At 71.6% G+C, this 57,671-nt stretch carries 46 protein-coding genes, 3 tRNA genes and 1 pseudogene (1 of these 50 cut by a window edge); 18 read left to right on the forward strand and 32 right to left on the reverse strand.

Annotated features, from left to right (window positions below):
- Window positions 1–1,053, reverse strand: the 5' portion of a protein-coding gene (locus AC0KTA_RS25690; RefSeq protein WP_481050578.1) for an amylo-alpha-1,6-glucosidase. 990 nt of this gene lie to the left of the window's left edge; the window shows 1,053 of its 2,043 coding nt (coding positions 1–1,053); the start codon lies at window positions 1,051–1,053; its stop codon lies off the left edge, out of view.
- Window positions 1,046–2,629 (reverse strand): MGH1-like glycoside hydrolase domain-containing protein, encoded by a 1,584-nt coding sequence (locus AC0KTA_RS25695; RefSeq protein WP_481050579.1) that lies wholly within the window; start codon window positions 2,627–2,629, stop codon window positions 1,046–1,048. The genes AC0KTA_RS25690 and AC0KTA_RS25695 overlap by 8 nt, the downstream gene beginning before the upstream one ends.
- Window positions 2,630–2,803: 174 nt before the next feature.
- On the opposite strand from AC0KTA_RS25695, the gene AC0KTA_RS25700 reads away from it, so the two are divergent.
- On the forward strand, window positions 2,804–4,081 hold the full coding sequence (locus AC0KTA_RS25700) for an ROK family protein (protein WP_481050580.1): 1,278 nt from the start codon (window positions 2,804–2,806) through the stop codon (window positions 4,079–4,081).
- A gap of 417 nt (window positions 4,082–4,498) precedes the next feature.
- A complete protein-coding gene (gene ppdK / locus AC0KTA_RS25705; RefSeq protein WP_481050581.1) occupies window positions 4,499–7,225 on the forward strand; it encodes a pyruvate, phosphate dikinase in 2,727 nt (908 codons plus the stop codon).
- A 166-nt stretch (window positions 7,226–7,391) separates the two neighbouring features.
- On the opposite strand, the gene AC0KTA_RS25710 is transcribed toward ppdK, so the two are convergent.
- Window positions 7,392–8,720 (reverse strand): hypothetical protein, encoded by a 1,329-nt coding sequence (locus AC0KTA_RS25710; protein ID WP_481050582.1) that lies wholly within the window; start codon window positions 8,718–8,720, stop codon window positions 7,392–7,394.
- A gap of 292 nt (window positions 8,721–9,012) precedes the next feature.
- On the opposite strand from AC0KTA_RS25710, the gene AC0KTA_RS25715 reads away from it, so the two are divergent.
- A complete protein-coding gene (locus tag AC0KTA_RS25715) occupies window positions 9,013–10,629 on the forward strand; it encodes an alpha/beta hydrolase (RefSeq protein WP_481050583.1) in 1,617 nt (538 codons plus the stop codon).
- A gap of 10 nt (window positions 10,630–10,639) precedes the next feature.
- On the opposite strand, the pseudogene AC0KTA_RS25720 reads toward AC0KTA_RS25715, so the two are convergent.
- The 5 genes and pseudogenes from AC0KTA_RS25720 to AC0KTA_RS25740 form a co-directional block, all read right to left on the reverse strand.
- Window positions 10,640–10,972: pseudogene (locus tag AC0KTA_RS25720) on the reverse strand (ABC transporter permease subunit); the annotation flags it as partial.
- A gap of 35 nt (window positions 10,973–11,007) precedes the next feature.
- On the reverse strand, window positions 11,008–12,198 hold the full coding sequence (locus tag AC0KTA_RS25725) for an RNA-guided endonuclease InsQ/TnpB family protein (protein ID WP_481056560.1): 1,191 nt from the start codon (window positions 12,196–12,198) through the stop codon (window positions 11,008–11,010).
- Between the two features lie 53 nt (window positions 12,199–12,251).
- Window positions 12,252–13,625 carry an ABC transporter substrate-binding protein gene (locus AC0KTA_RS25730; RefSeq protein ID WP_481050584.1) on the reverse strand — a complete coding sequence of 458 codons (1,374 nt, stop codon included), beginning with the start codon at window positions 13,623–13,625 and terminating at the stop codon, window positions 12,252–12,254.
- A gap of 178 nt (window positions 13,626–13,803) precedes the next feature.
- Window positions 13,804–14,376, reverse strand: coding sequence for an SRPBCC family protein (locus tag AC0KTA_RS25735; RefSeq protein ID WP_481050585.1), 573 nt, complete (start codon window positions 14,374–14,376; stop codon window positions 13,804–13,806).
- Between the two features lie 806 nt (window positions 14,377–15,182).
- Complete coding sequence (locus AC0KTA_RS25740; protein WP_481050586.1) at window positions 15,183–17,036, reverse strand: APC family permease; 1,854 nt, start codon at window positions 17,034–17,036, stop codon at window positions 15,183–15,185.
- Between the two features lie 230 nt (window positions 17,037–17,266).
- Between AC0KTA_RS25740 and AC0KTA_RS25745 the strand changes: the two genes are divergently transcribed.
- On the forward strand, window positions 17,267–17,839 hold the full coding sequence (locus AC0KTA_RS25745) for a hypothetical protein (protein WP_481050587.1): 573 nt from the start codon (window positions 17,267–17,269) through the stop codon (window positions 17,837–17,839).
- 349 nt (window positions 17,840–18,188) lie between these two features.
- Here AC0KTA_RS25745 and AC0KTA_RS25750 read toward each other — a convergent pair whose 3' ends face one another.
- The 9 genes from AC0KTA_RS25750 to soxR form a co-directional block, all read right to left on the reverse strand.
- Complete coding sequence (locus AC0KTA_RS25750) at window positions 18,189–19,142, reverse strand: oxidoreductase (protein WP_481050588.1); 954 nt, start codon at window positions 19,140–19,142, stop codon at window positions 18,189–18,191.
- A 90-nt stretch (window positions 19,143–19,232) separates the two neighbouring features.
- Complete coding sequence (locus tag AC0KTA_RS25755) at window positions 19,233–20,009, reverse strand: SDR family NAD(P)-dependent oxidoreductase (RefSeq protein ID WP_481050589.1); 777 nt, start codon at window positions 20,007–20,009, stop codon at window positions 19,233–19,235.
- Window positions 20,010–20,069: 60 nt separating this feature from the next.
- Complete coding sequence (nirD, locus tag AC0KTA_RS25760; RefSeq protein WP_481050590.1) at window positions 20,070–20,498, reverse strand: nitrite reductase small subunit NirD; 429 nt, start codon at window positions 20,496–20,498, stop codon at window positions 20,070–20,072.
- On the reverse strand, window positions 20,495–23,065 hold the full coding sequence (nirB, locus tag AC0KTA_RS25765) for a nitrite reductase large subunit NirB (protein WP_481056561.1): 2,571 nt from the start codon (window positions 23,063–23,065) through the stop codon (window positions 20,495–20,497). Before nirB ends, nirD begins: the two co-directional genes overlap by 4 nt.
- Before the next feature lie 13 nt (window positions 23,066–23,078).
- Entirely contained in the window at window positions 23,079–24,335 is a 1,257-nt protein-coding gene (locus AC0KTA_RS25770) for an NAD(P)/FAD-dependent oxidoreductase (protein ID WP_481050591.1), read from the reverse strand.
- Window positions 24,336–25,277: 942 nt separating this feature from the next.
- Entirely contained in the window at window positions 25,278–25,922 is a 645-nt protein-coding gene (locus AC0KTA_RS25775) for a class F sortase (RefSeq protein ID WP_481050592.1), read from the reverse strand.
- A gap of 178 nt (window positions 25,923–26,100) precedes the next feature.
- Window positions 26,101–26,727 carry a hypothetical protein gene (locus AC0KTA_RS25780; RefSeq protein WP_481056562.1) on the reverse strand — a complete coding sequence of 209 codons (627 nt, stop codon included), beginning with the start codon at window positions 26,725–26,727 and terminating at the stop codon, window positions 26,101–26,103.
- A 299-nt stretch (window positions 26,728–27,026) separates the two neighbouring features.
- The gene (locus tag AC0KTA_RS25785; RefSeq protein ID WP_481050593.1) at window positions 27,027–27,881 is read right to left on the reverse strand and encodes an aminotransferase class IV; all 855 of its coding nucleotides are present in this window, start codon (window positions 27,879–27,881) and stop codon (window positions 27,027–27,029) included.
- An 82-nt stretch (window positions 27,882–27,963) separates the two neighbouring features.
- Window positions 27,964–28,422 carry a redox-sensitive transcriptional activator SoxR gene (soxR, locus tag AC0KTA_RS25790; protein WP_481050594.1) on the reverse strand — a complete coding sequence of 153 codons (459 nt, stop codon included), beginning with the start codon at window positions 28,420–28,422 and terminating at the stop codon, window positions 27,964–27,966.
- 63 nt (window positions 28,423–28,485) lie between these two features.
- Here soxR and AC0KTA_RS25795 point away from each other — a divergent pair, with 63 nt between their 5' ends.
- On the forward strand, window positions 28,486–29,139 hold the full coding sequence (locus AC0KTA_RS25795) for an NADPH-dependent FMN reductase (protein ID WP_481050595.1): 654 nt from the start codon (window positions 28,486–28,488) through the stop codon (window positions 29,137–29,139).
- Between the two features lie 30 nt (window positions 29,140–29,169).
- Here the strand turns inward: AC0KTA_RS25795 and AC0KTA_RS25800 are convergent, their stop codons facing one another.
- Window positions 29,170–30,495 (reverse strand): sensor histidine kinase, encoded by a 1,326-nt coding sequence (locus AC0KTA_RS25800; RefSeq protein WP_481050596.1) that lies wholly within the window; start codon window positions 30,493–30,495, stop codon window positions 29,170–29,172.
- Window positions 30,492–31,223, reverse strand: a complete 732-nt coding sequence (locus tag AC0KTA_RS25805) for a hypothetical protein (protein ID WP_481050597.1) — start codon at window positions 31,221–31,223, stop codon at window positions 30,492–30,494. Before AC0KTA_RS25805 ends, AC0KTA_RS25800 begins: the two co-directional genes overlap by 4 nt.
- A 264-nt stretch (window positions 31,224–31,487) precedes the next feature.
- Between AC0KTA_RS25805 and cutA the strand changes: the two genes are divergently transcribed.
- On the forward strand, window positions 31,488–31,817 hold the full coding sequence (cutA, locus tag AC0KTA_RS25810; RefSeq protein ID WP_481050598.1) for a divalent-cation tolerance protein CutA: 330 nt from the start codon (window positions 31,488–31,490) through the stop codon (window positions 31,815–31,817).
- On the forward strand, window positions 31,814–32,332 hold the full coding sequence (locus AC0KTA_RS25815; RefSeq protein ID WP_481050599.1) for a gamma-glutamylcyclotransferase family protein: 519 nt from the start codon (window positions 31,814–31,816) through the stop codon (window positions 32,330–32,332). The genes cutA and AC0KTA_RS25815 overlap by 4 nt, the downstream gene beginning before the upstream one ends.
- 58 nt (window positions 32,333–32,390) lie before the next feature.
- Here the strand turns inward: AC0KTA_RS25815 and AC0KTA_RS25820 are convergent, their stop codons facing one another.
- Window positions 32,391–34,580 carry a molybdopterin oxidoreductase family protein gene (locus AC0KTA_RS25820; RefSeq protein ID WP_481050600.1) on the reverse strand — a complete coding sequence of 730 codons (2,190 nt, stop codon included), beginning with the start codon at window positions 34,578–34,580 and terminating at the stop codon, window positions 32,391–32,393.
- Window positions 34,581–34,746: 166 nt separating this feature from the next.
- Here AC0KTA_RS25820 and AC0KTA_RS25825 point away from each other — a divergent pair, with 166 nt between their 5' ends.
- The 5 genes from AC0KTA_RS25825 to AC0KTA_RS25845 all read left to right on the forward strand — a co-directional run bounded on the left by AC0KTA_RS25825 (window position 34,747) and on the right by AC0KTA_RS25845 (window position 42,149).
- Window positions 34,747–35,643, forward strand: coding sequence for a sirohydrochlorin chelatase (locus AC0KTA_RS25825; RefSeq protein WP_481050601.1), 897 nt, complete (start codon window positions 34,747–34,749; stop codon window positions 35,641–35,643).
- Between the two features lie 46 nt (window positions 35,644–35,689).
- Entirely contained in the window at window positions 35,690–37,069 is a 1,380-nt protein-coding gene (locus AC0KTA_RS25830) for a deoxyguanosinetriphosphate triphosphohydrolase (RefSeq protein ID WP_481050602.1), read from the forward strand.
- Window positions 37,070–37,215: 146 nt separating this feature from the next.
- A complete protein-coding gene (locus tag AC0KTA_RS25835) occupies window positions 37,216–38,478 on the forward strand; it encodes an NAD(P)/FAD-dependent oxidoreductase (RefSeq protein WP_481050603.1) in 1,263 nt (420 codons plus the stop codon).
- Between the two features lie 196 nt (window positions 38,479–38,674).
- Entirely contained in the window at window positions 38,675–40,576 is a 1,902-nt protein-coding gene (dnaG, locus tag AC0KTA_RS25840; protein ID WP_481050604.1) for a DNA primase, read from the forward strand.
- 217 nt (window positions 40,577–40,793) lie between these two features.
- Window positions 40,794–42,149, forward strand: a complete 1,356-nt coding sequence (locus tag AC0KTA_RS25845; protein WP_481050605.1) for an RNA polymerase sigma factor — start codon at window positions 40,794–40,796, stop codon at window positions 42,147–42,149.
- Window positions 42,150–42,237: 88 nt separating this feature from the next.
- On the opposite strand, the gene AC0KTA_RS25850 is transcribed toward AC0KTA_RS25845, so the two are convergent.
- From AC0KTA_RS25850 to AC0KTA_RS25865, 4 genes are all read right to left on the reverse strand, one after another.
- Window positions 42,238–44,163 carry an ABC transporter ATP-binding protein gene (locus AC0KTA_RS25850; protein ID WP_481050606.1) on the reverse strand — a complete coding sequence of 642 codons (1,926 nt, stop codon included), beginning with the start codon at window positions 44,161–44,163 and terminating at the stop codon, window positions 42,238–42,240.
- The gene (locus AC0KTA_RS25855; protein ID WP_481050607.1) at window positions 44,163–45,896 is read right to left on the reverse strand and encodes an ABC transporter ATP-binding protein; all 1,734 of its coding nucleotides are present in this window, start codon (window positions 45,894–45,896) and stop codon (window positions 44,163–44,165) included. Before AC0KTA_RS25855 ends, AC0KTA_RS25850 begins: the two co-directional genes overlap by 1 nt.
- Window positions 45,897–46,124: 228 nt before the next feature.
- A complete protein-coding gene (locus AC0KTA_RS25860; RefSeq protein ID WP_481050608.1) occupies window positions 46,125–47,567 on the reverse strand; it encodes an FGGY family carbohydrate kinase in 1,443 nt (480 codons plus the stop codon).
- 131 nt (window positions 47,568–47,698) lie between these two features.
- Entirely contained in the window at window positions 47,699–48,001 is a 303-nt protein-coding gene (locus tag AC0KTA_RS25865; RefSeq protein WP_481050609.1) for a YtxH domain-containing protein, read from the reverse strand.
- Window positions 48,002–48,169: 168 nt separating this feature from the next.
- Here AC0KTA_RS25865 and AC0KTA_RS25870 point away from each other — a divergent pair.
- The 4 genes from AC0KTA_RS25870 (at window position 48,170) to AC0KTA_RS25885 (ending at window position 50,051) form a co-directional block, all read left to right on the forward strand.
- Window positions 48,170–48,242 (forward strand) — tRNA-Asn (locus AC0KTA_RS25870).
- A 5-nt stretch (window positions 48,243–48,247) separates the two neighbouring features.
- Window positions 48,248–48,320, forward strand: a tRNA-Asn gene (locus tag AC0KTA_RS25875).
- 322 nt (window positions 48,321–48,642) lie between these two features.
- Window positions 48,643–48,716, forward strand: a tRNA-Ile gene (locus AC0KTA_RS25880).
- Window positions 48,717–49,271: 555 nt separating this feature from the next.
- A complete protein-coding gene (locus AC0KTA_RS25885) occupies window positions 49,272–50,051 on the forward strand; it encodes a site-specific integrase (protein WP_481050610.1) in 780 nt (259 codons plus the stop codon).
- Between the two features lie 214 nt (window positions 50,052–50,265).
- Here AC0KTA_RS25885 and AC0KTA_RS25890 read toward each other — a convergent pair whose 3' ends face one another.
- Together AC0KTA_RS25890 and AC0KTA_RS25895 are read right to left on the reverse strand one after the other, a co-directional pair.
- Complete coding sequence (locus tag AC0KTA_RS25890; RefSeq protein ID WP_481056563.1) at window positions 50,266–50,967, reverse strand: response regulator; 702 nt, start codon at window positions 50,965–50,967, stop codon at window positions 50,266–50,268.
- Between the two features lie 10 nt (window positions 50,968–50,977).
- On the reverse strand, window positions 50,978–52,117 hold the full coding sequence (locus AC0KTA_RS25895; protein WP_481050611.1) for a sensor histidine kinase: 1,140 nt from the start codon (window positions 52,115–52,117) through the stop codon (window positions 50,978–50,980).
- A gap of 136 nt (window positions 52,118–52,253) precedes the next feature.
- Here AC0KTA_RS25895 and AC0KTA_RS25900 point away from each other — a divergent pair, with 136 nt between their 5' ends.
- On the forward strand, window positions 52,254–52,460 hold the full coding sequence (locus tag AC0KTA_RS25900) for a hypothetical protein (RefSeq protein WP_481050612.1): 207 nt from the start codon (window positions 52,254–52,256) through the stop codon (window positions 52,458–52,460).
- 48 nt (window positions 52,461–52,508) lie between these two features.
- Here the strand turns inward: AC0KTA_RS25900 and AC0KTA_RS25905 are convergent, their stop codons facing one another.
- From AC0KTA_RS25905 to AC0KTA_RS25925, 5 genes are all read right to left on the reverse strand, one after another.
- On the reverse strand, window positions 52,509–52,880 hold the full coding sequence (locus tag AC0KTA_RS25905) for a hypothetical protein (protein WP_481050613.1): 372 nt from the start codon (window positions 52,878–52,880) through the stop codon (window positions 52,509–52,511).
- Window positions 52,881–52,907: 27 nt separating this feature from the next.
- Entirely contained in the window at window positions 52,908–53,366 is a 459-nt protein-coding gene (locus AC0KTA_RS25910; protein WP_481050614.1) for a tyrosine-type recombinase/integrase, read from the reverse strand.
- 18 nt (window positions 53,367–53,384) lie between these two features.
- Complete coding sequence (locus tag AC0KTA_RS25915) at window positions 53,385–53,534, reverse strand: hypothetical protein (RefSeq protein WP_481050615.1); 150 nt, start codon at window positions 53,532–53,534, stop codon at window positions 53,385–53,387.
- A gap of 361 nt (window positions 53,535–53,895) precedes the next feature.
- The gene (locus AC0KTA_RS25920) at window positions 53,896–54,342 is read right to left on the reverse strand and encodes a hypothetical protein (RefSeq protein ID WP_481050616.1); all 447 of its coding nucleotides are present in this window, start codon (window positions 54,340–54,342) and stop codon (window positions 53,896–53,898) included.
- Entirely contained in the window at window positions 54,342–54,593 is a 252-nt protein-coding gene (locus tag AC0KTA_RS25925; protein WP_481050617.1) for a hypothetical protein, read from the reverse strand. The genes AC0KTA_RS25920 and AC0KTA_RS25925 overlap by 1 nt, the downstream gene beginning before the upstream one ends.
- Before the next feature lie 135 nt (window positions 54,594–54,728).
- On the opposite strand from AC0KTA_RS25925, the gene AC0KTA_RS25930 reads away from it, so the two are divergent.
- The gene (locus tag AC0KTA_RS25930) at window positions 54,729–56,033 is read left to right on the forward strand and encodes a P-loop NTPase family protein (protein ID WP_481050618.1); all 1,305 of its coding nucleotides are present in this window, start codon (window positions 54,729–54,731) and stop codon (window positions 56,031–56,033) included.
- 516 nt (window positions 56,034–56,549) lie between these two features.
- On the opposite strand, the gene AC0KTA_RS25935 is transcribed toward AC0KTA_RS25930, so the two are convergent.
- Entirely contained in the window at window positions 56,550–57,284 is a 735-nt protein-coding gene (locus AC0KTA_RS25935) for a helix-turn-helix domain-containing protein (protein ID WP_481050619.1), read from the reverse strand.
- Window positions 57,285–57,671: the final 387 nt, after the last annotated feature.

Consider the following 57,671-nt stretch of genomic DNA (forward strand, 5'->3'; position numbering starts at 1 on the left):
GGTCGCGGCGAGCGCGGGCAGCGTCGCGGCGGCCAGACGCGGCAGGTACGGCAGGGCGAACAGGGAGGTCAGCAGGGCGTCGCGGCCGAGCAGCGTGAGGAACCACGGCACGCCCGCCGCGGGCACGCTCAGCTCCTCGCCGTCGGGCCCGCGCGCCGGCACCTGGAGCGAGGCCAGGTCGGCGAGCCCGCGCGCACAGGCCGCGGCCAGCTCGGGCCAGCCCGCGGGCGGGGTCACGGCGGACGTGAACTCTCGCTCGGCGTCGGCGAGTTGGCGCAGGGCGGCGCCCGGGGAGCGCGGCGGGGCGGGCCGCGGCGGGGCGCCATGCGGCCCCGCCGTGACGGTCAGGGCCATGTCGGCCGACCCGTGCGCGTCCAGCTCCAGCGTCCACACCAGGCGCCGGGCGCCGGTGCCCGTCTCCTCGACGGCGTCCGGGGCGGGCTCGGCGGTGACGGCGGTCCGCGCGATCCAGTCGCCGCGCCGGTAGCCGAACTCGACGCCCTCGATGCGTTGTTGACCGGACCCGCCGGGGGCGCGCCCGCTCTCCTCGAAGCCGGAGCCCCCGTCGTCCACCGTCAGTACCCGCCGCGAGCGGACCGCGCCCGTCTTGGTATACGTACGGTGGTCCGAGCGCAGCTCGAACTGGTCGGTGAAGTCGGCGTCGGCGGTCAGCCCGAGCCGCAGGGTCGTCGGCACCGGGCGGTTGCTGGTGATGCGCAGGGACTCCACCAACGCGCCGTCCACGACGGCCTGTTCGCGGAAGAGGGTGTACGCGGGCGGCTCCTGGCGGCCGCCGCGCGGCACCAGCACGCAGCGCGCCACGCCGGTGTCGGTGCCCGCGGCGGACGTACCCGACGCGGAGGCGGTCACTGGGGTGAGCACTTCCGGGACGGCGCCGTCCACCGTGAGCTGCCAGCGGCTCAGGTGCCGCGCGTCGCGCACGAAGAGCCCGTCCGGGGCGGTGCCGCCGGGCACGCCCCGGATGTCGCCGCCCGCGCCCACGGCCGCGAACGTCGCGCCGTGCACGAGCAGTTGGTGCTGCCGGTCAGTCATTCCGAGCCCCTTCGTCCGAACCAGGCCCCGCTGTCGCATCCCTGGTCAAGCCCACGGTCGTATCCCTGTCCCCGCTCACGTCCGCGCCCGCGCCGTCCTCCACGTCCACGACCGCGCCGTCCACGCCGACGTCGAGGGCGAGCGCCGCGCTCCAGCCGAAGCCGCGGGCGCCGCAGCCGGCTCCGGTGTACGGATCCACGTACTCGGCGAAGTCCGAGGCCACCGCCGTGTCGAGCAGCGCCGCGCGCAGCAGGTCCGCGCGCTCCCGCTCGCCGTGCAGCCGAAGGCCGCGCTCCAGCAGCCAGTTGATGTTGAACCAGGCCGGTCCGCGCCAGTACCGCTGCGGGTCGAAGGCCGGGCTGAGCAGGTCGTGGCTCGGCACCAGACGGGCCCGGCCGCCGAGCTCGAAGTGCGGGCCGCACGCGGTGCGCACCAGCGCCGCCACGATGTCCCGCGGCAGCCCGCCAAGGACCAACGGCACAAGCCCGGTGACCCCGCGCTCGGCCACGAGCGCCCCTTCGGGCGGCCCCGCGCCGCCCGCCCCTCCGGGCGCCCCGGCCAGCAGGTCCCGGCACCGGAAGATCCCGTCCGCCGGATCCCACAGCCGCTCCACAAGGACGCGCGTGAGGCGCTCCGCGCGCTCGTGCCGGGCCGTCGCGGGCACGCCGAGTTCGCCGGTGATCCGGGCGAGCGCGTGCTCGGAGGCGATGAGGAGGGCGTTGAACGACGGGTCCTCGACGGCGAAACCGCCGAGGGCGAGACCACCCGCCCCAGCGCCGTACCCTCCGTCCCGGTAATCCGCCGCGAGCCGCACATACCGCCCATAGTCGAGATCCGTCGGCCGGTCCTGCGGCGAGCCGTGGTCCAGGTCGGCGCGGCGGAACGTACGCGCTCGCGCAGGTGCCACCCGGCTCAACGGGGCGTCCCAGCAAGGGCTGTTGTCCATCCCCTGCTCCCAGGGGTGGACCACCGCCGCGAGCCCCGCGCCGCCGAGGTCCCGGTGGTGCAGCAGGAAGCGGTGCCAGGCGGCCAGGCGCGGGTGCAGGCGCGGCAGGAAGGAGCGGGCCCGGGACAGGCCGGGGTCGGCGAGGTGGACCAGCCACGCGGCGAGCGCGTGCACGGGAGGCTGCACGATGCCGGAGGTCTGCACGGCGCGGGGCGCCCCCGCCGCGCGCCCCGCCGTGCTGGAGCGCCAGAAGTCGGGGCTCGGGAAATACGCGTCGAGCGGGACGGAGGGGTTGAACACGATGTGCGGCACCCGGCCGTCGGCCCACTGCGCGGCCAGCAGCGTCTCCAGCTCCACCTGGGCGTGCAGCGGCGACAGATGGCGTAACCCGATGGCGATGAACGCGGAGTCCCAGGACCACTGGTGCGGATACAGCTCGCGGGACGGGACGGTGGAGGTGCCGGTCCAGTTGGCGGCGAGGACCCGGGCGGCGTGGTCACGGAGCGCGGCGGGGGTGGTGTGCGGGGCGCGTGAGGCGTACGGGGCAGTTGCGGTGCGCCGGGCGGCGGGGCCGGCCGCGGTGGTGGCGGGGGGCCGGGTCGCGGCCCTCGTCGTGGTCGTACGGTCCACGCGTCACTCCCGGGGGCCGTCGCCGCTCACCGAAGCGGGGCGACAGCCTGTCAGTTTGGATCCATCCACCATAGAGTTACGTCTGCTTAACACGCAAAACCCAATATGTAACGCCGAGTTGACGAGCACAAGAGCCTGGACGGCCTGGTGCCGGGGTAGGTCAGGGGAGTGGGCATGAAGAGCAGGAACGGGACCGGCGGCGGGAACGGACCCGCGGCGCGCCCGCCCGCCGACCGGGCCAGCGCGGGCGACCTGCTCCACCTGGTCCGCAGCGGCCGCGCCACGACCCGCGGCGCCCTGCAACAGGTCACCGGCCTGTCCCGGGCCACCGTCGGCCAGCGCCTGGACCGCCTGTTCCGCGCGGGCTGGCTGCGCGAGGGCTCCGGCAACCCGGTGGACTCCCCGCTGGGCGGCCGCCCCTCCGTCCGCCTGGAGTTCGACGACGCGCACGCCGTCGTCCTCGCCGCCGACCTGGAGACCCGGCACGCCCGCACGGCCCTGCTCACCCTCACCGGCGAGGTCGTCGCCGAGCGCGGCTGGCCGCTGCGGGTCGACGAGGGACCCGAGAAGGTCCTGGACGAACTCGGCGCCGGATTCGGTGAGCTGCTGCGCGCGAGCGGCCGGCGCGCGGACTCGGTGTGCGGCATCGGGCTCGCCGTGCCCGGCCCGGTCGACAGCGAGACCGGCCGGGTGGTGCAGCCGCCGATCATGCCCGGCTGGGACGGCCACGACATACGAGGCGGACTGCGCCGCGCCTTCACCGAGCACACGGGCGCCACGGCGACCGCGCCGGTGCCGGTGCCGGTGCCGGTGTACGTCGACAACGACGCGAACCTCATGGCGTACGGCGAGCAGCGCGCCCACTACCCCGACTGCTCGGCGTTCGCGCTGGTCAAGGTCTCCACCGGCATCGGCGCCGGCGTCGTCGTCAACGGCTCGGTCTACCGGGGCATCGACGGCGGCGCGGGCGACATCGGGCACATACGCGTGCCCGGCGTCCCCGGGAGCGCCGCCGCGCTGTGCAAGTGCGGGTCGTACGGCTGCCTGGCCGCCGTGGCCAGCGGGCGGGCCGTGGCCGCGCGGCTCGCGGCGGCGGGGGTGCCGGCCGCGTCCGGGTCGGACGTGCGGGAGCTGCTGGCCGCCGGGCACCCGGAGGCCGTGGGGCTCGCGCGCGAGGCCGGGCGGCAGGTCGGCGAGGTCCTCGCCACCGTCGTGACGCTGCTCAACCCCGGCGTCCTCATGATCGCCGGAGATCTGGCCGGAACACCCTTCCTCACCGGCGTGCGCGAGCTGCTCTACCAGCGGGCCCTGCCGCGCTCCACCGCCCACCTGGAGATCGTCACCTCGCTGCTCGGCGAGCGCGCGGGGCTGATCGGGGCGGGTGCGCTGGTGGTGGAGCAGCTCTACGCGCCGGAGCGGGTGGAGGAGCGGCTCGCCGTGCTCGGTCTCTGACCGGTGCGGGGGCGTCCGCGCGGCGGCTCGCATGCCGAGATTCTGACGCTGGAAACAGCGTGATTCTCGCCACCCCTGATAGGTCTTGCGCTCAGATGAGCGCGCTGGGGGTGGGCCCGGAGTGGCTGCACTTCTCCAAGGTGTGGCACTCAGTGCCATCGCTCGATCATTTATGAATTGAACTCACATCTGAGTTCTGATCGCTCATCTGAGCGAAAGCCCGGCGCTACGCGAGTCAATCCTTCAAGGCTTGAACCCGACTCTCCTGCTGCGTGCTACCGCTCGGTCACTTTCGATCTAGCGGCGGACGGGTGGTTACGACCGTGTGACCCACAAGTGGACGTACCCAGGCGCCTTCGATCTGGGTATGTTCCTCGCCGTCAGGGCAGCCACCGCGTCCTCGAGGAGTCGAGACCCGTGTCGGAAAACAAAGATCCCCACGTAGCTCAGGGCGTGAAGTTCGTTTACGACTTCACCGAGGGCAACAAGGACCTCAAGGACCTGCTCGGCGGGAAGGGTGCGAACCTCGCCGAGATGACCAACCTGGGTCTTCCGGTCCCTCCGGGGTTCACCATCACCACCGAGGCCTGCAAGGTCTACCTCGACAGCGGCGAGGAGCCCGCGGCACTGCGTGACGAGGTGGGTGCGCATCTCGCCGCCCTGGAACAGAAGATGGGCAAGAAGCTCGGCCAGTCCGACGACCCGCTGCTCGTCTCCGTGCGCTCGGGCGCCAAGTTCTCCATGCCCGGCATGATGGACACCGTCCTGAACATCGGGCTCTCCGACAAGTCCGTGCAGGGCCTGGCCAAGCAGGCCGGCGACGACCGCTTCGCGTGGGACTCCTACCGCCGCCTGATCCAGATGTTCGGCAAGACCGTCCTCGGCGTCGACGGCGAACTCTTCGAGGACGCGCTGGAGAAGGCCAAGCACGCCAAGAAGGTCACGGTCGACACCGACCTGGACGCGGGCGAGCTGAAGAAGCTCGTCACCAAGTTCAAGAAGATCGTCAAGACCGAGGCGGGCCGCGACTTCCCGCAGGACCCGCGCGAGCAGATGGACCTCGCCATCCACGCGGTCTTCGACTCCTGGAACACCGACCGGGCCAAGCTCTACCGCCGCCAGGAGCGCATCCCGCACGACCTCGGCACCGCCGTCAACGTCTGCTCGATGGTCTTCGGCAACCTCGGCCCCGACTCCGGCACCGGCGTCGCCTTCACCCGCGACCCGGCCTCGGGCCAGCAGGGCGTGTACGGCGACTACCTCCAGAACGCGCAGGGCGAGGACGTCGTCGCGGGCATCCGCAACACGGTCCCGCTCGCCGAGCTCGAGCAGCTCGACAAGAAGTCGTACGACCAGCTCATGCAGATCATGGAGACCTTGGAGACGCACTACAAGGATCTCTGCGACATCGAATTCACCATCGAGCGCGGCCAGTTGTGGATGCTGCAGACGCGGGTCGGCAAGCGCACCGCCGGTGCCGCCTTCCGCATCGCCACGCAACTCGTCGACCAGGGCCTGATCGACGAGGCCGAGGCGCTGCAGCGCGTCAACGGCGCACAGCTCGCGCAGCTGATGTTCCCGCGCTTCGACGAGGACGCGAAGGTGGAGCAGCTCGGGCGTGGCATCGCCGCGTCGCCGGGTGCCGCCGTCGGCAAGGCCGTCTTCGACTCGTACACCGCCATCAAGTGGTCGCGCTCCGGCGAGAAGGTCATCCTGATCCGCCGCGAGACGAACCCCGACGACCTGGACGGCATGATCGCCGCCGAGGGCATCCTGACCTCGCGCGGCGGCAAGACCTCGCACGCCGCCGTCGTGGCGCGCGGCATGGGCAAGACCTGCGTGTGCGGCGCCGAGGACCTGGAGGTCGACACCAAGCGCCGCCGCCTCACGGTGAACGGCCACGTCGTCGAGGAGGGCGACGTCGTCTCCATCGACGGCTCCACGGGCAAGGTGTACCTGGGCGAGGTGCCCGTGGTCCCCTCCCCGGTCGTGGAGTACTTCGAGGGCCGCATGCACGCGGGCGCCGACGACGCCGACGAGCTGGTCAAGGCCGTGCACCGGATCATGGCGTACGCGGACCGGGTGCGCCGACTGCGGGTGCGGGCCAACGCGGACAACGCGGAGGACGCGCTGCGGGCCCGGCGCTTCGGTGCGCAGGGCATCGGCCTGTGCCGCACCGAGCACATGTTCCTCGGTGAGCGCCGCGAGATGGTGGAGCACCTGATCCTCGCCGACACCGACGAGGAGCGCGAGAACGCCCTCAAGGAGCTCCTGCCGCTCCAGAAGCGGGACTTCGTCGAGCTCTTCGAGGCGATGGACGGCCTCCCCGTCACCGTCCGTCTCCTCGACCCGCCGCTGCACGAGTTCCTGCCCGACATCACCGAGCTGTCGGTGCGCGTCGCGCTCGCCGAGTCCCGCAAGGACCACAACGAGAACGACCTGCGCCTCCTCCAGGCCGTACACCGCCTGCACGAGCAGAACCCGATGCTGGGCCTGCGCGGCGTACGCCTCGGCCTGGTCATCCCCGGCCTGTTCACCATGCAGGTCCGCGCCATCGCGGAGGCCGCGGCCGAGCGCAAGAACGCCAAGGGCGACCCGCGCGCCGAGATCATGATTCCGCTCGTCGGCACCGTCCAGGAGCTGGAGATCGTCCGCGAGGAGGCCGAGCAGGTCATCGCCGACGTCGAGCGGGCCACCGGCGTCCACCTGAAGCTGGCGCTCGGCACGATGATCGAGCTGCCGCGCGCCGCCCTCACCGCCGGGCAGATCGCCGAGGCCGCCGAGTTCTTCTCCTTCGGCACGAACGACCTCACCCAGACGGTGTGGGGCTTCTCCCGCGACGACGTGGAGGCCTCGTTCTTCACGGCCTACCTGGAGAAGGGCATCTTCGGCGTCTCCCCGTTCGAGACGATCGACAAGGACGGCGTCGGCAAGCTGGTCCGCGACGCGGCCGCGGCCGGCCGGGCCACCCGCCCCGACCTCAAGCTCGGCGTCTGCGGCGAGCACGGCGGCGACCCGGAGTCGGTGCACTTCTTCCACGAGGTGGGCCTGGACTACGTCTCCTGCTCCCCGTTCCGCATCCCGGTGGCCCGCCTGGAGGCAGGCCGCGCGGCGTCGACGTCGACGGGCAGCGACCACCGCTGACCCTGCGACGGGTCATCGACCGTCCGCGAAAGCTCCGGGGCTGTCGCCGTGTCCCCGACCCTCAACCGATACGGCGACGGCTCCGGTTCACCAAAAGGGGCGGCACCCTGTGCGGGGGTGCCGCCCCTTCGGCGTGCCGGTCGGTTTCGGTGTGCCGGCCGGTGGCCTACTTCTTCGGCGTGACCTCCGGTACCGCCGCCCCGCGGGCCGCTCCCACCTCGAACGTCACGTGGGCGAGGCCGGTCGGCGCCTCCGCCCCGACGCGCAGCGGCGCCCACAGCGTCGCGAACTCACCGGGGTTCAGCTCCAGCGGAATCCGGGCCGTGAGGGTGGCCCTGTCCTCCGACAGCTCCCCGACGGCCCACCAGTTCTGCGGCAGCCCGTTCCGCCCCCAGTACAGCTTGGACTCGGTGAACCACATGCCCTGGGGCGCGCGGACGGTGACGGTCTGGGTGCCGATGTGCTCCACGCCGGTGTTCTGCACCGTCACGCTCGGGAAGAAGCTCTCCTCGCCCTGAGCCACTGTCTGCGGGGTGCGCCGGTCGGTGACGGTGAGCGAGACCCGGGCCCACTGCGGCACGTAGCCGCGGCAGCGGAAGTAGACGCTGCCGATCTGGAAGGCGTCCTCGGGCTTGCTCGGGTCCCAGCCGTACTGGTGGCTGAAGGTTTCCTGGCCCTCGGCGGCCTGCGGCCACACCAGGAAGCGGTAGTAGCCGGGCTTGTCGCCCAGTTCGCCCATGTGGAAGGCGGGCAGGTCCACCCAGTCCGTCTTGTTGCCGTCGTTGCGCGCCCGCACGTACTGCTTCTTCGGCAGCGGGGTGAGGCGGGAGGGCTCGCCGTCCTCGTGGACCAGCTGGTAGTAGACGTAGCCGTCGGCCTCGTCGGGCAGGCGCGGGTTGACCAGGTTGATGAAGAGCGTCCGGTCGTGCACGAGGCCGCTGTCGGTGACGTAGCCGAAGCCGGCCTGGCTCTGGCCCTTCTGGTCGGGGTAGCGGTCCCAGTTGCCGTCGTAGGGAAGCCGGACGAACGGGCGCCCCGTGCCCTCCGGGTAGTCCTTGTCCCAGTTCGGGTTCAGCGCCTCGATCCGGGGAGCGACCGTGTGCACGGCGCCGTTGTCCAGCGTGACCTCCACCTTGATCAGGTAGGTCTGGACGTTCTCGCCGCGGACCGTCTTGTCGACGCTCAGGTCGCCGCGGAGGGTGAAGGTGATCAGGTCCCGGTCCCCGACCGTGACCGTGTCCACGACCTCGTACTCGTTGTTGATGCCGCCCTCGCCGCGTTCCTTCTTGTCGGCGTTGCTGTCGGTCGTCCCCTCGCCGTCCCAGTCGTACTTGATTGCCCGGATCTTCACTCCCTTGGGGACAGATATCCGGCCGTCGTAGCGGAACTCGCTGTCCCACGTCGGGAAGCGGTTGGCGTATCCGAGGGTGTGGATCTCCGGAGTGCCGGCGTTCTCGCCTGCCGCCGTCTGCCGCGAGCTCTCGGTGGGGCTCATCGTTCTCCTTCTCGGTCGGGCTTGGTCGGGCTTGGTCGGGCCTTGCCGGGTTCGGTGGTGTCCGGTCGGGTTCCGTCGGTTTCCCGACCGGTTTCCCGGCGCTGATCGACGCTCCGGACGGTAGTGGCGCCGTCACGGAGACGTAACTTCCTTTCGCGCCAACCGGATCAGACGCCTCCGGAGTCCGCGGAAAATGGCTGACAGGACGGTTGGGGGCGGGGCCGAGGCAGGTGTACGAGGCACCTTCTGCGTCCAACTGATCGGTACCAAAACCGATCAGAAGGAGCGTCACGTGCAACAACCCGCATATCGGCGGCGCCTCGTGCCGGTGCTCGCGCTGGGAGTGCTGGCCGGGCTCGCGCCGGGACTCGCCGCAGGGTCGGCCTCGGCGGCCCCGGGGGCTCCGGGGGACACGGCGTCCGCGTCGGTCCCGACAGCCGCGTCGGCCCCCACGGCCGCCAGAGCCGACGCCGGCCGTCTCGCCCCGTACACACACCAGAAGCTCACCTGGAAGCGCTGCTCCGCCGACCAGCCCGCCAAGTTCCGGTGCGCCACGCTCAAGGTCCCGCTCGACTACCGGAAGCCGGCGGGCAAGCGCATCGACATCGCGATATCCCGGGTCAGGACGAGCGTGCCGGACAAGCGGCGCGGCGTGCTGACCTTCAACCCGGGCGGGCCCGGCGGGCCGGGGCTCGATCTGCCGCTGCAGGCCGCCGAGGCGCTGCCGAAGGCCGTTCGCCAGCAGTACGACCTGATCGGCTTCGACCCGCGCGGCGTCGGCAGGAGCACGCCCGTGGCCTGCGGTCTCGACAGCGGCGAGATGGCGTTCCCGCGTCCCAACCGCACCGCCGGGGAGTTCGCCGCGAACAAGGCCTGGGCCAAGAAGGTGGCCGATCAGTGCCACCGCAGGATGGGCGGCGTGCTGCCGCACATCTCCACCCGCAACACCGCCCGGGACATGGACGTCCTGCGGGCGGTCCTGGGGGAGAAGAAGCTCAATTACTACGGCGTCTCGTACGGCACGGCCCTCGGCGCCGTCTACGCGCAGCTGTTCCCCCAGCGCGTCGACCGGTGGGTCATCGACAGCGCCGTCGACCCGAAGCTGATGTGGCGCGGCATGTACCGGATCTGGGCGCCGGAGGTGGAGCCCGCCTTCAAGCGGTGGGCGAAGTGGACCGCCGAGCGCTCGTCGACGTACCACCTCGGCGACTCCGCCGACCGCGTCACCCGCACGTTCTGGAACTTGGTGAAGCGCGCCGACCGCAAGCCCGTCGAGATGGACGGGCAGAAGTACGACGGTGCCGGTGTGCGCGACCTGCTGCGCTCCGAGTTCTTCAGCGTACGCAGCGGAGCCGAGCTCGTGGTCAAGCTGAAGAAGGCCGCCGCGGGCAAGCGCGTGAAGGCCGCCCCCGAGGCCGGGACCCCGGACGACAACCCCGACGTGAGCCACTGGGCCGTGGTGTGCGCGGACAACTCCACCTGGCCCCGCGACGCGGAGACCTACCGCCGCGACCTGAAGCACGACAGCGCCCGCTACCCGCTGTTCGGCGACTTCGCCGCCGGAATCTCGCCCTGCGCCTACTGGGGCAAGGGCGCCGAGCCCGTCACCAAGGTGAACAACAAGGTCCCCATGCTGCTCGTGCAGAACGAGTGGGACTCGCAGACCCCGCTGGTCGCCGCGCAGAGCATGCACCGCGCCCTGAAGGGCTCGCGCATGGTGACCGTCGACGAGGGTGAGGGCCACGGCGTGCTCTTCAACGGCGCGGCCACCAACGCGTGCGCGGAGAACACCTCCATGGCGTACCTGGCCACCGGCAAGCTCCCCGCCAAGGACGTCACCTGCCACGCCACGCCCGGCGCCCGCAAGCGCCCCGGCGCGGCGCCCCCGGCCTTCGCCCCCGGGCGCTGAGCCTCAGTCCTCAGTCCTCGATGCCGGAGCGCTCGACGCCCGCCACGATCCACCGCTGGAAGAACAGGAACACGACCAGCAGCGGCACGATCGACACCGCCGCCGCCACGAACAGTTCGTGCAGCCGGATCACTTGAGAGGTGGTGAAGGAGGCCAGGGCCACCTGGACGGTCCACGCGTCCCGGTCCTGGCCGATCACCAGCGGCGATCGTCCCGACGGCCGCGAACACCAGGCGGGCGTTCGGGACGACGATCAGCCAGTACGTGTACGCCAGTAGCCGGGGCCGTCCACCCCCGCGCCGCGTCCTCCAACTCCCGTGGGAGCCCGGAAGTACTGGCGGAAATTGACTTCCTCCCCCTCGTGGACGAGGGGGATTCCTACGGCTCGCGCCGTGAGGGTTTCTGCTTCGTCGCCGACTGCCCGCCCGGAGTTCTCCGTTGAGGTCTGACACCAGCTCCACAGACTGTCACCGCCAGCCCGGCGGCCTTCAGGTTTCTGGCTGCGTTCACGTCCCGGTCGTGGGCCGTGCCGCAGCTGTCGCACGTCCAGGTACGGACGTGCAGCGGCATCTTGCCAGCCAAGGTGCCGCAGTGGGAGCACAGCTTGGAAGAGGGGAAGAAGCGGTCCACCGCGATCACTTCCCGCCCGTACCAGACGGCCTTGTACTCCAGCATGTTCCGGAACTCGGCCCATGCGGCATCACTGATGGCGCGAGCCAGGCTCCGGTTCTTGACCATGTTGCGCACGGTCAGGTCCTCGATCACGATCGTTTGGTTTTCACGAACGAGTCGGGTCGTGAGCTTGTGCAGGCCATCACGCCTGCGATCGGCGATCCTGGCGTAGATCTTCGCGACCTTCCGCCGGGCCTTTGCGCGGTTGGTCCCGTCGCCCTCGGCCTTGCGGGACAGCTCCTGCTGAGCCCTCGCGAGACGGGCACGGTCTGCGCGTTCGTGCCGGGGGTTGGCGATCTTCTCCCCGGTGGACAGTGTCAGCAGGTGATCCAGGCCCACGTCGACCCCGATCGCCGCGTCCGTGGCCGGGAGCGGCTTCACCGTCGGATCCTCGCACAGCAGTGAGACGAACCAGCGCCCGGCGCTGTCCTGGGAGACGGTCACGGTGGACGGCTCCGCCCCCTCGGGGAGCGGGCGCGACCACACGATGTCCAACGGTTCGGCCATCTTCGCCAGGGTCAGCTTTCCGTCCCGGAAGCGGAACCCACTGGTGGTGTATTCGGCGGACTTTCTGGACTTCTTCCGCGACTTGAACCGTGGGTACTTGGCCCGCTTGCCGAAGAAGTTCGTGAACGCCGTCTGCAAGTGCCGCAGTGTCTGCTGCAACGGAACGGAGGAGACGTCGTTGAGGAACGCCAGTTCCTCGGTCTTCTTCCACGCCGTCAGCATGGTCGATGTGGCGTTGTAGTTGACCCGCTCCTGCCGCGCCCACGCCTCGGTACGGGCGGCGAGAGCCATGTTGTAGACCTTCCGAACGCACCCGAACGTGCGCGACAGCTCGGCTGCCTGCGCATCAGTCGGATAGAAGCGGTACTTGAATGCCCGCTTCACACCCATCGTGGTCACGCTTACAAACTAGCGTGACGATGTGTGAAGTCCAAATCTGCGGGTCAGAGCACTGCGATCCGCCCTGGCGGCGAATCGCGGCTTCGTGCCTCGCTCCGCAGGGGTTTCGCTTCCTCCCCCGCTGAAGCCGGGGGTATCCACGAAAGGAACTTGATGAAGCACGACGACTTCTTCTTCACCCGGGCCAGTTCCGCCGACACCTTCCGTACGACGGACTTCAGCTCGCTCGAAGGGTTCGCGCCGGACTTGATGATCCGGCTGAGCGCGTCCTGGTACGCGACGCGGCTCGCGGGGGTCCAGCGCAGCGGCTCGGCGTAGCCGTTCTCGGTGGAGAAGCGCACCGCGTCGGCCGCCGGGTCCTTCGTGAGCGGGTCGGCCTTCTTCGCGAGCGAGAGACGCGCGGGGATGTGGAAGCCGTACGACAGCGCGAAGTCCCGCTGGTAGTCGGTCTTTTCGATCCACAGCCACCGCACGAAGTCCTTGGCCTCCCGCTTGTGCGCGGTGCGGGCGCTGACCGCCGCGCCGTACGCGCCCACCGGCACCGCGGGCTTCGCGCCCGGCGCGGCGGCGGGGAAGGCGGCCACGCCGAAGTCGTCGCCCAGCGCCTTCCGCACCGCCGGCAGCGCCCACAGGCCCGACCACTGCATGGCCGTCAGGCCCTGCACGAACGCCGACGGGTCCGACCAGTCGGAGGGCGCGCCGAGCAGCAGCGACTTGTCCTCGTACAGCTCGCGCAGCGGGGCGAGGGCGCGGGCGGCGGCCGGGTCGTCGAAGCCGACCTTGCCGTCGTCGGTGACGAGCTGGAGCCCGGCCGCGTACAGGGGCGTGCCGCCGAGCGCGCCCGCGCCGCCGTCGTTGCCGAGGAACAGGCCCTTGACCTTCTTCGTGGTCAACTCGCGGGCGGTGTCGACGAGTTCGTCGAGGGTGGTGGGCGGTTTCCGGCCCGCGTCGGCGAGGAGGCTCTTGCGGTAGTAGAGCAGTTGCATGTCGACGACCTGGGGGATCGCCCAGATCCGGCCGTCGTACGTCTTCGGCGCGAGCGCGACGGGGTTGAAGTCGTCCTTCACGCCGTCGAACAGCTCGGTGAGGTCGAGCACCTGTCCGCCCTGGATCTGGTCCAGGGTCGGGCCGTTGACCTCGAACACGTCGGGCCCCGACTTGGTCAGGAGCGCGGCGGCGGTCTGCTCGTCGTAGTTGCCGGGGCGCCACTGCACGGACACGTCGGCCTTGTCGTACGCGTCGGCGTACCGCCGCACGGCCTGCTCGGTGCCGGGCTCGCCGTACTGGTGGTACCACTGCGACAGCTTCGGCCCCTTGCCGTCCGAACCGCCGCCGTCGCGGCCCGTGTTGGACCCGCACGCGGTGAGCAGCCCGAACGCGGCACCGGATGCGAGCAGTGTCCTGCGGCTGATGGTCATGCCGTTCTTCCCCCTGTGCGCTGGATCGTCGGTACGTGGTGGGTGGTGCGTGGTACGTGGTACGTGGTACGTGCCGGGCCCAACGATCAACCATGCAGGGGGATTACGACAGACGTATTGCGGTCGCGTGTCGGCGCACCCGGGGGCCCGCCGGCGCACCCGCGAGCCCGTTGGCCGCCTACGCCTCCAGCAGCGCCTTGAGCTCCGTGAGTCGCTCGCGCCAGAACGCCTTGTACGCCGCCACGGCCGCCGCGTCCGGCAGCTTCTCGTGGCCGACGCCGACCACTGTCTTGTCCGGGCCCTTGACGGTGAGGGTCACGGAGATACGGCCCGTCGGCGTGCCGTCCGCGTCGGTGAAGTCCGCGGTGACCGACTTGGCGGGGCGGTGGGTGCGGAGCGTGAGCGGGGTGTCGGGGAGCCAGCGGCGGCGTACGTCCTCGTCGGCGAAGGCCTCGATGACGCGGGCCGCCGAGGCGTCCACGGTCTTGCTGCCGCTGGTCCGCCAGTCGCCGGTGCTGGACTGGCCGACCTGGCGCAGGCCGCGCTCCTGTTCGTAGCCGACGGTGACCGACTGTGCGTACCAGCCGTCTACGCCCAGGTCCTCGCGGATGTGGCGGGCGATCGCCGTGTGGCCGTGCGCCGTGGCGCCCCACGCGTCGAGCTCGGCGAACCACTCCGCCCAGCCGCGCCCGGTCGCCTCCCGCAACGCCTCGTCGGACAACTTCTGGGTGATCTTCTTGCCGACGTCCATGCGCACGACGCTAGCGCTTCCTCCCCAACCCCACCCCTTCCCGAAAACCATGGGGCTGCGCCCCCTGGACCCCGCCAGGGGTAGGTGTCCCGTGCGGGTGGGCCAGACCCCCGCCGGGGTGGGTGTCCCGTGCGGGTGGGACAGCCCCCGCCGGGGTGGGTGTCCCGTGCGGGTGGGACAGCCCCCGCCGATCGCCGCTCCGCGGCTCGTCCTCAATCGCCGGACGGGCTATTTCCCACCCACCCGCCCTTTTCGCCCTTCGGGCGGGAGGGAGCAGGCTGCGCCCCCTGGACCCCCGCCGGGGGTGGCGGTCCCGTGCGGGTGGGCCTGACCCCGCCGGGGGGTGTCCCGTGCGGGTGCGACGGGCCGCCGCTGATCGCCGCTTCGCGGCTCGTCCTCAATCGCCGGACGGGCTTTCTCCCACCCGCCCGCCCTTTTCGCCCTTCGGGCGGGGTGGGGGGAGGGTGGGATTCCGTCCTTCGGGAGGGGTGGAGGGCAGGCGGCGCGAGCTGTCCTGCTGGACGGAGTGGGGTGGGGCAGGCGGGGCTAGCTGTCCTGCTGGACGGGGTGGGGGCAGGCGGGGCTAGCTGTCCTGCCAGGTGGGGTGGGTGTTCCGTGCGGGTGGGACGGGCCGCCGCTGGTCGCCGCTTCGCGGCTCGTCCTCAGGCGCCGGACGGGCTTTTTCCCCGCCTGGCCCTCTCGCGCTGCGCGGGTTGTTCCGGCAGGTAGTAAGGGCGGGTGGGTGGGGGATATAGCCCCTCCGGCGTTTGAGGAGCGGGGTCCGGGGCGGAGCCCCGTGGGGGTGGTTAAGGCCGAGCGGCCAGGCGGAAGCGGAGGCGGCAGATCACCGCGTCCGTGTCCCGCCGCACCGCGTGCGCGAGCACCGCCCCGCGCTGGTTCTGGAGGAGGCGCTGCCAGATGTGGGCGGGCTCGACCTCGGGGATGAGGACGGTGACCCGGGTGGCGGGGTGGTACTGGTACACCTTCCGGACGTACTCGGAGACGGGGCGCCCGACCGTGCGGGCCTTCGAGGGCAGCGAGACGAGGTCGACGCCGGGGTTCCACAGTTCCCAGTCGCGCCGCAGGTTCTCCGCCGCCGTACGGTCCTCCGCGTCGTCGTAGGTGACCGTCACGGCCCGCACCTCGTCGCCGAGGGAGACCGCCGCGTTCAGGGCCTCGCAGGTCAGCCGGGACAGGCTGGAGACGGGGACGATCACCAGGGAGTGGTCGCGGTGCGGCGGCTCGGGGACGCGGCCGAGCCCGAGGTCCTCGCCGATGCGCCCGTACGCCCGGTGCACGATCTCGAAGACGCCGACGATCGCGGGCAGCGCGAGCACGATCAGCCAGGCGCCCTCGGTGAACTTCGTCGCGGTGACGACGACGGCCGAGACGCCGGTGAGGACCGCGCCGAAGCCGTTGAGCAGCGCCTTCGCGGGCTGCCCGGACGTGCGCCAGTGGATGACCATGCCGGTCTGGCAGAGCGTGAAGCCGACGAACACACCGATCGCGAACAGCGGTACGAGGGTGTTGGTGTCGCCACCGGAGAAGACCAGAAGGGCCGCGCCCGCGGCGGCGAGCGCGAGCACGCCGTGCCGGTGGACCTGGCGGTCGGCCTTGAGCGCGAAGACGTGCGGCAGGTAGTTGTCCCGGGACAGCAGGCTCATCAGGACGGGCAGGCCGCCGAAGGACGTGTTGGCGGACAGCGCGAGCAGGATCATCGTCGCGAACTGCACGACGTAGAAAGCCCAGTTGTGGCCGAGCGAGGCGTCGGTGAGCTGCGCGAGGACGGTGACGCCCTCGACCGGCTGGAGGCCGAAGCGGGAGATGAGGACCGACAGGCCGATCAGCATCACACCGAGCAGCGCGCCGAGCGCCACCTCCGCGTGCTGGGCCCGCTTGACGCGCGGGGTGCGGAAGGACGGCACGGCGTTGGCGATCGCCTCCACCCCGGTGAGCGCCGAACAGCCCGAGGCGAAAGCTTTCAGCAGAAGCAGGGCGCCCACCGTCGTGGCGTTGTCCGCGAGGACGGAGGCATGGCCCTGGGCGGCCTCGGTGGAGACCGGTCCGTCGCGGAACAGGCCGACGGCCACCATCGCGAGGATCGCGCCGACGAACACGGCGGTCGGCACGATGAACACGCGCGCCGAGTCGACGATGCCGCGCAGATTGACGGCCGTGATCACGACGAGCACGGCCAGGCACAGCCAGAGCCGGTCGCCATACAGCCCGGGGAAGGCGGAGGTGAGGGCCGCGACGCCCGCCGTCACGGCGACGGCGACGTTCAGGACGTAGTCGAGGACGAGGGAGGCGGCGGCGACCAGGCTGGCGCGGCGGCCCAGGTGCGCCTTCGCGGCGGCGTAGGAGCCACCGCCGTCCGGGAAGGCGGCGATGACCTGGCGGTAGGAGGCGACGAGCACGCCGAGCAGACCGGCGATCGCGAGGGTCACGGGCAGCGTGAAGCCGAGCCCGTGCCCGCCGGCCGCGGCAAGCACGAGCACGATGGCCTCGGGCCCGTACGCCACGGAGGCCATGGCGTCCAGGGACAGCGCGGCCAGGCCCTGCAGGGCGGTGAGACGATGCCGGTCACCCGGGTCCGCCGCGCCGGTATCGGGAGGTTCCTCGATGGCCGGGGCGCCGGGGCGCTCGGAAACGGTCGTCATGCTGTGCCTTTCATCCTGGTCGGCCGCTTTGGTCGAGGCGGCGAGCAAGCAACAGCGTCAGCGCGCGTGCGCCGGAGATCAGCACTCTTGGCGGCTCTTTGACGAGGGCCGGACACCTCTTGACGCCTCGTTGAGGGGCGCGTCAGCGGCGCGTCAAGGTGTGCCGTGCACGTGTATGCACGGCGTCAACGCCGCGGACGGCGTGGGGGCGCCGTCCTACCGTGCGGCACATGGGACATGACTGGACGACTCGGGGCAGGCACGCGGCGCACGCAGTGGACGCGACCCGTGCGCCGGACGCGGACGCCGTGGTGACCGACCGGCGCTGGGCGGCCGACCTGCGCGCCGCCGTCTTCTGCTCGCTCGCCCTGTTCGCCCTGATCATGCTGGTCGACTTCGCGGCGGGGTCGCTGAGCGCTGTGCGTACGGGGCTGTGGGCGGGGCTGGCCGCCCTGTTGTACGTGATCCTGCATCCGGCGCGGGTCAGTGCGGGGCCCGGCTGGCTTGCCGTGCGGGGGCCGTTGCGTCGGCGGCACGTGTGCACGTGTCTGCTCACCACGGTGCGGACCAGCGAGACGGTTGCCGCGCGGCTTGTGCTGTGTGACTCGCTCGGCAATCGGGTCGAGTTCGACCCGAAGGTCCTTGCCGAGAATCCGTTGCTGCTGCATCGCCTGGACGCGGGTGCCCGGGCTTCTCTGGCCGCTGGCCTGCTGCGGTCCGGGTCGGTTGAGCTGACCCGGTTGCTGGCTCGGTTGGACGGGCGGGAGGCCAAGGCTGTGTTCGAGGCGTCGGGCCTGCGTTAGCTTCGCGGGACGTGTGTGCCACACCTGCTGCGGGGCGTCTGCGGGCCGTGGGGGCTGGTCGCGCAGTTCCCCGCGCCCCTAACGGGGCGCGTACCGCGCCGTCTCAGCCTCGGGTCGGTGGGGGCTGGTCGCGCCCGCGCGGCGGAGCCGCAAATCGATACAGTCCCGCGCCCCTTACGGGGCGCGTGGTGCCGCGCCGTCTCAGCCTCGGGTCGGTGGGGGCTGGTCGCGCCCGCGCGGCGGAGCCGCAAATCGATACAGTCCCGCGCCACTAACGGGGCGCCTGGTACCGCGCCCTCAGCCTTACCGGTGCCGCGTCCTCAGCCTTACGGGTGGCGGTGTCGCGCCCTCACGCCTTCAGGGCCTCGTACGTCACCCCCGTCAGCGCCTCCGACGCTGCCCAAAGGCGTTCGCCTGCCGTGTTGTTGCGGGTCCACTTGGCGCGGGGGGACGGGGCGGGGGCGCCGCGCCAGGCGAGGAAGCTCGGGCCCGTGAAGGAGTCCGGTCGGACCCCGGGGGCCGTGGCCGCGTACAGCGTGGGCAGGGCGCCTGCCTCGGCGGACTGGCCGGCCAGGCGGTTGCCGATCGCCATGACCGCCTCCGTGGCCTTGCGGCCCGACATCCGGGGGCCGGCCGACTGGAGGTTCGTCGCGGCGTAGCCGGGGTGGGCGGCCGCCGCGACGACGTCGGAGCCGTGGGCGGCCAGGCGCCGTGCCAGCTCGTGCGTGAAGAGCAGGTTGGCCGACTTGGAGCGGGCGTAGGCGGGCCAACGGCGGTAGCGATGCTCGCTGTTGAGGTCCGCGATGTCGATGTTGGCCAGCATGTGGGCCATGCTGGCGACTGTGACGACGCGGGCGCCGGGCGCGGCGAGCAGGTGCGGCAGGAGCAGTCCGGTGAGCGCGAAGTGCCCCAGGTGGTTCACCCCGAACTGGGTCTCGAAGCCGTCCGCGGTGCGCCGGTACGGCAGCGCCATCACGCCCGCGTTGTTCACGAGCAGATCGAGCCGTCCGCCGGCCTCGCGTTCGTAACGCTCCGCGAAGTTCCGTACGGACGCGAGGTCGCCGAGATCGAGGGAGCTGAACTCGGCGTCGGCGGACGGCACGTCGGACACGAGCCGGGCGAGGGCCCGTGTGCCGCGCTCCTCGCTGCGGCAGGCGAGGATCACCCGGGCGCCGCGGCGGGCCAGTTCACGGGCCGTCACATAGCCGATGCCGCTGTTGGCGCCGGTGACCACGGCCGTGCGTCCGCTCTGGTCGGGAATGTGGTGGGCGGTCCAGTTCTTCGTACGCTCCGGGCGCGTCATGCCGCTGAGCGTACGCCTGTACGTCTCGTCGGGCAGCAGTACGGCGGCCTTCCGGTGGACGTGCCGCGCCCGCACGCGGACGGCCGTGGCTCAGGCCGACGCGCCCCCGTCGACCACCAGGTCCGTGCCCACGACCGACGCGGCGTCGTCCGACGCCAGGTAGAGGACGGCCGCCGCGATCTCGGCGGTGTCGGAGACCCGGCCGAGCGGCGACTCGCCCTTCATGCGGGCGGTGCGGTCGGCGTCGCTCTCGCCGGGGCGCAGCGACATCGAGGTCGCGGACGGGCCGGGGCTGACGGCGTTGATGCGGACGCCGTCCTGGATGTGGTCGAGGGCGGCGCCGCGGGTGAGCGCGGAGACGGCGGCCTTCGCGGCGACGTACCCGGCGATGCCCGGACGGCGCTTGTGCGCGCCCAGGTTGGAGGCGATGTTCACGATCGCGCCGCCGCCCTCCTGGGCGCGCATCTGCCGCACCTCGGCCCGGAGCGCGAGGAACACGCCGGTCACGTTGGTGTCGAGCAGGGCGTGCCAGTCCTCCTCGGAGAGGTCGGCGACCGGCGCGCCGCCGCGGAGGAGGCCCGCGTTGTTCACGGCCACGTCGAGGGAGCCGAAGCGGTCCACGGCGGCGCGCACCACGGCCTCGACGTCGGCGGCGCGCGTCACGTCGGCGGTGTGCGCGAGGGCCGTGCCGCCCGCCTCCTCGATCAGCGCCACGGTCTCCTTCAGCGGGCCCTCGGACCGGCCGGTGACGACGACGTTCGCGCCCTCGGCGGCGAAGGCCAGCGCGACGGCGCGGCCGAGGCCGGAGCCGCCGCCGGTGACGAGGGCGGTGCGACCGGTGAAGCGGGTGCGGGCTGCGGCGGGCATGGGGACTCCTCGGCGTATGAGAGCGCCTGGCCCGCCAGTATTGGACCAGGCGATCCAATACTAGGCGGAGACCCGCGCCTCGTACACCCCCACCCCCACCTCGTCGTCGTCGAGACACCGCCCCGTCTCCAGGTCGAAGCGCTGCTTCAGCAGCGGCGAGGCGACGAACGGGCGGCCGTCCGCCGACCCGACGAGACCGCGCGAGAGCACGGCCGCGCCGGAGAACGGGTCGCGGTTGTCGATGGCGTACAGCCGTCCGGCGCGGTCCAGGAACAGCGCCGCCTGCCGCCGCCCGTCCGGGAGCAGCACGGCCACGCCCCGGCTCGGGGTGAGGCGCGCTGCGGCGCACACGGTCAACCAGGCGCCGTCCAGGCGCAGTTGGACGCTCGCGTCGGCGGGCGCGGCGGGCGCGGGCGCGTCGGCCGCCGTGGTCGTATCGGCCGTACCGGCCGTATCGGTCGCCGTGCTCGTATCGGTCATCGTCGTCATCGCGCGGAGCTTCCTTCCAGGGGCCGCAGGGTCAGCAGCGGCAGGTCGGGCTTGATCTGGCCGCGTTCGGGGACGAAGGCGACGAGGGGGTCCGGGGACTCGGGCGCGTTCACGAACGACACGAACCGCGCGAGGCGGTCGGGGTCGGCGAGGGTCTCGGCCCACTCGTCGCGGTAGTACGCGACGTGGTCCGCCATCAGGGCCTCCAGCTCGGCGCAGATCCCCAGCGAGTCGTCCACCACCACGTCGCGCACGTGGTCGAGGCCGCCGTCGATCCGCTCCAGCCAGGCCGAGGTGCGCTCCAGGCGGTCGGCGGTGCGGATGTAGAACATCAGGAACCGGTCGATGAGCCGCACCAGTCCGGCGTCGTCCAGGTCCTGGGCGAGCAGGTCCGCGTGGCGCGGCGTCGCGCCGCCGTTGCCGCCGACGTACAGGTTCCAGCCGCTCGCCGTCGCGATCACGCCGAAGTCCTTGGAGCGGGCCTCCGCGCACTCGCGGGCACACCCCGACACCGCCGACTTCAGCTTGTGCGGGGCGCGCAGCCCCCGGTAGCGCAGCTCCAGGTCGATCGCCATGCGCACCGAGTCCTGCACGCCGTAGCGGCACCAGGTCTGCCCGACGCAGGACTTCACCGTGCGCAGCGCCTTGCCGTAGGCGTGCCCGGACTCGAAGCCCGCCTCGACCAGACGGGCCCAGATCAAGGGGAGTTGCTCGACCCGCGCGCCGAACAGGTCGATGCGCTGGCCGCCCGTGATCTTCGTGTAGAGCCCGAACTCCCGTGCCACCTCGCCGATCACGATGAGCTTGTCCGGCGTGATCTCACCGCCAGGGATGCGCGGCACCACCGAATACGAGCCGTTCTTCTGGAGGTTGGCGAGGAAGTGGTCGTTGGTGTCCTGCAGGGCCGCCTGCTCGCCGTCGAGCACATAGCCGTCGGCGCCGATCGCGGGCGCCAGCGAGGCGATGACCGAGGCGACCGCGGGCTTGCAGGTCTCGCAGCCCTCGCCGCCACGCGCCGCCTCGCGGCCGTGCCGGTCGAGCAGCTCCTGGAAGGAGGCGACGCGCAGGGTGCGGACGATCTCGTACAGCTCCTGGCGGGTCTGCGCGAAGCAGCCGCACAGGCCCGTGTCGCCGGACTGCGGAAGCAGCTGGCCGATGAGCTTGACGCAACTCCCGCAGCCCGTACCGGCCTTGGTGCACTTCTTCACCTCGGGCAGCGTCGCGCAGGCCTGCACCGCGTCCTTGGTGACGTTGTGGCAGTTGCACACCACCGCGTCGCCGGGCAGCGCCTCCGGGCCGAGGGTCGGGGCGGCGCCCGCGCCCGCGGGCAGCACCAGCTGCTCGGCGGGCACCGGCGGCACCGAGCCGGTCAGCGCGCGCAGCGTCCCGTACGCCTCCGTGTCGCCCACGAGCACCCCGCCGAGCAGCGTGCCGTCCGCGCCGACGACCAGCTTCTTGTACGTGCCCGAGCGGGAGTCGGCGTACGAGACGTCGAGGCAGTTCTCGGCCGCGCCGTGCGCGTCGCCGAACGACGCCACGTCGACGCCGAGCAGCTTCAGCTTGGTGGACATGTCGGCGCCCGTGAACGCCGCGTCGCAGTCGTCGCCGGAGGCGATCGCGGCGGCCGCCGTCTGCGCCATCTCGTAGCCGGGCGCGACCAGGCCGTACACCCGGCCGTCGGCGGCCTGCGCGCACTCGCCGATCGCGTACACCGCCGGGTCGCTGGTGCGGCACCGCTCGTCGACGGTGACGCCGCCGCGCTCGCCGACCGCGAGGCCGCAGTCGCGGGCGAGCTGGTCGCGCGGCCGCACGCCCGCCGAGAACACGACCAGGCCGACCTCCAGCTCCGAGCCGTCCGAGAGGCGCATCGCGCGCACCGCGCCCGCGTCGTCGGTGAGGATCTCCTGCGTGCCGGTGCCCGTGTGCACCGCGAGGCCCCGGCCGGTCAGCGTGCGCAGCAGCGCCGCGCCGCCGCCGTCGTCGACCTGCGCGGGCATCAGGCGCGGCGCGAACTCCACGATGTGCGTGCCGAGGCCGAGCCCCTGCAGCGCGCCCGCCGCCTCCAGGCCGAGCAGCCCGCCGCCGACCACCGCGCCCGTCGTGGCGTTCGCCTTCGCGTACGCCTCGATGGCGAGGACGTCCTCGATGGTGCGGTAGACGAAGCAGCCGTCCGCGTCCTTGCCCGGCACCGGCGGCACGAACGGCACCGAGCCGGTGGCGAGGACGAGGGTGTCGTACGTGAGGGTGCGCCCGGCGCGCGAGGTGACGGTCCGCGCCTGCCGGTCGATGTGCTCGGCGGGGTCGCCGACGTGCAGCTCGATGCCGTGCTTCTCGATGAACTCCGCGTCGGTGACGGAGAGTTCGTCCGGGGTGCGGCCGGAGAAGTACGAGGTGAGCTGGACGCGGTCGTAGGCGGGGCGCGGCTCCTCGCACAGGACGACGACGCGGTGCGTCGCGGTCAGGCCGTGCTCGGCGAGGGCTTCGAGGAAGCGCTGGCCGACCATGCCGTGCCCGACGAGGACGAGGGTCTTCTTGAGCGCCGGGTCCATCGGGTCCTTCGGGTCCATGGCATCCATGAGGTCAGTGGCCTCCGTCGTGAGTGAGCAGGTGCAGCAGCGGGCTGCCGTCGTCGGGCAGGGGTTCGTCGGACTCCCAGGCACGGGCGAGCGCGCCCACGGCCGTCAGCTCGCCGAGGAGTACGCCGCCGACCAGCCGGTCGCCGCGCACGACGACCTTGCGGTAGGTGCCGCGGGTGGCGTCCGTGAGGCGCACGACGTCGTCGTCGGGGCGGGTCTCGGGGTCGCCGAACGCCGCCAGTTCCAGGGGGTGTTCGCGGTGCGGAAGGGTCAGCCGGGTCAGCGAGCGGGTGCCGGAGTACGGGCGGGCCGAGTCCGGGTTCGGGGACGTCAGGGCGGCGGCGAGGGCGTCGGCCTGGTCGAGGGCGGGTGCGGCCAGGCAGCGGGCCTCGCCCGCGTGCTCGGCGCAGTCCCCGATGGCGCGGATGTGCGGGTCGCTGGTGCGCAGGTGGTCGTCCACGACGACGCCGCGCCGCACGTCCAGGCCCGCCGCGCGGGCCAGTCCGATGCGGGGGCGCACGCCGCAGGCCAGAACCGTCAGGTCGGTGCCCAGCACGTACCCGTCGGCGAGCTCCACCGACCGCACCGCCCCGTCGATCTGCCGCACGCCGCGCACCCGGCACTCGGTGTGCACCTCCACGCCGAGGGCGGTCAGATGCCGGTGCACCAGCTCCGACGCGTCCGGGTCGAGCTGGCGCTCCATGAGCCGGTCGCCCTGCTGCGCCAGGACCACCTGGACACCCCGGTCGGCCAGCGCGCGCGCCGCGCACACGCCGAGCAGCCCGCCACCGACGACCACCGCGCGCGTGCCCTCGCGGGCGGCCTCGGAAAGCGCCAGACAGTCGGCCATCGTCCGGAACGCGTGCACCCCGCCCGGCAGCTCCGTGGCGCCGGGCGCGAACAGGCCGCGCAGCGGCGGCAGCACCGGGTTGGCGCCGGTGGCCAGGACCAGGGTGTCGTACGGGACGCGGGAGCCGTCCTCGCACAGCACCACGCGGTCGGCGCGGTCGACGCGGACGGCGCGGGTGCGCAGGTAGGAGCCCGGGGCGGGCTCCGGCAGCGTGATCAGCTCCGGGCCGTAGCGGCCCGCGAGCACGTCCGTGAGCAGGACGCGGTTGTACGGGGCGTGCGGCTCCTCGCCGATCAGGACTGCGTCCGGGCCCAGGCGGGCGGCCAGGCGGGCGCCAGCGAGGCCGGCGCCCAGCACGACTACGCGGGGCCGCGGGTGCGGGGGCCTCGGGTGCGGGGTCCTCTGGGTCATGCTCCGCAGCGTGCGGGGCGGACGTTTCCCGGTGGGTACCGGGTTGTTTCCCGCGCGGAACGGCGGGCTCAGCGGGGTGGGGTGGCGGCTGTGAGGGGCGCTGGCCGCGCGGGCTGGACGGGGTTCACCGCTGTCCCACGCGGGGTGGACGGGGGTCACCGCTGCGCGGTGGGGGGTTGTCGCCGGGGGCGGTGGGTTTCTTGCCCGCGGGCAGGTGGGTGGTGCCCCGCCGCTGGCGCGGCGGGGTTTCTCCCGCCCGCCCACCCGTCTCGGTGGGACTTTGGGTGGGGCCGGGGCTCGTTTGTCGGCTGGTGGTCTTTCTGCTGCGGGTTCGTGGGTGGTGCCCGCCGCTGACGCGGCGGGATTGCTCCCACCCGCCCACCCGTTGCGGTCGGACTTTGGGTGGGCCCGAGGGGGTTCGTTCACCGGCCGTGGAGCCTTTTGCTGCGGGGTTGTGGGTGGTGCCCGCCGCTGCGCGGCGGGTTTCTCCCACCCGCCCGCCCGTTTGCGGTCGGACTTTGGGCGGGGGCCGGGGGATCGTTCCTCGGCCGGTCGCTTTTTTGCTGCGGGGCGGTGGGTGGTGCCCGCCGCTGCGCGGCGGGATTTTCCCGCCCGCCCGCCCGTCTCGGTGGGACTTTGGGTGGGCCACGGGGTGGCCCGAGCGGTTGGGCGGGTGGGTGGGGTGTGTCCCGGATGTTTGGGTGGGTGGGGTGCGCTGGACGTTTGGCTGGCGTGGGTGGGGTGCCCTGGACGGTTGGGTTCGGCAGCGGGTTCCGGCGGTGCGGCTGGGACGAGGGTCACGGGTGGGTGGGTGGGAGGCTCCGCCGCGGAGCGGCGGAGGGGGTTGCAGACGGCTCGCCCGGTGTGGCTGGGGGTGAGGGGTCGCTGCGGCTGGCGGCAGCCGGCTCGCTGAGGTGGAGGGGTTGCCGCAGCCGGCGGCAGCTACCTCGCCCCGGTGAGGTGGGCGAAGACGACCACGTTTCCCTGGTAGCCCGTCTCCTTGGAGTACGCCCCGCCGCAGGTGATGACCCGCAGCTCGGGCCGCGCCGCGGCACCGTACACCTTCTCGTCGGGGAACCCCTTCGCGTCGTACACCTCGACGGCGTCGACCGTGAACAGCGCGACCCCGCCGTCCCGCCGCTCCACCTCGATCACGCGGCCCTTGGCGAGCCCGCCGAGGCGGTAGAAGACGGCGGGCCCCTCCGCGTTGTCGACGTGCCCCGCCACGATCGCCGTACCCCGCTCACCGGGCGTGGTCCCCGCCTCGTACCACCCGGCGAGATTCTTGTGCCGCGACGGCGGCACATCGAGGCTGCCCTGCCGGGTCAGCCCGAGCCCCATCAGCGGCGCGTCCACGTCGATCGCCGGGATGCGGATCCGGTCGGGCGGCGACGGCGGCAGCGGCGCGGCGGCGGTCAGCCCCACGCGGCCGGTGCCGGGCGCGGCCGCCTGCGAGGCCGACGGCTGCGGCGGCGGATGGGACGCCGTGCCCTCGTACACCAGCCAGGCACCGCTGCCCAGCGCGAGCGCGGTGACGGTGGCTATGACGGAGGTACCGAACCTCCCTCGCCGCTGTGTCCGGCGCATGGCTCGCCCCCTCGGGGTCGGGGATGGGGAGTGGGTATGTGCGGGTGCACGGGTGTGTACCGGCGGCGGCGCGGTTCAAGGCCCACGGCCAGTCCCCGCCTCCCCCTCCCGCCCGCGAGGGACGGCGGACGGGAGCGGGAGGGGAGCGGCGGTACCCGCGGACCGCGGAGGGGGCCCGTCAGATCCTGTCGCCTCTCGCCCGGCGATGCAGGAGCCAGGTACCGCCCGCGGCGGCGACGGCGAGAACCGCCACGCCCGCCGCGGTCTTCACGGGATCGGGGCCAAGGGCGCCGCCGACCCCCGTCTTCACGTGCCCCCGCGGATGCACCGGCACGGGCACCGGCTGCTCCTCGCGGGCGGACGCCGTGGACGTCAGCGTCACCGACAGGTCGCCCGCCACCTGCCGGCCGTCGTCCGCGCCGGAGCCCGCACAGCGCGCGACGATCTCGTACGTACCGGGCTGCGCCGACGGCGGCACCTTGAACCGCCCGGACGCCACCTCCGGGCGCTCCGCCGCGGCGAGCGCGAAGGTGCCCGCGCCCACCGCGCTCGCGTCCCCCGTCGCGCTGCCGTCCGCGCCGCACGCCGTCGTGCGCACCGTGACGGTGGTGCCGGGCGTGACGGTGGCCGGTGCCACCTCCAGGCCGCCGACGGGCGCAGCGGGTGCGACGGGTGCGACGGGTGCGACGGGCGCGACGGGTGCGACGGCGGCGTCCACCGCGGACGCGGACGCGGGGGCGGCGAGCAGGCCGGCCGAGGTGACTGCGAGCGCGGCGGAGGTCGTCAGCTTGCGGGCGGTGCGCATGGTCTTGCGGGCAGTGCGCATGGGTGCTTGCTCCTGTCGAGGCCTTCGTGCGGGACGCACCTTTGAGGTAAGTGGCACTCGGCCCCGCACGCCTGTTGAGGGGGCATCAGAAACACTGCGCGGGCCCGCATCCTGACGCTTCGACGGGAACGTTCCAGCAGGTCACCGGGGGTGTCGTGGAGAGCGGACCGAAGCCGTGGCGCGGCGCCTGTGAATGGGTGACCCGGCCCGGCGTCCGTGCACCGGCGACCCGGCCGGGCTCACGTCGGGCTCCCGCTCAGCTCACGTCGGGCTCCCGCTCAGATCAGGTCGCCGGGGACGTCCTCGTACACCCCCGCGACGATCGCCATCAGCTTCGCGTCGAAGGGAAGGTCCACGTCGTCCACGCGCCGCACTGGACTGACACCCCAGGAGTTCGTGACGAAGGCGGCCCGGTACCCGGGCAGATTCCGCAGCCGCACCGGCCCCCGGCGCGTGGGCAGCCCCGCGTCCGCGAGCCGCGCCTCGAGGAGCTGCATGGTGATGCCCGCCAGGTGCGGGCCGTCGGGCCACACCACCTCGTGCCCGTCGAAGAAGGCCACATTCGTGATGGCGCCCTCGCTGATCACACCGTCCGGGCCGGTGAGCAGCGCCTCGTCGTAGCCCGCGCGGCGCGCCTCGCGCCCGTGGTAGGCCTGCCCGAAGCCGCCGAGGTGCTTGATGTGCGCGACCGGCCGCACGTACGGCACGGACTTCAGCGCCTGCGCCCGGTCCGCCAGGGCGGCAGCCAGCTCGGTCGGCGGGCGCACGGTGACCATCAGGGACGGGGTGCCGCCGGGGGCGTGCACGTACACGCGGACCGAGGCGTCGCGGATGATGCCGGTCGCGCTGTCGGCGCCGCCGTCCCCGGCGAGCGCGTGCCGCACCAGGCCGCGGACCCGCTCGCCGTCGAGCCCCTGGTCGAACAGCTCGCGGGTGGCGGCGTCCAGGCGCGCCAGATGCAGCCCGAGGCCACGCACCCGGCCGTCCCTGACCTGCATGGCGGTGAAGTGCCCGAAGGTGTCGAGGGCGCGGGCGCGCAGCGAGTCGACGGTGGCGGGCGCGCCGTCGACCTCAAGTCGCGTCACATCGCCGCTGGTTGGGCTGGTCGGGCTGCTTGGGGGTGTCTTCGTCATGGCGCCACCGTACGTTCGCGATCACGTGGCCACGTACGGAGTACGCCCGCGCGCCGCGCGCGGACGACCCGCGGCCGGCCCCTCAGTCCTCCAGCAGGCGGCGCGGCCCCGGCCCGTGCGCGGCGAGCTCGTCCCACGGGTTCGACAGGGCGCACCGGTCGAGCGAGAGGCAGCCGCAGCCGATGCAGTCCGTGAGGTTGTCGCGCAGCCGCTGCAGGGTGCGGATGCGTTCGTCCAGGTCCGCGCGCCAGCACTCCGAGATGCGGGCCCAGTCCTCCCGGGTGGGCGTGCGGTCCTCCGGGAGCAGCTTCAGCACCTCGCGGATGGTGGCGAGGGGGATGCCGAGTCGCTGCGAGGTGCGGATGAAGGCGACGCGGCGCAGTGTGTCCCGGCTGTAGCGGCGTTGGTTGCCGGAGGTGCGACGGCTGGAGATGAGCCCTTCCCGTTCGTAGAAACGCAGCGCGGAGGGCGCCACTCCGCTGCGCTCGGCGAGCTCGCCGACGGTGGCTTCCTTGGCGTCCGGTGCGAGATGCGTCGTCATGCCGCCAGATTAGTCGCGGACACCGCTTGACCTAAACCTTGGTTTAGGTCAGAAGCTCTCTGCATGAACACCACCACGGCCCAGACCGTTTCCCCGATCTCTTCCCCGTCCCCCGCCGCCGTCCTCAAGGACACCGCCGATACGCCGGTGAAGGTCGCCGTGATCGTCGGCAGCAACCGCGAGGGCCGCTTCGGCCCGGTGGTCGCCGAATGGCTGCTGCGCCGGGTGCGCGGCCACGAGGGTTTCGAGGCGGACGTCGTCGACCTGGCCGAGGTGGACCTGCCCACCTCGCTGTCCTTCAGTCCCTCCGCCGACGTCCTCGCCGAGCTCGCCAAGGTCACCCCGAAGCTGGCCGAGGCCGACGCCTTCATCGTCCTTACACCTGAGTACAACCACTCCTTCCCTGCGTCCTTGAAGAACGTCATCGACTGGCACCGCGACGAATGGCAGGCCAAGCCCGTCGCCCTCGTCTCCTACGGCGGGATCTCGGGCGGCCTGCGCGCCGTCGAGCAGCTCCGCCAGGTCTTCGCCGAGCTGCACATGGTCACCGTCCGCGACACGGTGTCCTTCCACAACGCGGGCTCGCTCTTCGACGCCGACGGCAACCACCGCGACCCCGCCGTCGCGGACGCCGCGGCCCAGGGCATGCTGGACCAGCTCCGCTGGTGGGCGTGGGCGCTGCGGGGCGCCAAGGAGGTGCGGGCGTACGGCAGTTGACGCCCTGCGCGCGGCCTGCGATCTGCGCGCTCACGCCTCCGGCAGGCGTACGACCGCCACCGCCCCGCCGTCGGCGGCGTTGCTCAGCTCCACCCGCGCGCCGATGACGGCGGCCTGCCCGAGCGCGATGGTCAGGCCGAGGCCGGTGCCCTGGCCGCGTTCCCGGGCGCCGGTCTGGAACCGCTGCGGGCCCTCGCGCAGCAGGTGTGGCGGGAAGCCCGGGCCGCGGTCGCGCACGGTGACCACCGCCCCGTCGACGCGCAGGTCGACGGGGCCGCCGCCGTGCTTGCGGGCGTTGCCCACGAGGTTCGTCAGGATCCGTTCCAGGCGGCGCGCGTCGGTCCGTACGAGACGTTCGCCGGCGCGCGCGAACCGCACCCCGCGGCCGCTGAACTGATCGGCGCAGCCCGCCCGTTGGACCATGCCCTCGACGAGCGTGCCCAGCGGGTGCACGTCCAGGTCGGGCCGCTCCACGTCGGCGTCGAGCCGGGCGACCTCGAGCAGGTCCTCGGTGAGGGCGCGCAGGGCGACGACGCGGCCCTGCACCAGCTCGGTGGGGCGGCTCGGCGGCAGCAGTTCGGCCGCCGTGTGCAGCCCGGTCAGGGGCGTGCGCAGCTCGTGCGCGACGTCCGCGGTGAACCGCTGCTCGGCCTCCAGGCGCCGCTGCAGCGAGGCGGCCATGGTGTCGACTGCGGTGGCCAGGTCGGCGACCTCGTTCTTGCCGTGCCGGAAGCCCGGCGGCAGCGGATGGCCGATGCGGGCGTCCAGCTCGCCCTGGCTGATGCGGCGCGCCGTGGCGGCCGCCGTCCGCAGATCACGGCTGAGCCTGCTGGCGAGGGCCGCGCCGCCGAGCGCGGCGAGCGCCACGACGACGGCGCCGGACCCGATGAGCTGCCGGTCGAACTCGGCCATCTCGTCGGCCTGTTCGCGCAGCGGCATCCGTACGGAGAGCACGTGCTCGCCGACCGGCCGCGCCGCCCACACGACGGGTTCGCCGCCCCCCGCCCCGTCCATGTCCAGATACGTGGTGCGGCGCCCGTCGAGCGCGGCGGCCCGCAGCGGTCCCGGCAGGCCGGGCGCGTCGATGGCCGCGTCCGTGTCGTCCTGCGGGACCTGCCCGGTCAGCTCGTACACCTGACGCACCCGCACGAGCTGCGCGGTGGCCGCGGACCGGGCGCCGTCGCACACCTGGTCCAGGCGCGCGTGGTGGACGAGCAGCCCGATGGCGACGGCGACGACCGCGCACCCGGCGGCGAGCAGCGCGGCGATCTTCCAGCGCAGGCCGAGGGTGTTGAGGGCGGCGAGGGCGCGGGCGGGCAGCCGGACGAGGAGCGCACCCAGGGGGCGGAGCGTCATGGGCGGGCTCCGGGGTGGCCGGGGTGGCCGGAGCCGTCGGACTTGCCGGGGTCGCCGGAGGGCGAAGGCAGAGTGGTCCCGTCCTCCCCGTGACCGGGCTTCTCATAGCTCTTGACGTCGCTGACGGTGGACATCCGGGTGCCGTCCCAGTGGTAGCGCACGGCCTGCTCGCCGCCGTCCGCGCACGGGCTGCGCACCAGCAGATCGGTGCCGAGCGTCTCAACGGCGAGCCGCCGCCCCGCGGTGAACAGGATCGGATAGACCTTCCCGCGCTCCTCGTGGTAGACGGCGAGCACGCTGCGCCCGCTCTCCACGTCGATCGCGACGAGCATCTCGGGCCGGCCGTCACCGGTGAGGTCGGTGCGCACCGGGGGCCGGATGCCTGGGTGCCCCGGCTTCTTGATCATCGGCCGGTCGGCGAGCGTCCGCAGCCGAGTGTCGGCGCGCAGCAGTTCCCGTACGTCGGCCTTGGCGAGCCCGCCGGGCCCGAGCGCGTCGAGTCCTTCGAGCGGCTCGGGCGGCGGCTGCTTCGCCGTCGGGTCCGCGCCGGGCGCCGACGGCGACGACCCCGACCAGGCGGACCACAGCGGCTCCGGGCGCGGCTGCACCGACACCGGCGGGGCCGGTTCGCCGGTGCCGAGACCGTCGGCGCCCCCGCACGCGCAGAGCACGGCGGCGGCCAGGGCGGCGAGGGGTGTGCCCAGGAGAAGGCGGAAGCGCAGATGCATGGAGGAACCGGGGAACCGGGGGCAGGGGGCTTGGTGGTGGCCGGTCCCGGGGGGAAGCGCCGGGGATGCGGCGGAGACCGGCCACCGCGATCGACGGTAGGAAGGACGCATCACAGAAACCCGGAGGTTGTGTAACAGTCACCGCTGAAGCGAGGAATTCGGCGATATCAGGACCTTTGGCCAGGCCGGTAGCCTCCCAAGAACCTGGGGCCCGCCCCACCTCGGACGAACCCCGACGAGCCCCCGATACGAGGAGCGAAAACCGTGCCAGAACCGACCGCCGTCCTCACGGTCCTGACCACCACGGACACCCCGGGCAAGGCCGACGCCCTGGCGCGCGGCGCGGTCGACGCGCGCCTCGCGGCCTGCGCGCAGATCAACGGCCCGGTCACGTCCGTCTACCGCTGGGAGGGCGCCATCGAGACGGCCCGCGAGTGGCAGGTGCTGCTCAAGACCACCGAGGAGCGGTACGAGGAGCTGGAGTCCTGGCTGGTCCGCGCCCACGAGTACGAAACCCCGGAGATCATCGCCACCCCCGTGACCCGGGGCAGCGCGGCGTACCTGGCCTGGGTCGCCGAGGAGACCGCCCGGTGACGCCGGACCGCCGACCCGCCGAGCCGCTGCCGGTCTTCGTGTACGGCACCCTGCGCCCTGGCGAACGCAACCACGCCGCGTACCTGCGCGGCCGGATCACGTCGACCACCCCCGCCCGCCTCCCGCACACGGTCCTGTACGCCGGCCCCGGCTACCCCTACGCCGTGGAAACCCCCGAAGCCGCCCCCGTCCACGGCGACTTGATCACCCCCGACCCCGCCGCGTACGAAGCCGTCCTGACCGCACTGGACCGCCTGGAGGACTACTCCCCGGGCGACCCCGACAACCTCTACGAACGCGTGGCCCGAGAGGTCACGTGCGAGGACGGCACGAGAACGAGGGCATGGGTGTACGTGGCGGCACCAGGCCTGGCGGCCCGCCTACGGGCGACGGGTTCCCTCCTGCCGGAGGGAACATGGCCGCCTGGCGATTCGGCCCGCCCCGGTGACCTTTCTGCCCGCCCCGGCAATGTTTCAGCCCGTCCGGCGTTTGAGGACGAGCGCGAAGCGCGATGAGCGGGGGTCCAGGGGGCGGCAGCCCCCTGGTCTCGGGAAGGGGCGGGATTGGGGAACCTCACAGCCGCTCAACCCGAACCGCACACACCTTGAACTCCGGCATCCGCGACACGGGGTCCAACGCAGGATGCGTAAGCGTGTTGGCCCGCCCTTCCCCCGGCCAGTGGAACGGCATGAACACGGTGTCGGGCCGAATCCCGGTGGTGACCCGCGCGGGCACCACCACCCGCCCCCGCCGAGACACCACAGCCACAGCCTCCCCATCGGCCACCCGCAACCGCGCGGCCAACCGAGGATGCACCTCCACGAACGGCCCGGGCGCGGCGGCGTTCAGCTCGTCCACCCGCCGCGTCTGCGCCCCGGACTGGTATTGCGCGAGCACCCGCCCGGTGGTCAGCACCACCGGATACTCGCCGTCGGGCTCCTCGGCGGAGTCTCGATGCACGACCGGAACGAACCGGGCAAGCCCGTCCTCGGTGGCGAACCGCTCCAGGAACAGCCGAGGCGTCCCCGCATGCGCATCCTCCCCGTCAGGGGCACCCGGACAAGGCCAGAACACCCCCGCCCCGTCGTCCTCCACCAGCCTCTCGTACGAGATCCCCGAATAGTCCGCGACCCCACCCGCGCTGGCCCGCCGCAACTCCTCGAACACCTCCTCCGGCTCGACGGGGAACCCCTTCCCGTGCCCGAGCCGCGAGGCGAGCCCGTGCAGCACCTCCAGGTCGCTGCGCACCCCGTCCGGCGGGTCCACGGCCTGCCGCCGCAGCAGCACCCGCCCCTCCAGGTTGGTGACGGTGCCGGTCTCCTCGGCCCACTGCGTCACCGGCAGCACGACGTCGGCGAGCCGAGCGGTCTCCGAGAGCACCACATCCGCGACGGCGAGGAAGTCCAATGACCGGATCCGCTCCTCCACATGCGCGGCGCGCGGCGCGGACACCACCGGGTTGGAGCCCATGAGCAGCAGCGACTTCACGTCCCCGCCGAGCGCGTCGAGCAGTTCGTACGCGGACCGCCCCGGCCCGGGCAGCGAGTCGGGGTCGACGCCCCAGACCCCCGCGACATGGGCCCGCGCCGCCGGGTCGGTGAGCTTGCGGTAGCCGGGCAACTGGTCGGCCTTCTGGCCGTGTTCGCGCCCGCCCTGCCCGTTGCCCTGTCCGGTCAGGCAGCCGTACCCGGACAGAAGCTGTCCGGGTCGTCCCGTGGCCAGACACAGGTTGATCCACGCGCCCACCGTGTCCGTCCCCTTGGACTGCTGCTCGGGCCCGCGCGCGGTGAGCACCATGGCGTGCTCGGCGGCGGCGAACCGCCGTGCCACCTCCCGCAGTTGGGGCACCGGCACCCCGGTGATCCGCTCCACGTACTCGGGCCAGTGCGCCATCGCGGCGGCCCGCGCCTCTTCCCAGCCGGTCGTACGTTCCCGGATGTACGCCTCGTCGGTGCGGCCCTCGGCCACCACGAGGTGCAGCAGCCCGAGGGCGAGCGCGAGGTCGGTGCCGGGGCGGGGGGCCAGGTGCAGGTCGGCCTGCTCGGCGGTGCGGGTGCGGCGCGGGTCGACGACGATCAGCGTGCCGCCGTTCTCCTTCAGCTCCGTCAGGTACCGCAGCGCGGGCGGCATCGTCTCCGCGATGTTGGAGCCGACGAGGATCAGGCACCCGGTGCGCGCGACGTCCGCGAGCGGGAACGGCAGCCCCCGGTCGAGCCCGAACGCCCGCGTGCCGGCGGCCGCGGCGGACGACATGCAGAACCGGCCGTTGTAGTCGATCTGCGAGGTCCCCAGCACGACCCGCGCGAACTTCCCGAGCGCGTAGGCCTTCTCATTGGTGAGCCCGCCCCCGCCGAACACCCCGCACGCGTCGGCCCCGTACGCGTCCCGCGTCCGCGCGAGCCCGTCGGCGACCCGGTCCAGCGCCTCGTCCCACCCCGCCGGCTCCAGCTCACCCGTGACCCCGGACCGCACCAGCGGCCCGGTCAACCGCACCCGCGACGACAGCACGGCAGGCGCCGTACGCCCCTTCCCGCACAACGCGCCCCCATTGACGGGAAACGCGGCCCGCTCCACGACCTCCACGCCGCCGTCCGCCCCGCGCACCAGCCCCATGCCGCACTGCAGCGCGCAGTACGGGCAGTGGGTGAGCGTGGCAGCGGCGTCCGACGCGGACGCACGGGACCCCGTGTCCGACGCGGCCGCCCGGGGCCCCGCCGCGCCCGCGGACCGCGCGGACTGTTCCGATGTCGCCATGAAGTGCATCCCGCCACTTTCCGCCGCCCGTGTTTCACCCCCCGGCCCGCCGGGTTACACGCGCGGTACGCCGACCTCCGCCCGCCCCGGCCCCCGGTGTGAGGTGTGAGCCCCCCGAAAAGAGCCGTCACCCCGGCGCAACGGGGCGGCAACGTGGCGCCGTCATTCTCGGTGCATGACGCCGTCGAATCCGCATCCGGACACCGCGACCGGGCTGGACACCGCGGCCCAGCTCATGACCCGTATCACCGGCGAGCTGGGCACCCGGCTCGGTCTGGTCACCCTCAGCGGGGCGCGCAGGCCGTGCCCCGGCGGCGACGCCCCCGCCCTGGTCGTCGTCGCCCACGGCAGCCGCGACCCGCGCGCCCTCACCACCGTGACCGCGCTGCTCGACGTGGTGCGCGCGCTGCGTCCGGGCCTCGACGTGCGGCTCGGGCACATCGAGCTGAACGAGCCCGCCCTCGACGACACCCTGCGCGGGCTGCCCGCCGAGGGCCCCGGCGCCGTACTCGTACCGCTGCTGCTCAGCCGCGGCTATCACGTCAAGCACGACATACCGGCCGCCGCGGCCGCCTGCGCGGGGCGGACTCTCCGCGTCGCCGAGCCGCTCGGCCCGCACCGCCTCCTCGACGAGGCCCTGCACGCCCGCCTGGTCGAAGCGGGCTGGCCCGCCCCCGGCACCCCGGCCGCCGGTCACGGCGTCGTCCTCGCCGCCGCGGGCTCCCGCGACCCGGACTCCGCCACCGACACCCGCCGCGCCGCCGACCGGCTCGCCCGCCGCCTCGGCGTCCCCGTCGTGCCCGCCTACGCCACGCCGACCGAGCACACCCCGACGACCGTGCCCGCCGCCCTGCGCGCGCTCGCCGAGCGCGGCGTACGGCACACCGCCGTCGCCTCGTACTTCACCGCGCCCGGCCGCTTCGCCACCCAGGCCGCCGACGCCGCGCCGTGGCTCGCCGCCGCCCCGCTCGGCGCGCACCCGGCGCTCGCCGCCCTGCTGCTGCACCGCTACGACCAGGCCCGTTCCACCGCGCCCGCCGCCACCCCGCACCGGCAGCTGACGTCCGCCTGACGGGGCCCCGGCGCACGCGTCCCACCGCTCCGTCTACTGTCGGTGCATGGAAGGCACAGCACCGCACGCGCACACCGTTTACTACGACGAGGCGGCCACGGAGCGATGGGCCGCCGAACCCGACAAACGACCGGGCCGCACCGCCTTCCAGCGGGACCGCGCGCGCGTCCTGCACTCCGCCGCGCTGCGCCGCCTCGCCGGCAAGACCCAGGTCGTCACGCCCGGCACCATTCCCCAAGCTCTCGGCTTCGCTCGAGCAGGGGAGACCCCATCCCAGGCCTGGGACGCCAGCGCCCGCACCCGGCTCACCCACTCCCTGGAGTGCGCGCAGGTCGGCCGGGAGCTCGGCGCCGCCCTCGGCTGCGACGCGGACCTGGTGGAGACCGCCTGCCTCTCCCACGACCTCGGCCACCCCCCGTTCGGCCACAACGGCGAGCAGGCCCTGAACGAAGTCGCCCAGGGCTGCGGCGGATTCGAGGGCAACGCCCAGTCCCTGCGGCTGCTCACCCGCATCGAGCCCAAGCGCTTCGTACGCAGCGGGGGGAGCGGCGAGCTGGTCAGCGTGGGCCTCAACCTCACCCGCGCCGCCCTGGACGCCGCCACCAAGTACCCGTGGCCGCGCGGCGCCCACCCCACCGACCCGTCCTCGGTGAAGTTCGGTGTGTACGACGACGACCGGCCGGTGTTCGACTGGATCCGCAAGGAGGCGCCGGGCGACCCCGCCGGGCCCGGCCACCGCACCTGCTTCGAGGCGCAGATCATGGACTGGTCGGACGACGTCGCGTACTCGGTGCACGACGTCGAGGACGGCCTGCACGCCGGCCACATCGACCCGAACATGCTGCACGCCGAGCCCGAACGCCAGGACGTCTTCGCCGTCGCCATCGGACGCTACGTACCCGCCGACACCGACCCGGCGGAACTCGCCGAAGCCCTCGACCGGCTCCAGGACCAGGAGTGGTGGCCGCACGGCTACGACGGCTCCGCCGTCGCCCAGGGCCGCCTGAAGGACGCCACCAGCCAACTCATCGGCCACTTCTGCCTCGCCGCGGAGGCCGCGACCCGCGAGCGGTACGGCACCGGCCCGCTCACCCGGTACGCCGCCGAACTCGTCGTGCCCCGCGCGGCCCGCCTGGAGTGCGCGGTCCTCAAGGCCGTCGCCGACCGCTATGTGATGCAGCGCCCCGCACAGGAGCGGCTCCGCGCCGACCAGCGCGTCGTCGTCGCCGAACTCGCCGACGCCCTCACCCGCCGCGCCCCCGAGGGCCTCGACCCGCAGTTCCGGGCGCTGTACGACGCGGCGCCCGACGACCGCGCCGCCCAGCGCGTCGTCATCGACCAGATCGCATCCCTTACGGACGACGCGGCGCGGTCCCTGCACACGCGGCTCACCGCACGACACCCGAAAAACCACAGCGACAGGTGACCATGGGGTGAACTGGCCGTGCAGGAATCCACCGGAGCATGAGCGCTGGAGGTGACGGAAAGTGGCCACTAGAGCGCACACCCCCTTCCGTCCTCACGCTCCGTGCGGGACGCTCGAGTGAGCTGAAGGTTTCGAGGAGGCATCAAGTGGTCGACGCGGATCAGACGTTCGTCATCGTCGGAGGGGGCCTCGCGGGCGCGAAAGCGGCCGAGACGCTCCGCAACGAGGGCTTCACCGGCCGGGTGATCCTCATCGGCGACGAGCGCGACCACCCGTACGAACGCCCGCCCCTGTCCAAGGGCTATCTCCTCGGCAAGGAGGAGCGCGACAGCGTCTTCGTGCACGAACCCGGGTGGTACGCGCAGGCCGACGTCGAGCTGCACCTCGGCCAGACCGTCGTCGCCATAGACCGCGCCGCGCACACCGTCCGGCTCGGCGACGGCACGGTGATCCGCTACGACAAGCTGCTCCTCGCCACCGGCGCCGAGCCGCGCCGCCTGGACGTGCCCGGCACCGACCTCGCCGGCGTCCACCACCTGCGCCGCCTCGCCCACGCCGACCGCCTCCGGCACGTGCTCGCCGCCCTCGGCCGCGACAACGGCCACCTGGTGATCGCGGGCGCCGGCTGGATCGGCCTCGAAGTCGCCGCGGCCGCGCGGGAGTACGGCGCGGAGGTCACCGTCGTCGAGCCCGAGCCGACGCCGCTGCACTCCGTGCTGGGCCCCGAGGTCGGCCAGATGTTCGCCGACCTGCACGCCGAGCACGGCGTCCGCTTCCACTTCGGGGCCCGGCTGACCGAGATCACCGGCCAGGACGGCATGGTCCTCGCCGCCCGCACGGACGACGGCGAGGAGCACCCGGCGCACGACGTGCTCGCCGCGATCGGCGCCGCCCCGCGCACCGCGCTCGCCGAGTCCGCGGGCCTCGCCCTCGTGGACCGCGCGGACGGCGGCGGCATCGCCGTCGACACGTCGCTGCGCACGTCCGACCCGGACATCTACGCCGCCGGTGACGTCGCCGCCGTCGACCACCGGCTCTTCGATGCCCGGCTGCGCGTCGAGCACTGGGCCAACGCCCTCAACGGCGGCCCGGCCGCCGCCCGCGCCATGCTCGGCAAGGACGTCCGTTACGACCGCGTGCCCTACTTCTTCTCCGACCAGTACGACCTGGGCCTCGAGTACTCGGGCTGGGCGCCCCCCGGCTCGTACGACCAGGTCGTGATCCGCGGCGACGCGGGCAAGCGCGAGTTCATCGCCTTCTGGCTCCGCGCCGGCCAGATCCTGGCGGGCATGAACGTAAATGTGTGGGACGTCACGGAGCCGATCCAACGCCTCATCCGCGAGGGTGTGCGCCCTGACCAGGAGGCGCTCTCCGATCCCTCCAAGCCGCTGGAGTCGCTGCTCGGCTAGATCGCGCTCCGCGCTCGTCCTCAATCGCCGGACAGGCTATTTCCCCCAGCCTGTTCCGGCGAGTATCCAGCCCGTCCGGCGTTTGAGGACGAGGCCCGGAGGGCCGAAAAGGGGGAGAGGGGCGAAGCCCCATAAAGCAGCCCCACATAGTGGACCGTGGACAAGGCGCCCCCGCCAGCAGCCGTAGAATCCCTGCGTGGCAGGACGGATCAATGACGAAGACGTGAAGGCGGTTCGGGACGCGGTCCCGATCGACGCCGTCGTCTCCGAGTACCTCCAGCTGCGCAACGCGGGCGGCGGCAACCTCAAGGGCCTGTGCCCCTTCCACGACGAGAAGTCACCGTCGTTCCAGGTCAGCCCCAGCAAGGGCCTGTTCCACTGCTTCGGCTGCCAGGAGGGCGGCGACACCCTCACCTTCGTGATGAAGGTCGACCACCTGACCTTCTCCGAGGCGGTGGAGCGCCTCGCCGCCAAGGCGGGCATCACACTGCGTTACGAGGAGGGCGGGTACAACCCGTCCCACCAACGCGGCGAGCGCATCCGCCTGATCGAGGCCCACAAGGCGGCCACCGAGTTCTACATCGACCGGCTGGAGAGCCCGGAGGCCGAGATCGGCCGAAAGTTCCTCGCGGAGCGCGGCTTCGACCAGGCCGCGGCCGCGCACTTCGGCGTGGGCTACAGCCCCGCGGGCTGGGACCACCTCACCCGCTTCCTGCGCGGCAAGGGCTTCACGGACAAGGAGCTGATCCTCTCCGGGCTCTCCCAGGACGGCCGCCGCGGCCCCATCGACCGCTTCCGGGGCCGCCTGATGTGGCCGATCCGCGATATCGGCGGCGAGGTCGTCGGCTTCGGCGCCCGCAAGCTCCGCGACGACGACAACGGCCCGAAGTACCTGAACACGCCCGAGACCCCGGTCTACAAGAAGTCCCAGGTCCTGTACGGCATCGACCTCGCCAAGAAGGACATCGCCAAGGCCAGCAGGGCCGTCGTCGTCGAGGGCTACACCGACGTGATGGCCTGCCACCTCGCGGGCATCACCACGGCCATCGCGACCTGCGGCACGGCCTTCGGCACCGACCACATCAAGATCCTGCGGCGCCTGCTCATGGACAACGGCTCGGCCCGCGTGATCTTCACCTTCGACGGCGACGCGGCCGGCCAGAAGGCGGCCCTGCGCGCCTTCGAGGACGACCAGAAGTTCGCCGCCGAGACGTACATCGCCATCGCGCCCGACGGCATGGACCCCTGCGAGCTGCGCCTGGCCAAGGGCGACGAGGCGGTCGCCGACCTGGTCGAGCCGCGCACCCCGCTGTTCGAGTTCGCGCTGCGCCAGATCGTCGCGCGGTACGACCTGGAGACCCCCGCGGGCCGCGCCGCCGCCCTGGACGAGGCGGCGCCGGTCGTCGCCCGCATCAAGAACTCCGGCGCGCAGCACGAGGTCGCCGTGCAGCTCGCGGGCATGCTCGGCATCCTCGACACGCAGTTCGTGGTCAAGCGCGTGGGCCAGCTCGCCCGCTGGGCGCGCGACCGCGGCGGCAAGGGACCGGCGCCGGGGCGCGGCGCCCCGCAGGCGCCCGCCCCGGCCGCCCGCCCCGGCCACGCGGGCCCCGCCCTGAACCTGCGCAACCCGGTGTACGCCACCGAACGCGAGCTCCTGAAGCTCGCCCTCCAGCACCCGCACCTGGTCTCCCCGGCCTTCGACGCGTACGGCGTGGACGAGTTCACCGCCGCCCCGTACGCCGCCGTGCGGCAGGCCATCCTCGACGCGGGCGGCGCCGAGTACGGCACCCAGGACCCGCAGGAGTATCTGGTCCGGGTCCGCGAAGCCGCCCCCGACGACGCGGTCCGCGCCATGGTCACGGAGCTGGCCGTGGAAGCGATCATGCGGCGGACCGTGGACGAGATGTACGCGGGCGAACAGCTCGTCACGGTCCGGCTGCGCGCCGTAGACCGCCGAGTACGCGACGTCCAGGGGACGTTTGCGCGACTCACGGGCAGCCACGGCGACCCCGAGCAACTCTCCGCCGTACAGAACGAGTTGTGGGTGCTGCAGCAGTATGGCCGTGCACTGCGGGAACAGGGCCCGGCGGCCCTGTGACCTCGCGGGTGCGCGAAAGTTCTAGCCTGTCCGGCGATTGAGGACGAGGCGCGGAGCGCCGATAAGGCGGGGTGCCAGGGGCGGCAGCCCCTGGTTTCGGGGAAGGGGCGGGCCTGGGGCGCCCCGCGAGGGGTAACCGGCTGGTCACGGACCGGACTCAAAAAGTGCTCGCACGCCCCTCGTGGCGGCCGTGTGTCGTACTCCACACTGGGGTGCGGTGCCTGAGTCCTCGGAGCGCGGCCGGCCCGCAGAAGACAGCGGGTCCGACATCCCCGCGGTTCCACACATCGTGTTCGGGACGGACAGCGGCGAGGCCGTCGACGCCGGTCCCGCTGTACCGCTGCCGTCCCCCGCTGCAGCGATCACCCTGGAGGTCGCCCCCGTGCAGACCCAGACCCTCACCCAGACAGACACCGCCGCGCCCGCCCCCGTGGACGTGGCGGCCGACGCCGACACCGACGTCATCGCGACGGTGCCGCCGCAGGGCCCCGCGCCGCTCCACCCGGAGCTGGCCCCGGACGAGCGCCTGGCCGCGGTGACCGTCGAGCCGGTCGAGCCCGTCGAGGCGGCAGAGCCCGTCGAACCCATCGAGGCGGCCGAACCCGCCGAGACCGCAGAGGTCATCGAGCTGGCAAGGCCCCGAGCCCGCGCCGATACCGGCGGCCCCTCGTCCGACCTGTTCCGCCAGTACCTGCGCGAGATCGGCCGGATACCCCTGCTCACCGCGGCCGAGGAGGTCGAGCTCGCGCGCGGCGTCGAGGCCGGTCTCTTCGCCGAGGAGAAGCTGGCGGGCACCCCGGACCTGGACTCCCAACTCGCCCTGGACCTCGACAAGCTGGTGGTCCTGGGCCGGATGGCCAAGCGCCGCCTCATCGAGGCCAACCTGCGCCTGGTCGTCTCCGTCGCCAAGCGCTATGTGGGCCGCGGCCTGACCATGCTCGACCTCGTCCAGGAGGGAAACCTCGGCCTGATCAGGGCGGTCGAGAAGTTCGACTACGCCCGCGGCTACAAGTTCTCGACGTACGCCACCTGGTGGATCCGCCAGGCCATGTCCCGCGCGCTCGCGGACCAGGCCCGCACCATCCGAGTCCCCGTCCACGTGGTCGAGTTGATCAACCGCGTCGTCCGCGTCCAGCGCCGCATGCTGCAGGAACGCGGCTACGAACCGACCCCCGAAGAGGTCGCCGCCCAACTGGACCTGCCGCACGAGCGCGTCAGCGAAGTCCTGCGCCTGGCGCAGGAACCGGTGTCGCTGCACGCGCCCGTGGGCGAGGAGGACGACGTCGCGCTCGGCGACCTCATCGAGGACGGCGACGCCACGAGCCCCGTGGAGTCGGCGGCGTTCCTGCTCCTCCGCGAGCACCTGGAGGCGGTCCTCTCCACCCTCGGCGAACGCGAACGCAAGGTCGTCCAACTCCGCTACGGCCTGGCGGACGGCCGCCCCCGCACCCTGGAGGAGATCGGCAGAATCTTCGGCGTAACCCGAGAACGAATCCGCCAGATCGAATCAAAGACCCTCAACAAACTGAGGGACCACGCCTTCGCGGACCAACTCAGGGGTTACTTGGACTAGGGGGTGAGGTGCCGTCCGTAGTTGCGGGCAATCGTGCCGCAGGGCGGCACGGGTGGGCGCAACGGCACCCCCGTCGCCGGGCAACAATTCAGTCGACCTCAGCCACCGCCTCCGCGAACTGGGCCTTGTACAGCCGCTCGTACGCCCCACCCGAGGCCAGCAGCGCGTCATGCGTGCCTTGCTCCACAATCGCCCCGTCCTCCATCACCAGGATCGTGTCGGCGTCCCGGATCGTGGAGAGCCGGTGCGCGATCACGAACGACGTACGCCCATGCGCAAGCCGAGCCATGGCCTTCTGAATGAGCACCTCGGTCCGGGTGTCCACAGAACTGGTCGCCTCGTCGAGAACAAGAATCACCGGATCGGACAGAAACGCCCGAGCAATGGTGATGAGCTGCTTCTCCCCGGCGCTCACACCGGTCCCCTCGTCGTCGATGACGGTGTCGTACCCGTCCGGCAAGGTGCGGATGAACCGATCCGCGTGCGCGGCCCGAGCCGCCTCCTCGACCTGCTCACGCGTGACGTCCTTCGCGGCCCCGTACGCGATGTTCTCCGCGATGGTGCCGCCGAACAGCCAGGTGTCCTGGAGCACCATGCCGATGCCGCCGCGCAGTTCGTCGCGTGACATCCGGGCCACGTCGACCCCGTCGAGCGTGATGCGCCCGCCGGTGACCTCGTAGAACCGCATGAGGAGATTCACGAGCGTCGTCTTGCCCGCGCCCGTCGGGCCGACGATGGCGACCGTGTGCCCCGGTTCCACCCGCAGCGACAGGTCCTCGATCAGCGGCTTGTCCTTCTCGTACCGGAACGACACGTGCTCCATCTCCACGCGCCCGCGCAGGTCCGCGGGCCGCTCGCCCGGGACCGGGTCGGCCTCCTGCTCCTCGGCGTCGAGGAGTTCGAAGATCCGCTCGGCGGAGGCGACGCCGGACTGGACCAGGTTCGCCATCGAGGCGACCTGCGTCAGCGGCATCGAGAACTGCCGCGAGTACTGGATGAAGGCCTGCACGTCACCGATCGAGAGCGCCCCGGAGGCCACCCGCAGACCGCCGACGACGGCCACGAGCACATAGTTCAGGTTCGACATGAAGAACATCAGCGGCTGCATGATCCCGCTGTTGAACTGCGCCTTGAACGACGCCTCGTACAGCGCGTCGTTCTGCTCCGCGAAGGCCTTCGCGGACTCCTCCTGGCGGCCGAACACCTTCACCAGGGCGTGCCCGGTGTACATCTCCTCGACGTGCGCGTTCAGCGCGCCCGTGGACTTCCACTGCTGCACGAACTGCGGCTGCGAGCGCTTGCCGACCTTCGTCGCCACGACGAACGACAGTGGCACGGTCACCAGCGCCACGAGCGCGAGCAGCGGCGAGATCCAGAACATCATCGCGAGTACGCCGACGATGGTGAGCAGCGAGTTGATGAGCTGGCCCATCGACTGCTGCAGCGTCTGGTTGATGTTGTCGATGTCGTTCGTGGCCCGGCTGAGCACCTCGCCGCGCTGCCGCTTGTCGAAGTACGACAACGGCAGCCGCGACAGCTTCTCCTGCACGTCGCCGCGCAGCCGGAACACGGTGCGGTTGATGGCCCGGTTGGACAGCCGCGTGGCCACCAGCATCATCAGGCCCGCCAGCACGAACGCGGCCGTCGCGAACAGCAGCACGGAACCCACCGCGCCGAAGTCGATGCCCTCGCCCGGCGTGAAGTCGAGTCCGGAGAGCATGTCGGCCATGCCGCCGTCGCCGCTCGCGCGCAGCCGGTCCAGGGCCTCGCCCTTGGACTCGCCGTCGGGCATGGTGCGCCCGACGATGCCCGCGAAGATCAGGTCGGTCGCCCGGCCGAGGATCTTCGGGCCGACCACGGAGAGCGCGACGCTCAGGACGACGGCCGCGAGCATCCCGTACATCGTGGCCCGCTCCGGCCGGAACTGCGCGAGCAGCCGCTTCCCGGAATTCTTGAAGTCCATGGACCGGGAGTCCGGCCCCATCATCGGTCCACCGAAGCCACCAGGGGGCATTACGCGGCCTCCGCTTCCGTCAGCTGGGAGAGGACGATCTCCCGGTACGTCTCGTTGGCAGCCATGAGCTCGTGGTGGCTGCCGGTGCCGACGACCCGGCCCTCGTCGAGGACCACGATGCGGTCGGCGTCACGGATGGTCGACACCCGCTGGGCGACGATCACGACGGTCGCCTCCCGGGTCTCGTGCGCGAGCGCGGCCCGCAGCGCCGCGTCGGTGGCGTAGTCGAGCGCGGAGAAGGAGTCGTCGAAGAGATAGATCTCCGGCCGCTGCACCAGGGTCCGCGCGATGGACAGACGCTGGCGCTGCCCGCCGGACACATTGGAACCGCCCTGCGCGATGGGCGCGCCGAGCCCTTCCTCGAGCCCCTCGACGAAGTCCTTGGCCTGCGCGACGTCGAGCGCGTGCCACAACTCGTCGTCCGTCGCGTCCGGATTGCCGTACCGCAGATTGCTCGCCACGGTCCCGGCGAACAGATACGGCTTCTGCGGTACGAGACTGACGGTGCGGGCGAGCAGCGCGGGCTCCAGGGTGTGCACGTCGACGCCGCCGACCAGGACCTCGCCCTCGGTGGCGTCCATCAGGCGCGGTACGAGGCTCAGCAGCGTCGACTTGCCGCTGCCCGTCGACCCGATCACGGCGGTCGTCTCGCCGGGGCGCGCGACGAGGTCGATGGCCTTGAGCACCGGCTCCTCGGCGCCCGGGTAGCGGAAGCCGGCGCCGCGCAGCTCCAGGTGGCCGTGGCCGCGCAACTCCCGCACCGGCTCGGCGGGCGGGACGACGCTCGTGTCGGTGTCCAGGACCTCCTGGATGCGCTCGGCGCACACCTCGGCCCGCGGGATCATCATGAACATGAACGTGGCCATCATCACGGACATGACGATCTGCATGAGATAGGCGAGGAACGCGGTGAGCGCGCCGATCTGCATGCCGCCGTCGTCGATGCGGTGCGCGCCGAACCAGACGACGGCGATCGACGACAGGTTCACCACCGTCATGACGATCGGGAACATCAGCGCGAGCAGCCGGCCGGTGCCGAGCGAGACCTCGGTCAGCTCGGCATTGGCGCCCCGGAAGCGCTCCTTCTCGTAGCCGTCGCGCACGAAGGCGCGGATGACGCGGTTGCCGGTGATCTGCTCGCGCAGCACCCGGTTCACCGTGTCCAGGCGTTCCTGCATGGTGCGGAACAGCGGCCGCAGGCGCCGCACGATCAGGCTGACGCAGATGCCGAGCACCGGCACCACGGCGAGCAGCACACCGGACAGCGGCACGTCCTGGCCGAGCGCCATCACGATGCCGCCGACGCACATGATCGGCGCCGAAACCATCAGCGTGAACGCCATGAGCACCAGCATCTGCACCTGCTGGACGTCATTGGTGGTCCGGGTGATCAGAGTGGGCGCGCCGAAGCGGCCCAGCTCCCGCGCGGAGAAGGACTGCACCCGGTCGAAGACGGCGCCCCGCACGTCGCGGCCCAGCGCGGCGGCGGTGCGGGCACCGTAGAGCACGGCACCGATGTTGCAGACCATCTGCACCACGGTCACGGCGAGCATGAGGGCGCCGTACGTCAGGATGTAGCCGGTGTCCCCCTTCACCACGCCGTGGTCGATGATGTCGGCGTTCAGGGTGGGGAGATAGAGCGAGGCGCAGGTCTGCAGGAACTGCAGGAGCACCAGCAGGGCGATGGGCTTCTTGTACGGATCCAGATGGGTCCGTAGGAGTCGTATGAGCACGCTCGTCTCTCGGCAGAGTCTCGGACGGGGGAGGGGTCGGCGAAGTCGCCCACCATCCTGCGCCACCGCACCCGTCCCTGTGCAAGCGATTAACCCATGACCGGGTCAAAAATCAGCCCTGGTCAAGAAGTGGGCACACTGAACGCTTTTGGTCACTCACGTAGCGCTGCGGAATGCCCCCTTCCGAGGGGGAAGGGGGCATTCCGGGAGAGGAGGGAGAGCGACGCCTCAGACGACCGAAGTCCCCGTGAACGCCCCCGGATGCGTCTGCTCCCGCACCGTCACGTACTGCTGCCGCACCGCCTGCCCGACCGCCAGCTCCTCGCCCGGCTCGAAGACCTGCGAGACCGCGCCCTGCCACTGCGGCAACTGCCCGGTCAGCGCCCAGGCGGCCTGCCGCGCGGCGCCGATCGCGGCGTAGTCCGCGGGCTGTACGACGACGACCTGCGTACCGAACAGCATCGGCGCGATCGCCCGCACCGCGGGCAGCTCGGCGGCGGGCCCGAGGAGGAACACCCGGCGCACCTCGACGCCGCGCCCGCGCAGCACGTCGAGCGCGTCGCCGAGCCCGCAGAGCATGCCCTCGAAGGCGGCGCGCGCCAGGTGCTCGGGCTTCATCGACTCGCGCCGAAGCCCGGTCAGCGTGCCCGCGGCGTGCGGCAGGCTCGGCGTCTTCTCGCCCTCGAGATAGGGGAGCAGCACAAGCCCGTGGGCGCCGGGCGTCGACTTCAGCGCCAGGTCGGACAGCGCTTCCAGGTCGGGCAGGCCGAGCATCTCGGCGGTGCCGCGCAGCGCCCGCACGGCGTTGAGGGTGTGCACGACGGGCAGGTGCATGCCGGTGGCGTCGGCGAGGGAGGTGATGGTCCCGCTCGCGTCGACCAGCGCCTCGTGGTGCACCGCCATCACGGACCCGGAGGCGCCGAGCGAGACGACGGCGTCGCCGGGGCTCACCCCGAGCCCGAAAGCCGCGGCCATGGTCTCGCCGGTGCCGGCCGAGATCAGCAGCCCCTCGGGCGTCGTACCGGCCGCGTCCGCGGGCCCGATGACCTCGGGCAGCATCGCCTGGTGCCCCAGGGCGAGCTCCACAAGATCGGGGCGGTACGCGCCGGTCGCCGCCGACCAGTACCCCGTGCCCGAGGCCCCGCCCCGGTCGGTGGTGCGCCGCGCGGGCCGCCCGAGCAGCTGCCACACCAGCCAGTCGTGGGCCTGCATCAGGAGCTGGGTGCGCAGCGCGGCCTCCGGCTCGTGCTTGGCCAGCCAGCGCAGCTTCGTCACGGGCAGCGGCGCCTGCGGCACACAGCCCACGGCCTGCGCCCAGGCCTGCCGGCCGCCGAGCCCGTCGACGAGATCGGCCGCGGCGACCTGGGTGCGCGGGTTGTTGCCGACGAGCGCGGGCCGGACCGTATTGCCGTGGGAGTCCATCGGCACCAGCGCGTGCTGCTGCGCGCACACGCCGATCGCCTGCACGCCTTCGAGCAGTCCGCCGCCCGCGGCCTCGCCGAGGGAGAGCAGCCAGGCCTGCGGATCGACGTCCGTCGGCCGCCCTCCGCCCTCCGCGGTCTCCAGCGGATGCGGGGCATGGCCCTGCCTGAGTACGGCACCCGTGTCGGCGTCACAGACGACGATGCGTGTGAAATCCGGCGAACTGTCCAACCCCGCGACTATCCCCATGCCAAGGATTCTGCCGCACGACGGGCGATGCCCCGCACGGCTGTCCGGGCGGGGCATCGTCGTCGCAGGTGGCCAGGTGTGACAGGTGGCTGGATGGCCAGGTGCCACAGGTAGCCAGGTCTTACAGGTGGCTAGGTGTTGCTGGTGCCCCAGTCGTCCTCGGTGTCGCCCTGCCCGCGCTCGCGCAGCGACCGCACGCGGTCGGCCACGGAGTCCGGCATCCGGTCGCCGACCTTCTCCGACACGGAGTGGAAGGCCTTGCCCGCCACGTCCCGCCCCTGCTGCGCGGCGGACTCGACGGTGTTGCGCACGGCCGGGTTCTGGGCGACCTCACGGACGGACTTCTTCAGCTGCTCGTAACGCTCGCGTCCGGCGCGCGTCCCGAGCACGTACCCGAGAGCCAGTCCTGCCACGAATGTGAGCCGGTAGCGCATGACGGCCACCCTTCCCTTGCCTCGACTGTCCCGACGTCGGTCGCAGGGGATACCGATTGGCGGAGCACCCCCCTGCTTGCGCTAATGTATGTGTCGCAGCAAGCGCCCGCCGCCCGGGAATCCCCAGGTAGGTGACATTGTTGCAGTGACTCCGTCACCAAGGGTCATTCCCCTGTAGCTCAATTGGCAGAGCAGCCGGCTGTTAACCGGCAGGTTACTGGTTCGAGTCCAGTCGGGGGAGCTCGGTCTCCTGTAGCTCAATTGGCAGAGCAGCCGGCTGTTAACCGGCAGGTTACTGGTTCGAGTCCAGTCGGGAGAGCTGTGTGCGAGGACCCCTGAGGCGCCGTCAAGGCACCCGGGGGTCCTTCGCCTCCCCAGTCGGCCCCCACCCCCCCACCCGGGACTCGACCCGGACTCGACCGAGCCCCAGCCGCCCCTACCCGTGTCCCGAACCGGCCCTCGTGCGCCCCTTTCGAGCCCCTCAACAATCCTTCGTACGTGCTCGTTTCGCCCCTGGTGGAACCGCGCGGGCCGCAGCGGGGTCCTCATGGTCGTGCGTAGCCGACCAGCCGGAGCAGGAGATCGTATGAGCGGCTATGCTGCGGCAGACGGCGCGCACAAATGTGCGCGACGCGCCGTTAGGGGCGGTAGCTCAGCCGGTTAGAGCAGCGGACTCATAATCCGTCGGCCGTGGGTTCGAGTCCCACCCGCCCCACCCATGCAGAATCGATCTGGCCTGCGGAAACGTCACTCCGCGGGCCTTTTCGCTGGGCTGGTTGCCGCACCGTTGCCTCACGCGACGTCTCTGCGATGTCCGCCATGGCTCACATCAAGATCCACACGAGCAAGTCTGGCACTGTTTCGTACCGGGTCGTCTGGCGTGCCGGAGGTACCCGCGAGGGCAAGTGGCAGGGTGAGACCTTCGACGACGACGCGATGGCGAATCGTTTCCGCGACCTGGTGAACGGTCACGGACAGCAATGGCCGCCCGGCTGGGTCAAGGGCGAGGGGTTCGTCGAGCCGAGCGAGCCAGCTTGCCCCGCCGAAGAACTGTTCCCCGCCTACGCTCGAAAGTACGTCGAACTACTGACGAACATATCCGGGCATACGCGCACCAATTACGAGAGGTTCATAGAGAACCACATGACCCCGTGGTTCCGGGAGCTCGCCGTGTCGGATCACGCGAACAAGATCACGCGTGATCACGTCAGCCAGTGGATCAACGACCTCAAAGAGGGGCGCCCGGGACCCGCACCACGACCCCGGCACCGTGCGGCGGGCATACGCGCCGAAGACCATCGCCAACCTCCACGGGCTGCTCTTCAGCGTCCTCCAGACCGCTGTGACCGCCGACCCGCCGCTGCGCGACTCGAACCCTTGCGCGCACACGCGGCTGCCGAAGGGGGACGAAGTCGAGGAGGAAGAGGTCTTCCTTGAACGGGAGGAGTACGCGCTCCTTCGTGCACGCCTGAAGGAGGACGCGGTGGACCTTGTCGATGCCTTGGTGGGTACCGGCCTGCGCTGGGGAGAAGCGACGGCGCTCCAGCCGCGCGACTTCACGTTCACCGGCAACCGACCCAAGGTCCGCGTGCAACGGGCATGGAAGCGCCGAGCGGAAGGCGGCACGTACCTCGGAGCCCCCAAGACGAAGAAGTCCCGGCGCACCCTGGTCCTCACTCCTGATCAGGTGAAGCTGTTCCAGCGGGTATGCCGGGGCAAGCAGCCACAGCACCTGATCTTCACGGCTCCCGGGGGAGGGGCCTGGCACTCCGGCTTCTTCTTCGCCCACCGATGGAAGCCCGCTCTGGACGCCGCCAACGGCGCCGGCCTGACGAAGAGGCCTCGTGTCCACGACCTCCGCCACACGCACGCCTCGTGGCTGATAGCCAGGAAGGTTCCGCTGCCCGTCGTCCAGGGGAGGCTCGGCCACGAGTCCATCACCACCACGGTCGACCGATACGGCCACCTCCTGGACTCCGCCGACGACGAGGTGGTGGCCGCCGTGGAATGGGCTATGAGCCCCGCGGGCGCGGCGACTGCCGCGGCATGAGTTCAGCGGGCACGGGTAACAGCCCTTTCCCTGAGAGCCGAGGATCTGACGACCGTTCGGCTCCCCAGCCGGCAACTCACCTTCGATCGGCAGACGGAAAGCGCCCGTCGACTTGAACCGGTCCTCGACCGTATTGCCGCGAGATGGCCTGGCTCGGTGGGGCCGGCGACCCTCGGGGCTGGCTGCCGGTACGAGCTTCTGCCCTGAGCCGCGCTCAGAGTGCCGCGCCCGCGTCGTACACCACGAGGGCGATCTGCACGCGGTTGTTGAGGTCCAGCTTGGCCAGGATGCGCGAGACATGCGTCTTGACGGTCGGTACTGACATGTAGAGCTCTGCCGCGATTTCCGCGTTGGTCTTGCCCTGCCCCACGGCGACCGCCACTTCCCGCTCCCGGTCGCCGAGCAGCGCCAGTTGTGCCCGAGCCCGCTCGGCTCGGGGCTCGCGCCCCCCGTCCGTTCCCTCCGATACCTGTGCGATCAGCTGCTGTGTTACCGCGGGTGAGAGCACCGGCTCGCCCGCGACCACCTTCCGCACCGCCGCCACGATCTCCTGGGGTGGGGTGTCCTTCAGCACGAAGCCGGCGGCGCCCGCGCGCAGGGCTCGCAGTACGTGCTCGTCGGTGTTGAACGTGGTCAGCACCAGCACCTCGGGGGGATGGGGTATCTCCTGTACGGAGCTTCCCGGAGAGCTTGGGAAAGGGCGAGCGCGCAACGCCTCGGTAGCGGCGAGGCCGTCCATACCAGGCATCCGGATGTCCATGAGCACGATGTCGGGGGAGTACTCGGCCACCAACGCCGCCACTTCAGCCCCGTCTGCGGCTTCGGCGACCACCTTCACATCCGGCGCGCCTCTGAGCATCAGCCGCAACCCGGAGCGCACCAGCGGGTCGTCGTCGACCAGGAGTACTCGGATCATGTCGGTCACGTTAGCGGCCCGCCGCCTTGGTTCCGCCCCAGGGCAGCCAGGCACGCAGCACGAAGGAGCCGCCCCGAGGGCCGTGTTCCAGCCGCCCACCGGCCAGCTGGGCGCGTTCGCCGAGCCCGATCAGGCCATGCCCGGCACCCGGGATCGTTGTTCCCGGGCTACCCGGGAGCGGGTTCGTCACGGCCACCGTCAGCCCTTCTCCGGGCCGGCCCGACACGGCGACCGTGATCTCGTTGTCGGGCGCGTGCTTGCGGGCGTTTGTCAGGCCCTCCTGCACGATGCGGTACGCGGTTCGGCCGGTGACGGCGGGAAGCGTGTCCGCATCCTTGGCCTCCTGTTGGTATGTGACGCCCATCCCGGCCTCGCGGGACTCCGCCACCAGCCGCCCCACGTCCGCCAGCGTCGGCTGCGGCCACCCTTCGGCCCCGTCTGGGCCCGCCGTCGGCGCCCGCAGGACACCAATCACCTCGCGCAGGTCCTGCAGCGCCTGGTGCGCGCTATCGCGGATCACCTCGGCCGCGTGCTGGATATCTGCCGCGGGGGCGCTCGGGTTGAACTCCAGCGCCCCCGCATGCACGCTCAGCAGCGACAGTCGGTGGGCGAGGACGTCGTGCATCTCCCGGGCAATCTCCTCCCGTGCCTGTCGTCGGGCCTCGTCGGCGGCCCGGGCCGCGCGTTCCTCCAGCGACGCGACCAGCGCCCGCCGGGAGCGTACGTACAGCCCCCAGCCGATAGCGCCCGCCACCAGCGCGAAGTAGGTGAGGGCCGAACTGGCCGCCTTGGACCCCGTATCTGTCCCCTGCGCCAGAAACACGAGGAACTGCACCAGTGTGACCGCCGCCAGCCAGGCGGTGACCCGCCGTTGCCGATGCACCGCAACCGTGAACAGAGCCACCAGCGTGGCCCCGGTCAGGTGGTGGAAATATGTCCCGGCCAGCATCAGCACCACGGCCAGCTGCACCGGCCACCGCCGTCGCAGGAACACCAATGCGCAGGCCAGCCCGCCGGCCACCTGGTCGGCGATCTGCTCGCCGCCGGACATGCTCTCGTCCAGGTGCACCGAGTCTGCTGTGACCACAGAGAAGGCCACGGCGAAGAGGAAGAAGGCGATGTCGACGACCCAGTCGCGGCGGTTGCGCATACGGCCGAATCTACGTCTGCAGCGCAGCCGCCGACTCCTGCGTGCCGCGGGTCGATACCTTCGGACTACAAGCCCGCCTACCCCGTGTACCAATGACCGATACTGGCCCTGAACGGGGGTTTCTACTGTTCAGGGCATGAAGGGCATTCTCGGTTTCATCAGCTTCACGTTCATCGTCGGCGGCCTGCAGGGCATCGTCCACGAAGCCTTCGGCAAGTGGATCCCGCTCATGGGCTTCATGAAGCACCTGTACATCGACGGCTACGAGATCTACATCAGCATCGCGCTCATCGTCCTGGGTATCGCGGTGGGCACCGCCGCGCGGAAGGCCCCGAAGGAGTAAAAGCCGCTCAGATGGTCAGTGTTGAGCGGACGGGTGGCAGAGTGCTGATCAGGGACGAGGCAGGAAGGATGGGATTCCGAGGTCGACTGAGCGGCCCGGTTGCTCAGACCTTTGGGCCTGCTTCCGTTTCTCGCGCAGGAACTGCAGTGTGAGGTCGATGCCTTCGATCTCACCCAGCCAGCCCTCGGTCTCTGCTTGCTTCCGGCGGGCTTCCAGATCCTCTTCCAATTCGTTGAGACGTGACAGTATCTTGGGATTCACCTGAAGCATTGGGCAACGCAGACAAGCTTGCTCATGTTGGCAAGGTGTTCCATAGGGGCGGGCGCAATTTCCCAGTTCAACCTTGCGGCGGTCGAAGTGCTCGTGGAACTCATCCCACTCATCGGACGTCGCCCATCGGTACTCTTCGACAGGGCGCACGGCCCGACGGCGAGCCAGGTATTCCTGCTAGTGACGTACGACATCCTCGTTGAAGACGGCTACATAGCCGCCGGTGGTTTCGATGTTCAAGTGGCCCAGCAGTGCCGCACCGATATGGGTGGGGAGCCCGTTGTTGACGATCTCGGTAGCGAACAGGCGGCGGAAATCATGAGGGGCGAACGTCAGGTCGACGAAGGCCGGGTTCGACTCGGCGAGTTCGCGGCAGAGCGTCCTGATCCGATTGGCCATCGTGTGAGGGCTGATCACGCCTCGGCCGCCTCGTGAGCCACGTTGGAAAAGGAAAGGCATGGATGCAGACCACTGTCGCTCGTGCGCATCGCAGCGCTGGAGAGGAGGAACAGATCTCTGCTCGCCGGTGATATGGCGACGAATCACAGATGCGATCACATGGAAGAGCTCTGCCGACATGGGAATGACGCGCTCTCGGTCGGTTTTCGACGGCGCAATGACCAGGAGGGCGACCACCTCGCCGTTCGGCCTTTGCTACTGCCGGATGCTGAGCTGCGTCAGCTCGACAAGTTCCTCGATCCGGACCCCGCTCAGCCTCAGTGTCTCCACGTAGGCCCAATCCCAGAAGGCGTCTTCTTCTGCTCCTTCGGCATGGATTGCCTCGCCGGTGGCGAGGTCTTCCACCCGCACCGGCGCTTTGGAGTGGCGAGCTTTGCCTGGTCAGCTCGGCTGTTCGTCCGGCGGTAGGAGCGGCCGGCATGAGTGAACTCCTCGCCGGGCGGGATACCTGCCGCGGCCTCAAGCAGGGCGCGCGACTTCCTGTGCTTCTTCTCCACGTGCTCGACCAGCGTGGGCGGAAGCGGCTGCCGTTCACGAATGCGGTTGTCGGTCCGTTCCTTCGCTCTGCGGCGGCCGCTTCGCGCGGAGTGCACCTCGTGCCGGGGGGGCAGGGCACGGTACTGCCCAGACGCCTCACCGTTCCGGCTCTTCAAGAGCCCGCCGGTTCACCGCGGACAGCGGGAACAGGCCGGGCCCAATGCCTTCTTCACGCGGCTCCGGAGCGGCCGTCGTCCGGGTCTACGACCACCGGAACTGCCGGTGCTGGAGCGGTGGACGGCGCCGCTGTCGAACGTGTGGAACGTGATCGCCGGGTGCGCGGACGCTCCGCACGAGCACGCAGTCCTTCGATGACCTCCTTGGCCCGAGCAGCGGCTACAGGCTTCGCCTCGCGTTCCAGGTCATCAGCCGGTATCCCCAATAGCTGCGCGACCAGTTCGGCGTCGTTACCGAAGAGCCGCAGAGCAGCCGCCGCTGCCTCCCGCGCCGCGACGTCCGCGGCCTCCTTCGCCGCCGCCGCGTCCGCGGCGGCCTTCCGCGTCGTCAGGACGTTCGCTGCCGCCAGCTCCCGCGTCTTCGCCTGGAGGGCTTCGACCTCCCGCACCCGGCGCCGGAGTTCGGCCGCACTCACTACTGCCGTCGAAGCCGTTGCCATCAGCTCTCACCGCCGAGGTTCTGCGGGGTGGCGGTAGCGGCCAGCACCTTGTCGGCCGCCTTGACCATCTGTTGGGCCAGCCGATCTGCCACCTGCCGCAGCCCCTCGTTGTCCAGTTCGGATATCTCCTTGCGGGATGGACACCAACGGCCGTCCGCGACCTGGTGGTGCACGATGTCCTCCACCTCACCGATCAGGGCCTGGACGGCTTCCTCAATTTCAGCGCGCTGGTGCTCGGAATACCTGCTCATGACCCGCACCGTAGGCACGGGCCCGGGAAGAATTCACATGACGGCAGTCGGTGCCGGCCTCAGGACATTCATGCCTCCGGCGGGTCCTCTCTCGGAGGGGGAGGGGCGAGTCGCTCAGGTGCCGCGACGTCGTGGTTGCGGGGAAGAGGGCGGGGTTCCCTCCTCGATCGGCCGACTCACGCGATCACCGGCCACAAGTCCCAGGGCCTGAGCATCCAAGAAGCCCTGGTCTACGGCCCCGGCGCGCAGGCGAACGCGCTCTACACGATGATGAGCCGCGACAAAAAGGAATCCCACCTCTTCCTGCCGCTGTCCGTCTACGAAACCGACGCCGACCGCGCCCGCGGAGGCGATGCGCTCACCGACCAGGAACAGCTTGACCGCGCTGTCACGGGCCTCATCCGCGAGATCGAGAGCGGCACCGAGGAGCGCATGATCCTCACCGAACTCCCGAAGAACGCCGTCCCCGCCCATGTCCAGCAGGCTGTGGCCGACCTGCCCGTCCCAGGCGCTCCTGGAAACGGTGACCCACATGAGGACGTCGGCCCCGAGGACACACCGCGGCCCGAGCACCAACGCACCCCGAGCGCTGCGGAGTTGCCCGCGATGTCGACCCCGGACGCCGATCCGATAGCTGACCACCCGTACGCACACCTGAGCAACGCGGCCCTGCACGAAGCCATCCGCAAGGCAGCCACCGCCACCCGGGTCACGGGCGGGGCAGCTAAGAAGGCCGAAGCGAAGGCCGACCGTGCCGAACAGCAGGCGGCAGCGGGCACCGGCCCGAATGCCCTCGCCCTCAACCGTCGACACCAGGACCTGACCACTCGGGCCGAGGCGATCCGTGAAATCCGGGCCCTAGACGGCGCCATGGCACACCACATCGAGGGACAGCGCGGCACGGACGAACGGCTACGGCAGCTCGAAGAGCAGCTCACGGCCACCGGTCGATTCGGTCGTCCCGCACTACGCGGCAACGACCGCGCTCGCGCCGAAGCGGAACGCGACCAGCTTCATCAGCACCGTGACGAAGGTGCCCGGGAACTGGAGACGCTCCGCGCACGGCTCCACGACGTCGCCGCAGTCGCCGGACCTGTCGCAGAACATGAGGGCGTACTCGCTGAAACGGCGATGCTCAAGCGGGACAAGGCGGCGTTGCTTCGCCGTGCGCAGGCCAAGGACAACCAGGCAGCCGAGAACCTCCGCACCCAAGCGACCGGGGCCCGGAGCACTGCCCGGGGAGCTGCCCACCGCGATGCCGGCCTGCGTGGTGAACTCGCCCGACGACGCCAGCCCGGCGCACAGCAACATGCCGAGGCCGAGCGGCCCCCGGCGCCGTCGCGAGCACCGAATCCCAAGAGCCCGTACGCCAACCGCACAGCCTCCGACGTTCAACAGCACATCTCGCCGGAGGAACCTCCGGGAGAACCGCGGCTTTAGAAGCTGTTTCACATCTCCTTTTCGCAGGTCACGGCATTGTGAGGAGTGAGCCGGTTCTGGTTTCCGTTCAGTTTGGCGTCGTTGGACGGGCAGACGAACGGCAGGAACGGTCAGGCGGCGGCCGCGAGCTGTTCCTGAGCCATCACCGCCGCGGAGCGGCGGGTTTTGGCGGGCGAGCCGACTGGCCATGAGGGTGATGAAGGCCCACTGGATGTGGGCTTCTGCGTGGGCCATCCATGCCCGCAGCGGCATCGAGGTCGCCGACCTGCTGGTGACGATGCGCCCGGCCGGGCGGCACCGTTCGTCGGCCACCTCCTACAAGCCGTTCTTGCAACACGTCGCCTCCGGCAGGCCCGAGCGGACCAGGAAACCCTGCAGGGCACCGCCGCGTTCTATCCCGGCGACATCCCCCCGGAGCCGGCCGCCACGGTCTCCCGACGGCTAGCCGTGCAGTCCGGCGGGGCTCCGCCAGCCCAGCACCGCCGCCTGCACCGGACAGGGCGAAAGGCGGCAGCTTCAATGATCGGCGACATTGACCAGGCGTCCTTCGACAGGAGCTCTGCCTCGGGATGCGGCATGGTCGGCGCGAAGGCGTAGCTGTGCGGGGGTGAGTCCGGCTAGGTCGCGGAAGTCGCGGTTCATGTGTGCCTGGTCGTAGTAGCCACACAGAGCCGCCCGGTCAGCGAGCGACCGGCAGGCGTCGGACGGCAAGGTGAGCGCCCGTTGAAACCGCAGGATCCGGCTGACGGATTGCGGCGGCAGTCCGATCTGCTCACGGAAGAGCATCTGTAGCCGCCGTTTGCCGTGGCCTGTGGCGTCGGCCAGATCTTTGGCGGATAACTGCCCGTGGCAGGCGCGCAGCCGGCTCCATGCCTCGACGGCGACTGGCGAGGGCGGTGGAACGTCTACCAACCTCCGGGTCAGGGCGTTGTCGATAACCGTCCAGCGACTTTCCCAATCCGGCACCGCAGCGAGCTGCTCGGTGAGTCTTGCTGACCAGCCGGTGCCGAGTACCTCGTCCGGGTGCACGTGGCCGTTGGCCACGTGGTGCAGCGGCAACCCCAGGCACATGTACGCGCCGAGTGGAGTGAACTCCACCTCGACCGCCTCCGCGACACCCTCATAGCCGCCCTTCACCGGCGATGTCCGCAGACCGGCGAGCATCGCATGCCACGTCGTCCGCGCCGTCAGACCGCTCCCGGCCCCGTGGAACAGGCCCAGAGGGTCGCCCCAGCCAAGGATCAACGTCACGGTGGCCGCGGGAAGACTGAGCCGGACCGGTCCCCGCCCCGCAGTGCGAAGACCTCGGTACATCACCACCTGGGCCCGTAACCGCTCGGGAGCACGACGCTCCACATGCTCACCCCTGTTCCTCGACTCCATGGACGCTTCAACCTCCGCCTGAGACCCCACACCGTGCGTGCGCCTGGCATGTCCCGTGAAGAGAGTGCGCCTTCGTACAAGGCGATCGCCCAAGCTCCACAGCAATCTGGACACACACCGGAGTTCGACGCAGGGCCGAGGGCGGCTGCGGCATCGCGGTGTCTCGCCATGGTTTCGGGCGAGTCCGAAACCATGGCGAGAACGCGACGAAGTTAGCAACAGCTACACGCCGGACGGCCCTGCCGCTGGACGCCA

Source organism: Streptomyces sp. Y309 (genome assembly GCF_056712025.1).

Excerpts from the sequence above, each read along its gene's own strand:
- AC0KTA_RS25865 (WP_481050609.1), bottom strand. The coding sequence starts at position 48,001 with ATGCGCTACCGGCTCACATTCGTGGCAGGACTGGCTCTCGGGTACGTG.
- AC0KTA_RS25775 (WP_481050592.1), bottom strand. The coding sequence starts at position 25,922 with ATGCGCCGGACACAGCGGCGAGGGAGGTTCGGTACCTCCGTCATAGCC.
- AC0KTA_RS25850 (WP_481050606.1), bottom strand. The coding sequence starts at position 44,163 with ATGCCCCCTGGTGGCTTCGGTGGACCGATGATGGGGCCGGACTCCCGG.
- AC0KTA_RS25710 (WP_481050582.1), bottom strand. The coding sequence starts at position 8,720 with ATGAGCCCCACCGAGAGCTCGCGGCAGACGGCGGCAGGCGAGAACGCC.
- AC0KTA_RS25895 (WP_481050611.1), bottom strand. The coding sequence starts at position 52,117 with ATGCGCAACCGCCGCGACTGGGTCGTCGACATCGCCTTCTTCCTCTTC.
- AC0KTA_RS25805 (WP_481050597.1), bottom strand. The coding sequence starts at position 31,223 with ATGCATCTGCGCTTCCGCCTTCTCCTGGGCACACCCCTCGCCGCCCTG.
- AC0KTA_RS25730 (WP_481050584.1), bottom strand. The coding sequence starts at position 13,625 with ATGACCATCAGCCGCAGGACACTGCTCGCATCCGGTGCCGCGTTCGGG.
- AC0KTA_RS25740 (WP_481050586.1), bottom strand. The coding sequence starts at position 17,036 with ATGACGACCGTTTCCGAGCGCCCCGGCGCCCCGGCCATCGAGGAACCT.
- AC0KTA_RS25900 (WP_481050612.1), top strand. The coding sequence starts at position 52,254 with ATGAAGGGCATTCTCGGTTTCATCAGCTTCACGTTCATCGTCGGCGGC.
- AC0KTA_RS25785 (WP_481050593.1), bottom strand. The coding sequence starts at position 27,881 with ATGACGAAGACACCCCCAAGCAGCCCGACCAGCCCAACCAGCGGCGAT.
- AC0KTA_RS25925 (WP_481050617.1), bottom strand. The coding sequence starts at position 54,593 with ATGAGCAGGTATTCCGAGCACCAGCGCGCTGAAATTGAGGAAGCCGTC.
- AC0KTA_RS25830 (WP_481050602.1), top strand. The coding sequence starts at position 35,690 with ATGGAAGGCACAGCACCGCACGCGCACACCGTTTACTACGACGAGGCG.
- AC0KTA_RS25920 (WP_481050616.1), bottom strand. The coding sequence starts at position 54,342 with ATGGCAACGGCTTCGACGGCAGTAGTGAGTGCGGCCGAACTCCGGCGC.
- nirD (WP_481050590.1), bottom strand. The coding sequence starts at position 20,498 with ATGACGACGATGACCGATACGAGCACGGCGACCGATACGGCCGGTACG.
- AC0KTA_RS25735 (WP_481050585.1), bottom strand. The coding sequence starts at position 14,376 with ATGGACGTCGGCAAGAAGATCACCCAGAAGTTGTCCGACGAGGCGTTG.
- AC0KTA_RS25750 (WP_481050588.1), bottom strand. The coding sequence starts at position 19,142 with ATGACGCGCCCGGAGCGTACGAAGAACTGGACCGCCCACCACATTCCC.
- AC0KTA_RS25725 (WP_481056560.1), bottom strand. The coding sequence starts at position 12,198 with ATGGGTGTGAAGCGGGCATTCAAGTACCGCTTCTATCCGACTGATGCG.
- AC0KTA_RS25825 (WP_481050601.1), top strand. The coding sequence starts at position 34,747 with ATGACGCCGTCGAATCCGCATCCGGACACCGCGACCGGGCTGGACACC.
- soxR (WP_481050594.1), bottom strand. The coding sequence starts at position 28,422 with ATGACGACGCATCTCGCACCGGACGCCAAGGAAGCCACCGTCGGCGAG.
- AC0KTA_RS25770 (WP_481050591.1), bottom strand. The coding sequence starts at position 24,335 with ATGACCCAGAGGACCCCGCACCCGAGGCCCCCGCACCCGCGGCCCCGC.
- AC0KTA_RS25700 (WP_481050580.1), top strand. The coding sequence starts at position 2,804 with ATGAAGAGCAGGAACGGGACCGGCGGCGGGAACGGACCCGCGGCGCGC.
- AC0KTA_RS25745 (WP_481050587.1), top strand. The coding sequence starts at position 17,267 with ATGGGACATGACTGGACGACTCGGGGCAGGCACGCGGCGCACGCAGTG.
- AC0KTA_RS25890 (WP_481056563.1), bottom strand. The coding sequence starts at position 50,967 with ATGATCCGAGTACTCCTGGTCGACGACGACCCGCTGGTGCGCTCCGGG.
- AC0KTA_RS25800 (WP_481050596.1), bottom strand. The coding sequence starts at position 30,495 with ATGACGCTCCGCCCCCTGGGTGCGCTCCTCGTCCGGCTGCCCGCCCGC.
- AC0KTA_RS25780 (WP_481056562.1), bottom strand. The coding sequence starts at position 26,727 with ATGCGCACCGCCCGCAAGCTGACGACCTCCGCCGCGCTCGCAGTCACC.
- AC0KTA_RS25820 (WP_481050600.1), bottom strand. The coding sequence starts at position 34,580 with ATGCACTTCATGGCGACATCGGAACAGTCCGCGCGGTCCGCGGGCGCG.
- AC0KTA_RS25860 (WP_481050608.1), bottom strand. The coding sequence starts at position 47,567 with ATGGGGATAGTCGCGGGGTTGGACAGTTCGCCGGATTTCACACGCATC.
- AC0KTA_RS25755 (WP_481050589.1), bottom strand. The coding sequence starts at position 20,009 with ATGCCCGCCGCAGCCCGCACCCGCTTCACCGGTCGCACCGCCCTCGTC.
- AC0KTA_RS25795 (WP_481050595.1), top strand. The coding sequence starts at position 28,486 with ATGAACACCACCACGGCCCAGACCGTTTCCCCGATCTCTTCCCCGTCC.
- nirB (WP_481056561.1), bottom strand. The coding sequence starts at position 23,065 with ATGGACCCGAAGGACCCGATGGACCCGGCGCTCAAGAAGACCCTCGTC.